General features: G+C 45.2%; 47 protein-coding genes and 3 tRNA genes. 31 read left to right on the plus strand and 19 right to left on the minus strand.

The features are described from left to right. Positions 1-126: 126 nt before the first annotated feature. From ACWYVB_RS22035 to lolB, 6 genes are all read right to left on the minus strand, one after another. Positions 127-203, minus strand: a tRNA-Met gene (locus tag ACWYVB_RS22035). Positions 204-487: 284 nt separating this feature from the next. Next, a complete protein-coding gene (gene ychF / locus ACWYVB_RS22040) occupies positions 488-1579 on the minus strand; it encodes a redox-regulated ATPase YchF (protein ID WP_005393178.1) in 1092 nt (363 codons plus the stop codon). 10 nt (positions 1580-1589) lie between these two features. After that, complete coding sequence (gene pth, locus ACWYVB_RS22045; protein WP_457530172.1) at positions 1590-2180, minus strand: aminoacyl-tRNA hydrolase; 591 nt, start codon at positions 2178-2180, stop codon at positions 1590-1592. Between the two features lie 151 nt (positions 2181-2331). Continuing rightward, positions 2332-3276, minus strand: a complete 945-nt coding sequence (locus tag ACWYVB_RS22050; protein WP_005393176.1) for a ribose-phosphate pyrophosphokinase — start codon at positions 3274-3276, stop codon at positions 2332-2334. A gap of 27 nt (positions 3277-3303) precedes the next feature. Then, positions 3304-4176: a 4-(cytidine 5'-diphospho)-2-C-methyl-D-erythritol kinase gene (gene ispE / locus ACWYVB_RS22055; RefSeq protein WP_457530174.1), complete on the minus strand. Its 873-nt coding sequence runs from the start codon at positions 4174-4176 to the stop codon at positions 3304-3306. Beyond that, a complete protein-coding gene (lolB, locus tag ACWYVB_RS22060) occupies positions 4173-4784 on the minus strand; it encodes a lipoprotein insertase outer membrane protein LolB (RefSeq protein ID WP_005393172.1) in 612 nt (203 codons plus the stop codon). Before lolB ends, ispE begins: the two co-directional genes overlap by 4 nt. A gap of 161 nt (positions 4785-4945) precedes the next feature. On the opposite strand from lolB, the gene hemA reads away from it, so the two are divergent. The 8 genes from hemA to ybaK all read left to right on the plus strand — a co-directional run bounded on the left by hemA (position 4946) and on the right by ybaK (position 12733). Continuing rightward, positions 4946-6202, plus strand: coding sequence for a glutamyl-tRNA reductase (hemA, locus tag ACWYVB_RS22065; RefSeq protein WP_005384104.1), 1257 nt, complete (start codon positions 4946-4948; stop codon positions 6200-6202). A gap of 29 nt (positions 6203-6231) precedes the next feature. Further along, positions 6232-7320: a peptide chain release factor 1 gene (gene prfA / locus ACWYVB_RS22070; protein ID WP_005382222.1), complete on the plus strand. Its 1089-nt coding sequence runs from the start codon at positions 6232-6234 to the stop codon at positions 7318-7320. Positions 7321-7323: 3 nt separating this feature from the next. Beyond that, complete coding sequence (gene prmC / locus ACWYVB_RS22075) at positions 7324-8178, plus strand: peptide chain release factor N(5)-glutamine methyltransferase (protein WP_074190989.1); 855 nt, start codon at positions 7324-7326, stop codon at positions 8176-8178. A 40-nt stretch (positions 8179-8218) separates the two neighbouring features. Then, entirely contained in the window at positions 8219-8602 is a 384-nt protein-coding gene (locus tag ACWYVB_RS22080; RefSeq protein ID WP_005382225.1) for a SirB2 family protein, read from the plus strand. Between the two features lie 6 nt (positions 8603-8608). After that, positions 8609-9418: a SirB1 family protein gene (locus ACWYVB_RS22085; RefSeq protein WP_457530178.1), complete on the plus strand. Its 810-nt coding sequence runs from the start codon at positions 8609-8611 to the stop codon at positions 9416-9418. Between the two features lie 53 nt (positions 9419-9471). Beyond that, positions 9472-10323 (plus strand): 3-deoxy-8-phosphooctulonate synthase, encoded by an 852-nt coding sequence (gene kdsA, locus ACWYVB_RS22090; RefSeq protein ID WP_005384095.1) that lies wholly within the window; start codon positions 9472-9474, stop codon positions 10321-10323. Positions 10324-10474: 151 nt separating this feature from the next. Next, the gene (ushA, locus tag ACWYVB_RS22095) at positions 10475-12157 is read left to right on the plus strand and encodes a bifunctional UDP-sugar hydrolase/5'-nucleotidase UshA (RefSeq protein ID WP_457530180.1); all 1683 of its coding nucleotides are present in this window, start codon (positions 10475-10477) and stop codon (positions 12155-12157) included. A gap of 102 nt (positions 12158-12259) precedes the next feature. After that, a complete protein-coding gene (ybaK, locus tag ACWYVB_RS22100) occupies positions 12260-12733 on the plus strand; it encodes a Cys-tRNA(Pro) deacylase (protein WP_457530182.1) in 474 nt (157 codons plus the stop codon). Positions 12734-12797: 64 nt separating this feature from the next. Here the strand turns inward: ybaK and rluF are convergent, their stop codons facing one another. From rluF to ACWYVB_RS22115, 3 genes are all read right to left on the minus strand, one after another. Next, complete coding sequence (rluF, locus tag ACWYVB_RS22105; RefSeq protein WP_457530184.1) at positions 12798-13955, minus strand: 23S rRNA pseudouridine(2604) synthase RluF; 1158 nt, start codon at positions 13953-13955, stop codon at positions 12798-12800. A 95-nt stretch (positions 13956-14050) separates the two neighbouring features. Beyond that, entirely contained in the window at positions 14051-14632 is a 582-nt protein-coding gene (gene smrA / locus ACWYVB_RS22110) for a DNA endonuclease SmrA (RefSeq protein ID WP_457530186.1), read from the minus strand. A 132-nt stretch (positions 14633-14764) separates the two neighbouring features. Further along, complete coding sequence (locus ACWYVB_RS22115; protein ID WP_005382236.1) at positions 14765-14905, minus strand: DUF3149 domain-containing protein; 141 nt, start codon at positions 14903-14905, stop codon at positions 14765-14767. A 260-nt stretch (positions 14906-15165) separates the two neighbouring features. Between ACWYVB_RS22115 and ACWYVB_RS22120 the strand changes: the two genes are divergently transcribed. After that, a tRNA-Pro gene (locus ACWYVB_RS22120) sits at positions 15166-15242 on the plus strand. Positions 15243-15546: 304 nt separating this feature from the next. On the opposite strand, the gene ACWYVB_RS22125 is transcribed toward ACWYVB_RS22120, so the two are convergent. Beyond that, the gene (locus ACWYVB_RS22125) at positions 15547-15969 is read right to left on the minus strand and encodes a hypothetical protein (RefSeq protein WP_046874287.1); all 423 of its coding nucleotides are present in this window, start codon (positions 15967-15969) and stop codon (positions 15547-15549) included. Positions 15970-16097: 128 nt separating this feature from the next. After that, positions 16098-16970, minus strand: a complete 873-nt coding sequence (locus ACWYVB_RS22130; RefSeq protein ID WP_006743037.1) for a TraB/GumN family protein — start codon at positions 16968-16970, stop codon at positions 16098-16100. Between the two features lie 494 nt (positions 16971-17464). Here ACWYVB_RS22130 and ACWYVB_RS22135 point away from each other — a divergent pair, with 494 nt between their 5' ends. After that, positions 17465-20116: a beta-N-acetylhexosaminidase gene (locus tag ACWYVB_RS22135; RefSeq protein ID WP_457530189.1), complete on the plus strand. Its 2652-nt coding sequence runs from the start codon at positions 17465-17467 to the stop codon at positions 20114-20116. Between the two features lie 437 nt (positions 20117-20553). Beyond that, positions 20554-21246, plus strand: coding sequence for an oligogalacturonate-specific porin KdgM family protein (locus ACWYVB_RS22140; RefSeq protein ID WP_005382004.1), 693 nt, complete (start codon positions 20554-20556; stop codon positions 21244-21246). Between the two features lie 55 nt (positions 21247-21301). Here the strand turns inward: ACWYVB_RS22140 and ACWYVB_RS22145 are convergent, their stop codons facing one another. Then, positions 21302-21751 carry a DUF411 domain-containing protein gene (locus ACWYVB_RS22145; protein WP_012842060.1) on the minus strand — a complete coding sequence of 150 codons (450 nt, stop codon included), beginning with the start codon at positions 21749-21751 and terminating at the stop codon, positions 21302-21304. 21 nt (positions 21752-21772) lie between these two features. Then, complete coding sequence (locus ACWYVB_RS22150; RefSeq protein WP_457530192.1) at positions 21773-24502, minus strand: copper-translocating P-type ATPase; 2730 nt, start codon at positions 24500-24502, stop codon at positions 21773-21775. A gap of 479 nt (positions 24503-24981) precedes the next feature. Between ACWYVB_RS22150 and chiP the strand changes: the two genes are divergently transcribed. The 4 genes from chiP to ACWYVB_RS22170 all read left to right on the plus strand — a co-directional run bounded on the left by chiP (position 24982) and on the right by ACWYVB_RS22170 (position 30032). Beyond that, entirely contained in the window at positions 24982-26103 is a 1122-nt protein-coding gene (gene chiP / locus ACWYVB_RS22155; RefSeq protein WP_048626112.1) for a chitoporin, read from the plus strand. A gap of 125 nt (positions 26104-26228) precedes the next feature. Next, positions 26229-26822, plus strand: a complete 594-nt coding sequence (locus ACWYVB_RS22160; protein ID WP_150916434.1) for a YccT family protein — start codon at positions 26229-26231, stop codon at positions 26820-26822. A gap of 178 nt (positions 26823-27000) precedes the next feature. Then, positions 27001-28428, plus strand: a complete 1428-nt coding sequence (gltX, locus tag ACWYVB_RS22165) for a glutamate--tRNA ligase (RefSeq protein WP_046874282.1) — start codon at positions 27001-27003, stop codon at positions 28426-28428. Between the two features lie 641 nt (positions 28429-29069). After that, positions 29070-30032: an OmpA family protein gene (locus tag ACWYVB_RS22170; RefSeq protein WP_006743033.1), complete on the plus strand. Its 963-nt coding sequence runs from the start codon at positions 29070-29072 to the stop codon at positions 30030-30032. 113 nt (positions 30033-30145) lie between these two features. On the opposite strand, the gene ACWYVB_RS22175 is transcribed toward ACWYVB_RS22170, so the two are convergent. The 3 genes from ACWYVB_RS22175 to ACWYVB_RS22185 form a co-directional block, all read right to left on the minus strand. Then, positions 30146-30652 carry a hypothetical protein gene (locus ACWYVB_RS22175; RefSeq protein ID WP_031780328.1) on the minus strand — a complete coding sequence of 169 codons (507 nt, stop codon included), beginning with the start codon at positions 30650-30652 and terminating at the stop codon, positions 30146-30148. A 277-nt stretch (positions 30653-30929) separates the two neighbouring features. Further along, positions 30930-31006, minus strand: a tRNA-Arg gene (locus tag ACWYVB_RS22180). A gap of 177 nt (positions 31007-31183) precedes the next feature. Continuing rightward, positions 31184-32317 carry a flagellar assembly protein FlgT gene (locus ACWYVB_RS22185; RefSeq protein WP_457530195.1) on the minus strand — a complete coding sequence of 378 codons (1134 nt, stop codon included), beginning with the start codon at positions 32315-32317 and terminating at the stop codon, positions 31184-31186. A gap of 169 nt (positions 32318-32486) precedes the next feature. Between ACWYVB_RS22185 and ACWYVB_RS22190 the strand changes: the two genes are divergently transcribed. Further along, entirely contained in the window at positions 32487-33125 is a 639-nt protein-coding gene (locus tag ACWYVB_RS22190; RefSeq protein ID WP_005382013.1) for a FlgO family outer membrane protein, read from the plus strand. A 9-nt stretch (positions 33126-33134) separates the two neighbouring features. Next, positions 33135-33566, plus strand: a complete 432-nt coding sequence (flgP, locus tag ACWYVB_RS22195) for a flagellar assembly lipoprotein FlgP (protein WP_256954753.1) — start codon at positions 33135-33137, stop codon at positions 33564-33566. Positions 33567-33680: 114 nt separating this feature from the next. Here flgP and ACWYVB_RS22200 read toward each other — a convergent pair whose 3' ends face one another. From ACWYVB_RS22200 to flgA, 3 genes are all read right to left on the minus strand, one after another. After that, on the minus strand, positions 33681-34106 hold the full coding sequence (locus ACWYVB_RS22200) for a flagella synthesis protein FlgN (protein ID WP_046874280.1): 426 nt from the start codon (positions 34104-34106) through the stop codon (positions 33681-33683). Positions 34107-34133: 27 nt separating this feature from the next. Further along, positions 34134-34448 carry a flagellar biosynthesis anti-sigma factor FlgM gene (gene flgM / locus ACWYVB_RS22205; protein ID WP_005382018.1) on the minus strand — a complete coding sequence of 105 codons (315 nt, stop codon included), beginning with the start codon at positions 34446-34448 and terminating at the stop codon, positions 34134-34136. A 116-nt stretch (positions 34449-34564) separates the two neighbouring features. Beyond that, a complete protein-coding gene (flgA, locus tag ACWYVB_RS22210; RefSeq protein WP_085342935.1) occupies positions 34565-35311 on the minus strand; it encodes a flagellar basal body P-ring formation chaperone FlgA in 747 nt (248 codons plus the stop codon). A 76-nt stretch (positions 35312-35387) separates the two neighbouring features. Between flgA and ACWYVB_RS22215 the strand changes: the two genes are divergently transcribed. From ACWYVB_RS22215 to ACWYVB_RS22280, 14 genes are all read left to right on the plus strand, one after another. Further along, positions 35388-36314: a chemotaxis protein CheV gene (locus tag ACWYVB_RS22215; protein ID WP_005382022.1), complete on the plus strand. Its 927-nt coding sequence runs from the start codon at positions 35388-35390 to the stop codon at positions 36312-36314. A gap of 11 nt (positions 36315-36325) precedes the next feature. Continuing rightward, complete coding sequence (locus ACWYVB_RS22220) at positions 36326-37153, plus strand: CheR family methyltransferase (protein ID WP_005382024.1); 828 nt, start codon at positions 36326-36328, stop codon at positions 37151-37153. Positions 37154-37460: 307 nt separating this feature from the next. Continuing rightward, positions 37461-37856: a flagellar basal body rod protein FlgB gene (flgB, locus tag ACWYVB_RS22225; protein WP_005382026.1), complete on the plus strand. Its 396-nt coding sequence runs from the start codon at positions 37461-37463 to the stop codon at positions 37854-37856. 5 nt (positions 37857-37861) lie between these two features. After that, entirely contained in the window at positions 37862-38275 is a 414-nt protein-coding gene (gene flgC, locus ACWYVB_RS22230; RefSeq protein ID WP_005393132.1) for a flagellar basal body rod protein FlgC, read from the plus strand. Positions 38276-38292: 17 nt separating this feature from the next. Beyond that, positions 38293-39003 carry a flagellar hook assembly protein FlgD gene (flgD, locus tag ACWYVB_RS22235; RefSeq protein ID WP_005393125.1) on the plus strand — a complete coding sequence of 237 codons (711 nt, stop codon included), beginning with the start codon at positions 38293-38295 and terminating at the stop codon, positions 39001-39003. A 30-nt stretch (positions 39004-39033) separates the two neighbouring features. Next, positions 39034-40347, plus strand: coding sequence for a flagellar hook protein FlgE (flgE, locus tag ACWYVB_RS22240; protein WP_005393123.1), 1314 nt, complete (start codon positions 39034-39036; stop codon positions 40345-40347). 289 nt (positions 40348-40636) lie between these two features. Next, a complete protein-coding gene (gene flgF, locus ACWYVB_RS22245) occupies positions 40637-41386 on the plus strand; it encodes a flagellar basal-body rod protein FlgF (RefSeq protein WP_005382031.1) in 750 nt (249 codons plus the stop codon). Positions 41387-41404: 18 nt separating this feature from the next. Then, a complete protein-coding gene (gene flgG / locus ACWYVB_RS22250; protein WP_005382032.1) occupies positions 41405-42193 on the plus strand; it encodes a flagellar basal-body rod protein FlgG in 789 nt (262 codons plus the stop codon). Positions 42194-42223: 30 nt separating this feature from the next. After that, on the plus strand, positions 42224-43003 hold the full coding sequence (gene flgH, locus ACWYVB_RS22255) for a flagellar basal body L-ring protein FlgH (protein WP_006743029.1): 780 nt from the start codon (positions 42224-42226) through the stop codon (positions 43001-43003). Between the two features lie 43 nt (positions 43004-43046). After that, a complete protein-coding gene (locus ACWYVB_RS22260; protein WP_048626115.1) occupies positions 43047-44138 on the plus strand; it encodes a flagellar basal body P-ring protein FlgI in 1092 nt (363 codons plus the stop codon). A gap of 16 nt (positions 44139-44154) precedes the next feature. Next, positions 44155-45081, plus strand: coding sequence for a flagellar assembly peptidoglycan hydrolase FlgJ (gene flgJ / locus ACWYVB_RS22265; protein ID WP_150918262.1), 927 nt, complete (start codon positions 44155-44157; stop codon positions 45079-45081). 159 nt (positions 45082-45240) lie between these two features. Then, positions 45241-47181, plus strand: coding sequence for a flagellar hook-associated protein FlgK (gene flgK, locus ACWYVB_RS22270; protein ID WP_012842055.1), 1941 nt, complete (start codon positions 45241-45243; stop codon positions 47179-47181). Between the two features lie 13 nt (positions 47182-47194). Further along, positions 47195-48388 (plus strand): flagellar hook-associated protein FlgL, encoded by a 1194-nt coding sequence (gene flgL, locus ACWYVB_RS22275; RefSeq protein ID WP_005393113.1) that lies wholly within the window; start codon positions 47195-47197, stop codon positions 48386-48388. A 423-nt stretch (positions 48389-48811) separates the two neighbouring features. Further along, a complete protein-coding gene (locus ACWYVB_RS22280) occupies positions 48812-49966 on the plus strand; it encodes a flagellin (RefSeq protein ID WP_006743025.1) in 1155 nt (384 codons plus the stop codon). The last annotated feature ends 556 nt before the right edge of the window (positions 49967-50522 follow it).

Below are 50522 nucleotides of genomic sequence, written 5' to 3' on the forward strand. Positions count from 1 at the left end.
GAGACTTGAACTCTCACACCTTGCGGCGCCAGAACCTAAATCTGGTGCGTCTACCAATTCCGCCACTTCCGCAACTTATTCTGTAGTTATCAAGGTAATTGGTAAAAACCTAAATAACGTTGTTCATGGTGGCTACGACGGGATTCGAACCTGTGACCCCATCATTATGAGTGATGTGCTCTAACCAGCTGAGCTACGTAGCCAAAACCATATTTTTTACTCTCAACGCTTTGTTGTCTTGTCGTTGGGAACGGCGCGCATTATGCGAAGTTGAGTGAGATCCGTCAACAGTTTTTTTTAATAAATTTCGGAAAAACCCTCGTTCGCTTCCTTTTTAAACAAAGAGGCGTGTTTATGATCTAAAACTGGAAATAAATTAGCTTGCAGTTAGGTAATTTATTTTTGCTCATTTACTTAAGGCATTAAAAAAGCCAGCTTAGCAGCTGGCTTTTAGTGTAAATGAAGTGTTTAAAATTCATTCATTTAATTAAACATTGAAGCGGAAGTGTACAACATCACCATCTTTTACGATGTAGTCTTTACCTTCTAGACGCCATTTACCTGCGTCTTTTGCGCCATTTTCACCATTGAATTGGATGAAATCGTCGTAACCGACTACTTCTGCACGAATAAAGCCTTTCTCGAAGTCAGTGTGGATCTTACCTGCCGCCTGAGGCGCAGTTGCACCAACAGGGATTGTCCACGCACGTACTTCTTTAACACCTGCCGTGAAGTAGGTGTGTAGAGTTAGTAGCTCGTAACCAGAGCGAATTACACGGTTCAGTCCCGGTTCTTCGATCCCCATATCCGCTAGGAATTCTTCGCGATCTTCATCTTCTAGTTCAGATAGTTCAGATTCGATAGCTGCACATACAGGTACAACGACGTTGTTTTCTTTTTCTGCGAACTCGCGAACCGCATCTAGATATGGGTTATTTTCGAAACCATCTTCGTTTACGTTTGCAATGTACATAGTTGGCTTCAGTGTAAGGAAGTTTAGGTAGCCGATTGCTGCTAACTCTTCTTTAGATAGCTCAACTGTGCGTGCCATGCCGCCTTCAGTTAGTACTGGTAACAGTTTTTCTAGTACTGTTAGTTCAAATTTTGCGTCTTTATCGCCGCCTTTTGCCTTCTTCGCGTTACGTTGAATCGCTCGCTCACAAGAATCAAGGTCGGCCATTGCAAGTTCAAGGTTGATCACTTCGATATCTTCGATAGGTGAAACTTTACCTGAAACATGAACTATGTTTTCGTTTTCAAAACAACGTACAACGTGGCCAATCGCGTCTGTTTCACGGATGTTAGCTAGGAATTTGTTACCTAAACCTTCACCACGTGATGCACCAGCAACAAGACCAGCGATGTCCACGAACTCCATCGTCGTTGGAAGAACTCTCTGTGGGTTAACGATCTTAGCTAGTGCGTCTAGACGTAGATCTGGCACAGGAACCACACCAGTGTTTGGTTCAATGGTACAGAACGGGAAGTTTGCTGCTTCGATACCCGCTTTAGTTAGTGCGTTGAACAGAGTTGATTTACCTACGTTAGGTAGACCAACGATGCCACATTTAAAACCCATGATAGTAACCTTATTCAGCTTTGAACGTGTGGAGGCGATTTTGTGCTTTAGATAGGCCATCCTTAATCAGGATATCTAGACAACGAACAGCCTCATCAGCTGCTGCATCTAAAAGCTCTTGCTCTTTAGCTGGCGCTTTACCTAATACAAAACCCGCCACTTTATCTTTGTGTCCCGGATGACCAATGCCAATGCGAAGACGATAAAAATCTTTGTTATTGCCCAGTTTGCTAATGGTGTCACGCAGACCGTTATGTCCACCGTGACCACCACCTTTTTTAAACTTAGCGACACCTGGCGGTAAGTCTAGCTCGTCATGAGTGACCATGATCTCTTCAGGTTTAATTTGATAAAATTTCGCAAGCGCTGCGATCGATTTACCTGATAGATTCATGAAGGTGGTTGGGATAAGCAAACGGAGATCCTGGCCATTGACCATAATGCGTCCTGTTAGACCAAAAAACTTTGGTTCGTTCTTCAGTGTAACGTTGTGAACGCGTGCTAATTCTTCTACAACCCAAGCGCCCGCATTGTGACGAGTTCTGGCGTATTCTGGTCCTGGATTAGCAAGACCAACAAGAAGTTTGATTTGTTGACTCAAGGTTAGGATCTCTCTGGAATCTCAAAAAGCGCAGTATGATAGCACAGAATTCTCGCAGTGGGCGACCAAGGGATTTTCTGGTTATCAGTACAAATAAAAAAACACCCCAAAGAGGGGTGCTTTTGAAATCAGTGTAACTGAAATGTTCGTATTAGTTGAACATTGCAGAGATTGACTCTTCGTTGCTGATACGACGAATCGCTTCAGCCAACATGCGAGATAGGCTTAGTGTTGTCACTTTGCCTGTTGCAGCCATCTCTTTAGATAGAGAGATAGAGTCAGTTACGATAACTTGGTCAAGAACTGAGTTCTTGATGTTGTCCGCAGCGTTGCCTGAGAATACAGCGTGAGTAGCGTAAGCGAATACACGCTTAGCACCGCGCTCTTTTAGTGCTTCAGCTGCTTTACATAGTGTGCCACCTGTGTCGATCATGTCATCAACGATCACACAGTCACGACCTTCAACATCACCGATTAGGTTCATTACTTCAGAAACGTTTGCACGTGGACGACGCTTATCTACGATTGCGATGTCGATGTCGCCTAGTGCTTTTGCTGTTGCGCGAGCACGAACAACGCCACCTAGGTCAGGAGATACCACAACAGGGTTATCTAGACCGCGAGCCTGCATATCTTCAAGTAGCACTGGCGTGCCGAAGATGTTGTCTACAGGTACATCGAAGAAGCCTTGAATTTGCTCTGCGTGTAGGTCGATAGTTAGAACGCGGTCAACACCAACGTTAGATAGGAAATCAGCAACAACTTTTGCAGTAATTGGCACACGCGCAGAACGTACACGACGGTCTTGGCGAGCGTAGCCGAAGTAAGGGATAACTGCAGTGATACGGCCTGCTGAAGCACGGCGCATTGCATCAATCATAACAACCAATTCCATTAGGTTGTCGTTAGTCGGTGCACAAGTGGATTGAATGATGAAAACATCGCTACCACGAACATTCTCATTGATTTGAACTGCAACTTCGCCATCAGAAAAGCGAGAAACAGATGCATCACCAAGAGAGATGTAAAGACGATCAGCAATACGTTGGGCTAGTTCAGGTGTTGCGTTACCAGCAAATAGCTTCATATCAGGCACGGTGGAAACCTCGGGTTTGCGTCCAGTTTAAATAGGTCGGTGTGAGGCTGATTGGTATTCAGCCAAAGTCTCTTTTAATGGCGAAATATTGCGCCCTTGAGCGACAAATGCCGAGACTTTATCAGAGAGTTGTGCAAGGATAGTTTCTGCTTCAGATTTGCTCGAAAATTCAGCAAAAACGCAAGATCCTGTCCCCGTCAATCTTGACGGCGCGTATTGTAGCAGCCAAGAAAGTTGCTTATCAACCTCTGGGTAGAGCATTCGTACAATTTTTTCGCAATCGTTTACGCTTGGCGTATTTAAAAGTGTTTCTAGATCTCGTTTTGGGGTGTTTCGCGTTAGATCTGGATGACAAAAAATGTCGACGGTTGCGATAGAAACATTCGGTCTGACGACTAAATACCACTTTTCTTCTGGATAAGCGGGGGAGAGTTTCTCGCCAACACCTTCAGCGAAAGCTGCAAATCCGCGCACAAATACGGGCACGTCTGCGCCCAACTTTAAACCAATTTCAGCCAGTTCATCGTCAGTTAGATTCAGTTGCCACAAGTAGTTCAGTGCCACTAGTGCTGTAGCTGCATTCGATGAGCCCCCACCAATGCCCCCACCCATAGGCAGCACTTTCTGTAGCTCAATATGCGCGCCAAAAGGGCAGTTTGAGTAAGCTTGAAGCGCGGTTGCTGCTTTCCAAATTAAATTGTCTTGAAGAGGCACACCTTCTATATCTGGAGAAATCGTAATATCACCAGAATGGTTTGCTTGAATGGTGAGCTCATCGCCGTGATCGACGAATTGGAATAAGGTTTGTAACTCGTGGTAGCCATTTTCTGTGCGACCGTTGATGTATAGAAAGAGATTCAATTTCGCTGGCGATGGCCAGCGGGTTGAAAGTTCGATCATTGGGTGATGTTCCATTTTGTGATCACTAGATTTATTTTTACGTCAGCAGTGGTGAGTTTCAGTTTATTTGGCAGTGGTAGAGACTGCTCATGCCATTGAACGTCGCCATACCGTTGATAAGCAATACGCCAATCATTTAAACCAATTTGTTTGTTTAACGCTTGCAGTGTATTGGTTGGGGACAATTGGAATTTGTCGGCATCGGTCGGTAGGCCTAATAGCCAGTCAGGCATGTGTTCAACGGGCATCATTAACCCCGTAAGACGGTAAATTAGCTGGTTTGCACTGCGAGAGGAAAGGACCTGATCGTCGTAAGTTTCTACTGTGGCACCTTGTGGGGTGATGGTGAGCTTTAATGCCGTTTGTCCGAGAATCGTAGTTAAACGCAACTGGCTTAGTGCTGAAGAATGTTTCCAGTAGAAATTTAAATTTTGTCTTTGGTCTGGGCCAATATAACCAAGTTTTCCCGTTGCTTGAAAATCTTGGATGGTCTCGAGTCGTTGCTCATGAGCTTGCCATTCAACGCTGGTAACACTTTCAGGAACGGAGGAACAACCAGCGAGCAGTAAGCTCGACAAGAAAAAAAGAATAAAGGAGCGTAACGTCATGTTTGATGGCTTATTAATCAGTTTCGTCGGGAATCGCTCACAACTATAGCATTGAAAAGTCGCAGTTAGGAAAACAAATCCGGCTTACCCTTTCAATAAATGCGTGCTTACAGTAAAATTCTGGACCTATTTTATAACCTATCCCAGAGATACCACGTTAGATGTCCTTGCTTGCTATTGGAATCAATCACAATACAGCGTCTGTCGACTTGCGAGAGAAGGTGGCGTTTGGTCCGGATAAACTCGGCCCTGCACTCGAGCAACTTAGAGAGCACGAAGCGGTTAACGGCAGTGTGATTGTTTCAACCTGTAACCGAACTGAGTTGTACTGCGATGTTAAGCAAGGAGCGCGAAATAAGTTAATCGATTGGCTTGCTCAGTTTCATCAAGTGAGCCGCGAAGATTTAATGCCGAGTTTGTATGTGCATGAAGAACAAGCCGCAATTAAGCATTTGATGCGCGTATCATGCGGGCTAGATTCTCTGGTGTTGGGTGAGCCTCAAATTTTGGGGCAGGTAAAACAAGCATTTTCTGACTCGCGAGATCATCAAGCTGTCGATGCTTCAATTGATAAACTGTTTCAAAAGACGTTCTCAGTCGCCAAGCGTGTGAGAACAGAAACAGATATCGGCGGTAATGCTGTGTCCGTGGCTTATGCCGCATGTACATTGGCAAAACATATTTTTGAGTCGTTATCTGATTCAACCGTGCTTTTGGTTGGTGCGGGAGAGACGATTGAACTGGTCGCGAAGCATTTAGCATCCAACGGCTGCACAAAAATGATTGTCGCGAACCGCACTAAAGAGCGTGCGCAAGGCTTAGCGGATCAATTTGGCGCAGAAGTGATCAGTTTGAACGAAATTCCTGAACATTTGGCGAAAGCGGATATCGTGATTAGCTCAACGGCGAGCCCATTGCCTATTATTGGCAAAGGTATGGTCGAAACGGCTCTGAAGCAGCGCCGACATCAACCTATCTTGTTAGTCGATATTGCGGTGCCGCGAGATGTAGAGTCGGAAGTCGGTGAACTGAACGACGCATATTTGTATTCGGTTGATGACTTGCAATCTATCATCGACAGCAACATTGAGCAGCGTAAAGTCGAAGCGATTCAAGCCGAAGCGATTGTTAGTGAAGAAAGCGCTGCGTTTATGACATGGTTGCGTTCACTGCAAGCCGTCGATAGTATTCGCGACTATCGCAAATCAGCCAACGAAATTCGTGAAGAGTTACTGAGCAAAAGTTTGCAATCTTTAGCGGCAGGCGCAGATCCAGAGAAAGTGCTGCGCGAGCTGAGTAATAAACTCACCAACAAACTGATTCACGCTCCAACTCGCGCATTGCAAAGTGCGGCAGAGCAAGGCGAACCAGCAAAATTAACGATTATCCGCCAGACACTCGGCTTGGATGATCTATAACTCACGCTTTTTATTAAGAAAACGACACTATGAAAGCCTCTATTCTGACTAAGCTAGAAACGCTAGTAGAACGTTACGAAGAAGTTCAACATCTTCTTGGTGATCCTGATGTAATTGGAAATCAGGACAAATTCCGTGCTCTATCAAGAGAGTACTCTCAGCTAGAAGAAGTAACCAAGTGCTTCCAAGCTTATCAACAAGCACAAGAAGATCTTGTCGCCGCTGAAGAGATGGCAAACGAAGACGACGAAGAAATGCGTGAAATGGCGCAAGAAGAAATCAAAGAAGCGAAAGCGACGATTGAGCGTCTTACTGATGAGTTACAGATTCTTCTTCTGCCAAAAGATCCGAACGATGATCGTAACTGTTTCCTAGAAATTCGCGCAGGTGCGGGTGGCGACGAAGCGGGTATTTTCGCGGGTGACTTATTCCGTATGTACAGCAAGTACGCAGAAAAGCGTGGCTGGCGCATCGAGGTGATGTCTTCAAACGAAGCTGAACACGGTGGTTACAAAGAGATGATCGCAAAAGTGAGCGGCGACGGTGCGTACGGCGTACTGAAGTTTGAGTCTGGTGGTCACCGTGTGCAACGTGTTCCTGCAACTGAATCCCAAGGCCGTGTGCATACTTCTGCATGTACCGTAGCGGTGATGGCGGAAATCCCAGAGGCGGATCTGCCAGAAATCAAAGCAGCAGACCTGAAAATCGATACGTTCCGTGCGTCTGGCGCGGGTGGTCAGCACGTTAACACCACGGATTCTGCAATCCGTATTACCCACTTACCAACGGGTACGGTAGTAGAGTGTCAGGACGAGCGTTCACAGCACAAGAACAAAGCGAAAGCGATGGCAGTTCTTGCTGCTCGTATCGTTCAAGCGGAAGAAGAACGTCGTGCCGCAGAAGTGTCTGATACACGTCGTAACCTTCTAGGTTCTGGTGACCGCAGTGACCGTATTCGTACCTACAACTACCCACAAGGTCGTGTGTCTGATCATCGTATCAACCTAACCATCTATCGTTTGAACGAAGTGATGGAAGGTGACCTGCAGAGCTTGATTGATCCTGTAATTCAAGAGCACCAAGCAGACCAACTTGCGGCGCTCGCAGAGAACGGCTAATCGATGAGCCAAGTTCAATCAATTGAGCAAGCACTGAAAAGTGCGACGGCGAAACTGGCAGAAGGCGGCAAAGAGTCGCCTTCTCTCGATGCAGCTGTACTCCTCTGCCATATCCTTGGCAAACCACGAACTTATCTACTGACCTGGCCAGAAAAAGCATTAGAAGCAGAGCAACAAGCAAAATTCGACGCTCTACTTGAACGACGTTTAACTGGTGAACCCGTCGCTTATATTATTGGTGAACGAGAGTTTTGGTCTCTACCGTTCAAAGTTTCTCCCTCCACCTTGATCCCAAGACCGGATACAGAACGTTTGGTCGAAGTTGCACTCGATAAGACCTATGAGCAAACAGGACCTATTTTAGATCTTGGAACGGGGACGGGGGCAATTGCTATCGCACTCGCATCTGAAATGCCAAAACGTCAAGTGATGGGCGTAGATCTCAAGCAAGAAGCGAAAGCACTTGCAGAGTACAATGCTGAGCAGCTAAACATCAAAAATGTGACCTTTGCTCAAGGCAGTTGGTTCGAGCCTATTGCAGAGGGTACGAAGTTTGCTTTAATTGTCTCCAATCCGCCGTATATTGATGAAAAAGATCCACATTTATCCCAAGGTGATGTGCGCTTTGAGCCAAAATCAGCATTAGTTGCTAAGGAGAATGGTTTAGCCGATATCCGCCATATCTCGGATCTTGCTCGTCAGTATCTTGAAGTGGGCGGTTGGCTGGCATTCGAACATGGTTATGATCAGGGTGATGCCGTACGTGAGATAATGCGTGGTTTTGGTTACCAACAAGTTGCCACGGAAAAAGATTACGGCGGTAACGATCGAGTAACGCTCGGTTGTTTTGCCTGTTAATCACGGAAGTCAGCAAACACTAACTAAAAAGAGAAGAAAAATGTACGTAGCTCTAAAACACATACACTTAGTGACGATTGCGCTCAGCGCGACACTATTATCGATCCGATTTGTGTTAATGATGATGAACTCACCGAAGCGAAATAATCGCTTTTTGAAAGTGTTTCCCCACATCGTTGATACTGCATTGCTAGTGTCAGGTATCGCGCTTATTTTCATTACTGGTTTCATCCCGTTTACTGATGCCGCACCGTGGTTAACAAACAAAATCACCTGCGTACTGGCGTACATTGCACTCGGTTTCTTCTCGTTGAAGCTTGCGAAAAACAACCTACTGAAGATATTTGGCTTTTTCGGCGCATTAGGTTGGTTAGTCATGGCTGCAAACATTGCTGTGTCTAAGAGCCCTACGTTATTTGGATAAGACGTCATGTTAGAGTTTTTTGACGAAGATTTTGACAATATACCGTTGGTGGAAGGTGCGCTTGAGCTAAACAAAGCGATTAACCCTGAAACCAAAGTAAATTGGGCGAAACAAGAGTTAGAGCGTCTTTACAAAGATGCGGAAGCCACGCTTGTTCATGAAACGGATGAAGAGCAGCGATTTGATGCATTCCTACGACTGTTTTTCCATGAGTGGGGATTCAAAGGCGACGAGCAGGAATACTTTATTTCGGACAACAGCTTTATCGATAAAGTGTTGGAGCGCCGAAAAGGTATTCCGGTTAGTTTAGGTTCGATTTTATTATATCTAGGCAAAAAGCTGGGTTTCCCGTTGAAGGGAGTTACTTTCCCTACTCAGTTCCTACTAAAAGTCGATTGGATGCATAAAAAGCCAGACTACATTAACCCATTTAATGGTGAGTATGTGGGGGAAAGAATTCTCCAAGCTTGGCTTATTGGTCAAGAAGGGCCGTTGGCTCAGTTAAAGCCAGAACACTTTGAAGAAGCTGACAATCCAACCATTATTGGTCGCTGGTTAGCGTTGATCAAAAGCGCGATGTTACGTGAAGAGCACTACACGTTGGCGTTGCGTTGTACGAACCTTGCGTTAACCTTTGTGCCAGATGACCCATACGAGATTCGTGACCGTGGTTTTATTTTCCAACAGCTAGAGTGCCCTCAAGTGGCGGTGTCAGATTTTCAGTACTTTATTGACCAATGCCCTGACGACCCGGCTTCTGAGCTACTAAAATCACAAGTTAATGTGATGAGTGAAACGCACGTCACACTTCACTAATTTTATCGATGTGCCGAACTGTGGCGTATCGTGGACAGAAAAAGAGAATCAAAATGGAACAGAAAATCGTTAATATCGGCGACATTCAGGTTGCTAACGACAAGCCATTCACCCTATTTGCAGGTATGAACGTTCTTGAGTCTCGTGATCTTGCGATGCAGATCTGTGAGCACTACGTAAAAGTAACGGAAAAACTTGGCATTCCTTACGTATTTAAGGCGTCGTTTGACAAAGCAAACCGCAGTTCTGTTCATTCATACCGTGGCCCAGGCCTTGAAGAAGGTATGAAAATCTTCCAAGAGCTAAAAGACACATTTGGTGTGAAGATCATCACTGACGTTCACACTGAAGCGCAAGCTCAACCTGTCGCTGACGTGGTAGACGTTATTCAGCTTCCTGCATTCCTAGCTCGTCAAACTGACCTTGTTGAAGCTATGGCCAAAACAGGTGCGGTTATCAACGTGAAGAAACCTCAATTTATGAGCCCAGGTCAAGTGGGTAACATCGTTGAGAAGTTCGCGGAATGCGGTAACGACAAGATCATCCTATGTGAGCGCGGCTCTTGCCACGGTTACGATAACCTAGTCGTAGACATGCTTGGCTTTGGTGTGATGAAAAATGCATCGAAAGGCAGCCCAATCATCTTTGACGTAACGCACTCACTACAGATGCGTGACCCGTCAGGTGCGGCATCTGGCGGTCGTCGTGAGCAGACAGTTGAACTTGCGAAAGCGGGTCTAGCAACAGGCATCGCAGGTCTATTTATCGAGGCGCATCCAAACCCAGACCAAGCACGCTGTGATGGCCCATCTGCACTGCCGCTAGACAAGTTAGAACCGTTCCTAGCGCAAATGAAATCTCTTGATGATCTGATCAAGAGCTTTGCAGATATCGATATCAAGTAAACGCCAGATGACTGGTGATCAAATGCAATAGCCAACCTCGTGTTGGCTATTTTTTTATCAGATGGCGCATCATTCTCAGCTTCTTGCTGTAAAGGCTCTAGGCCGCTGGGAATGTGCATCAGTGACTCCCAATAAGAAAAAAGGTAAATAAATGAAGCAGCGTCTGATTATTAAAACTGCGTTGAGTGCCGCTATTTTGGCCTCGTTAGCTGGGTGTGCTACGCAACCTGCACCAGAATGGAATGCAGATACAACCTATAAATTGACCGTGCTACACACTAACGATCATCACGGTCGTTTTTGGCAAAATCGATACGGCGAGTACGGTATGGCGGCACGTAAAACGTTAATAGATGATTTGCGTGAAGAAATACAAGCAGAGGGGGGCAGTGTGTTACTGCTTTCTGGTGGAGACATCAACACTGGAGTACCTGAGTCTGATTTACAAGATGCCGAGCCAGATTTTAAAGGCATGAGCAAAATTGGTTACGATGCGATGGCGCTAGGTAATCATGAGTTTGATAATCCATTGGATGTGCTTTTCAAGCAGCAAGAGTGGGCAAGTTTTCCGATGTTGTCTGCCAATATTTACGATAAAAATACTGGCAAGCGCCTATTCCAACCGTACGCGATGTTTAACAAACAGGGTATTAAGATTGCAGTAATTGGTCTTACAACCGAAGATACAGCGAAACTTGGCAACCCTGAATTCATTGAACAAATTGATTTCCGTGACCCAAAAGAAGAAGCCAAGAAGCTGATTGCAGAACTGAAAGAAACGGAGTACCCAGACCTTATTTTTGCTGTCACACATATGGGACACTATGAGAATGGCAATAGAGGCATCAATGCACCTGGTGATGTAGCGTTAGCTCGTTATTTGAATGAAGGTGATCTGGATATGATTGTCGGTGGTCACTCACAAGAGCCGGTTTGCATGGAAGGTCCAAACGTCATCAAAAAGAGCTTTCAACCGGGTGATGAATGTCAGCCTGATCAACAAAATGGTGCTTATATTGTTCAGGCACATGAGTGGGGGAAATATGTGGGACGCGCCGATTACGAGTTTCGTAATGGTGAACTCTCGATGGTGAGCTACGATCTGATCCCAGTAAACTTGAAAAAGAAAATTAAAGTTGATGGTCAGTCGCAACGAGTTTTGATCCAAGAAGAGATTGAACAAGACGAAGCGATGCTTGAGTTTCTTCGTCCTTATCAAGAAAAAGGTCAGGGCAAGCTAAACGTGAAGATTGCAGAATCTAACGGTAAGCTTGAGGGTGACCGCAATGTGGTGCGTTACCAGCAAACTAACTTAGGTCGATTGATTGCAACGGCTCATATGGAACGGGCAAAAGCAGATTTTGCCGTAATGAATTCTGGCGGCGTTCGCGATTCGATTGCAGCAGGTGACATTACCTACAAAGATGTGCTGACTGTTCAGCCATTCGGCAATATGGTCTCTTACGTTGATATGACGGGCAAAGAAGTATTGGATTACCTAAATGTTGTTGCAACTAAGCCTGTCGACTCTGGAGCTTACGCGCAGTTTGCGGGTATTGCGATGAGTATCAATAATGGTGAGGTAACCAATGTGTTCATTGGTAATAAGCAACTTCGCTTAGATGATAATTACCGCTTTACCGTACCAAGCTATAATGCTGCTGGTGGTGATGGTTACCCTAAAATCGACGATCATCCAGGGTATGTAAATACAGGTTTTACCGATGCTGAGGTTTTGAAGGATTATTTAGAAACACACAGCCCTATTGATGTTAATGAGTATGCCCCTTCAGGTGAAATCACGTATTTAGTTGATACGGCGATTGATCAGTAACCCAACAGAGAAAAAGCGATTGACTCAAACTCGCTGATATCATTAACTAAAAGCGCAGATCCAATTCAATCTGCGCTTTTTGTTTTTATGAGGAGAATCTTGATGACTCCGGCCATTAATCTTGCGAAAAAGAAAAAAATTCCACACACGATTCATCAGTATGAGCACGACCCTAGAGCCGATAGTTATGGCTTGGAGGCTGCTGAAGTACTGGGGCAGGATCCGAAAACAGTATTTAAAACCTTGCTGTTCTGCTTGAACGGCGAGCCAAAGAACCTTGCGGTTGCGATTATCCCTGTTGATCAAAAGCTGAACCTAAAACTCGCAGCGAAAGCAGCGAAGGGCAAAAAGGCCGATATGGCTGATCCGGAAATCGCGCAAAAGACCACAGGTTATGTTGTTGGTGGGATTAGCCCACTGGGGCAGAAAAAAGCCTTACCTACTTTTTTGCACGAAAGCGCAGAAGAGCAAGACACCATCTGTGTGAGTGCAGGTAAACGTGGTTTAGAAATCGAGTTAGCCCCGAAAGATTTGCTTGGATTAACTCGCGGTCAGTTTGCACCTCTTTGTTTGTAAACTCATGACAAATAAAAAGGACGCTCATGAGCGTCCTTTTTTGATCTTGCCTGTCAGTGAAGCGTTACTTCTTCAGACTCAATGTACCACCGGTGCGTTTAGCTGGTTTGCTTGGCTTCGCGGCATTTGGGTTCATGTAATGCTGCTTAGGCTTACTCGGTGATTGAGGCTTGTTTGCTGAGTGCTTATTGCTCGATGCATCTGGTTTACGGTGCGATTTTCCATGCTCGCCTTGCGGTCTGCTACGTTCACCTTGTGGTTTCACTTTGTAATGTTCTTTAGCTGGACGTCCGCCTTCATCGTCACGCTGACGACGCTTTTGTTGACCTTTTTTCGAGTTTGGTGCATGACGGAATTCATCAGCATTGTTACCACGGAAAGTTCTTGTCTTCTGGTTACGACGAGCAGTAGAGTCTTGATTTTCTTCACGGCTATCAAACAGCTTCGCATCAGTCGCTTTACGAATATTACGACCTCTAGAGTCTGTTTTTGATGCCTCTTCTGTACCCACCGAACCATCGCACATAGCAAGAATCTCAGCGACTTCATCGTCAGTTAAGTAACGCCATTTTCCGTTCGGAATACCGTCAAGAGAGATATTCATGATTCGAACACGACGAAGCTTAAAGACTTCGTAACCTAGTGCTTCACACATACGACGGATTTGGCGGTTAAGTCCTTGAGTGAGCACAATACGGAAAGAGAACTTAGTCTCTTTCGTTACCTTACAAGGTAGAGTGACGGTATCGAGAATTTTAACGCCGCTCGACATCTGTTTGAGAAACTCACCTGTAATCGGTTTGTCCACGCGCACAACGTACTCTTTTTCGTGGCTGTTGCCAGCACGGAGGATTTTGTTGACGATATCGCCATCGTTGGTCAAAAAAATCAGACCATCAGAGGGTTTATCCAAGCGGCCGATCGGAAAGATACGTTTTTTGTGACCGATAAAATCAACGATGTTTCCAGGTACATCTCGTTCTGTTGTACAGGTGATGCCTGTTGGTTTATTGAGAGCGATATAAATCGGCTTCTCTTTTGCTGCAACTGGCTTACCATCCACACAAACATCATCACCAGGTAGCACTTTTGTTCCCATTTCAGGCTTGTTTCCATTAATGGTGACACGACCTTGTTCAATCAGTCTGTCTGCCTCACGGCGTGAACAAAAGCCAGTTTCACTGATGAATTTATTTAATCGTTTAGCGTTGTCTTGTGACATTTTTGTCTCCTAACGTTTCACAACGGCGAATGAAGTTTCCTTCCCGTGAAAGGGAAGGAAGAATAAGGGCGGGCATTCTAGCATTAGGGTGAAATTTAGCCCAACCGTTTTTGGTGACGTTCGCGAGTTTCTAATTTCTTTTCCGCACTTTTTCTAAGTAGAACGTAAACGGCTCCGGTTCCACCGTGAAAGCGTTGCGCACTGTGCACGCACTGAACTTCCCTGATTTGTTGTAGCCAGCTGCTAACAAAGCTTTTCATTAGTGCTGGTGGATTTGAGCGTTCTCCTCGGCCGTGGACAATAACGACCGTTCGTATGTCCATTGATAGGCACTGTTTTAAAAACTTTACGACTTCATCACGAGCTTCTTTCAATGTTTTACGATGCAGATCTAGGCGTGCTTGGATTGGATATTTGCCAAGACGAAGTTTGCGGTAAACCCCGTCTTGTACGCCATCACGTTTAAACTCAACAAAGTCCTCTGGTTTCAGCATTTCTGCGTGATCAAGTGACAGGTATTCTGGGTCATCTTCTGTTAGCCAGATTGCCGCTTCTCTCTTGGCGAGCTGCGCTTCGGTTACTTGGTGTACTTTTTTGTGTTGGGCGGTGTCTTGAGTGATCGGCTTTACATCGCCCATCATCTGTTGGAACAGATCAAAATCGTCATCGTGAGACATAGTAGTAATCTCATTAAGAACAGGGAGGAATAATAGGATTATATCAATGAGTGGTGCATTTAGATCAAATAAAAAACCGGAGTAGGCAAGTAACCGACTCCGGTGCAAAGCGTTTCTAGAGCTAAGCGAGATCTAGTGAGGAGATTTGTCGTTCATGATCTTGTATATGAAGAAACCGCCGTAAAATAACATCAGACCAATTGCCCCAAAGATTACTATCATTGACGATAGACCCACTGCATTACCAAATAGGAGATCAAGCCAAAAGTCCATACGTTTCCTCCAAGATGTTCCCGACAGGCATAAAACTAAATGGCAGTGCCTTGTTGCACACTGATCTGGATCAATTATGTTGCTAAGGTTAATAAACTGTATTTTGTTGTGAGTTATCAGTCACATTTTACGTGCTAGTGTTCAGTTATTCATCAAACGAATTAAGACCTAAGGTTTTTTTTAAAAAAGCACTTGCGTCATAGTTCAGAATCCGTAATATACGCATTCGTTGACGGGGACAAGTCCTCAGTTAAACATCTCGGTGAATAGCGCAGTTTGGTAGCGCATCTGGTTTGGGACCAGAGGGTCGGGGGTTCGAATCCCTCTTCACCGACCATATTGAGAAAAAGGCTCTACAGAAATGTAGAGCCTTTTTCGTATTTGGTGATATTTATTTGGAGCCAGAGGGTCGGGGTCTGGAATGCCAGTCCAATCGAATCCCTACTTCACCGACCACTTTTAGAAAGCCTGCTCAATGAGCAGGCTTTCTTCGTTTTTAGCGCTAGTAATTTTTAGACTTCAATAGTATCGAGCCAAATGGGTTCACCTGACGTTAGAATATGGCACTTCACCGACACGTATTGAGAGGAAGGCTCTACAGTAATGTAGGGCCTTTTCATTTTTTAGAGCGAGTAAATATATTACTTGATGTCACACGAGATAGTGCTGATAGGAGTTTCAGAAGTTGTGAAGCAAACATAAGCGGTCTTTGGATGGTTTGGACCAACTTTGATGTAACCTGCTTTTAGTTCGTCTTCATCAAACGTGACGGAGTGAGATTTGCTCGAGCTTCCATCAAAGTAAACAGCTTCAAAGCCTTGATTCATCATATGTGCGACGCGATTTCGGGTATGGTTAGTGGAAAAAGTGATGTTCGCACAACGCATCATTGGTTTTTCGGTAATAAGAAACTGGCCACTCTCTTTATCTAATAGCCCGCCTTTTGCTTCCGGGGTTATATCAATAGCTTGAAAATTTTCTACGTTACATGACGGTTTAGCATAAGCAAGCGATGAAGTGAGCATCATGCTGCTCACGCATAGGAATAAAGCTTTAAATTTCATATGAGTTATTATGTATCCGCATAGGTTAGAGTCGTTTTAGCAGAGAGAGTAAACCATTGTCAGTGATCGTGTTAGCGTGATGCCTGGCTATTCATCATTGATGAGGCTGGCTGCCTTCAAATAAATTTCTAAATATGGCACCTAGCTTGGCGGGTTTTACCGAGTGGTTTTATGTCAAAACCCCTTTTTTTAAGCAGCTCAATCAGATTATCTTTACCAACTAGATGCAAACTGCCGACAACAACGGTATAGCGACCCGAACGTTGAGGTAGGACACTGCCAGTATCAAGTTTTTTTGCCCAATCTCGATTGCGCTCATATAAGAAAGCCTGATTAAAATCTTCTGTTGCTTGATCGGTTAATGATGCCTCGACCAACATACTACCATCACCGCTCTTCCAGCTTTCTATCAAACACTGAACCAATTCTTCCCCCCCGTCATATTCTTCAATTGACGAGAGGAGCATCTCTTTACCGCCTTCTGATTGACCTGCTATTAAATCAATTTGGAATTGCACGGACTCCAGTGGAATGACCGGGATTTGTTTTTTATCAGCGAGTCCTATTAAGTGCATGTCGACCCCTTTATCAGAGACATACCCCAGTTTGTTAACTAAAGCGAGTTGGATGGTTAATGCAGCCGTCCATGGTGGAGAATTCAAAAGTTGAGTTTCTGGCAACCCTAAATCTTGTGCTATCTCGACTAAGTGGCGACGTTGAGCCTTGTCTAAAACATCTTTAGAAAGAATGGTTGTTTGTGGGTAAACCAAGCCTTCAGAGTTTCTGACATCAGCTTCGATAATCAATCCAGCGCTTTGGCTTAAGTGCTGAGTAATAGTTTTAGGGAGCGGGTACATCGTTTTATCGCCCACATGCACAGAGCCAATGATCATCAGCTCGGTTTCCCCTTTTTTTGCTAGCCAATGTTGCGGTTCTGCATAAGAGGAAAAGGGAGCAAAGGCAACAAGTAGGGATGATATGAGTGTCAAGAGACGAAACATAGAATGGTCCTCAGGTAAGTACCTTTAAACTTTATACGCAAAAATGCTTGAGGTTAAGTGCAATTTCTCTAGTGGGGATATTCGACAAAATCGTCATTTCTAAAAATATTGACGAGTTTTGACGATGAATAAATGAGAGTCACTTCACGAAAGATAAATAGGTCATTCGCTTACTAATGGTTCACAAAATAATTAGGCGTGATCCAAATCTTACAAAATCAGTCGTAACTCATGAATATGAGTGACCTAGATCGCAGCAAACTCGTCAAAACAAGTTGTTCGATTTTGACGTGGCTTGTAACTTCATGAAAGTTAAGTTTTTATGGTTTTTGCTGAGTATCATTTTTTGAACTAGATCACTTCCTATTTCTATTTATTTTACGCTTAGAAATAACTGGTTGTATGTTGAATGCAACTGTTAGGCCCCTCGCATTTGAGGAGCCGCGATTTTTATCATTGTCGTTTTGAACCACTGACTTTTTTGGGGAAGTAAGATGTTTAAACCTAGTCTGATTGCTGTTTCTGTTATCACCACATTAGCAGGTTGCTCTGCTCTGCAAAGCTCTGAGCAACAAGCTGTAAATTCACTGGCTAATAACCTTGATATTCAATACCAAGTGTTGACTAACCACGGTGCAAACGAAGGTCTTGCTTGTCAGGATTTAGGGGCTGAGTGGGCTTCTTGTAACAAGGTGAACATGACGCTAGTTAACCAAGGTGAAGCGGTTAACTCTAAAGATTGGGCTATCTACTTCCACAGCATTCGTCTGATTTTGGATGTAGATAATGATCAGTTCAAAATTTCTCGTGTAACGGGTGACCTACACAAACTGGAACCAACAGATAAGTTTGATGGCTTTGCGGCGGGCGAAGAAGTGGTACTTCCACTAATTGGCGAATATTGGCAGTTATTTGAAACCGACTTTATGCCGGGTGCTTTCGTGGCTGCACCAAACGCAGAACCTAAGATGATCGCTTCTCTTAACACAGAAGACGTTGCGTCTTTCGTGACTGGCCTTGAGGGTAACAACCTAAAACGTACACCAGACGACAACAATGTATTTGCAAACGCTGTGTCTCGTTTTGAGAAAAACGAAGACCTAGCAACACAAGACGTATCAACCACGTTACTACCAACACCGATGCACGTTGAAGCGGGTAAAGGCAAAGTAGATATCGCGGATGGTATTGCGCTGCCTAAAGACGCATTCGATGCGACTCAATTCGCAGCAATTCAAGATCGTGCAGAAGTGGTAGGTGTGGACGTTCGTGGTGATCTTCCTGTAAGCATCACTGTTGTTCCTGCAGACTTCACCGGTGAATTGGCAAAATCTGGTGCTTACGAGATGAGCATCAAAGGCGATGGTATTGCGATTAAAGCGTTTGACCAAGCAGGTGCTTTCTACGCAGTACAATCTATCTTTGGCCTGGTAGATAGCCAAAATGCTGATTCTCTACCACAACTGTCTATTCAAGATGCACCTCGCTTTGATTACCGTGGTGTGATGGTGGATGTAGCTCGTAACTTCCACTCTAGAGACGCAATTCTTGCAACGCTAGACCAAATGGCAGCGTACAAGATGAACAAACTTCACCTTCACCTAACCGATGATGAAGGCTGGCGTTTAGAAATCCCGGGCCTACCTGAGTTGACAGAGGTTGGCGCTAATCGTTGTTTCGATACACAAGAGAAAAGCTGCGTACTGCCTCAGCTTGGTTCCGGTCCAACGACAGACAACTTTGGCTCTGGCTACTTCAGTAAAACAGACTACGTGGAAATCTTGAAATACGCGAAAGCGCGTAACATTGAAGTCATTCCCGAAATCGATATGCCAGCACACGCGCGTGCAGCGGTAGTATCAATGGAAGCACGTTACGACCGCCTGATGGAAGAAGGTAAGGAAGCTGAAGCGAACGAATACCGCCTGATGGATCCTCAAGATACTTCTAATGTCACTACGGTTCAGTTCTACGATAAGCAAAGCTTTATCAACCCGTGTATGGAATCTTCCACTCGCTTTGTAGATAAAGTGATTTCAGAAGTGGCAGCAATGCACGCTGAAGCTGGGGCACCGCTAACGACATGGCACTTTGGTGGTGACGAGGCGAAGAACATCAAGCTAGGTGCTGGTTTCCAAGACGTTAACGCAGAAGACAAAGTTAGCTGGAAGGGCACGATTGATCTGTCGAAACAAGACAAGCCATTTGCGCAATCTCCACAGTGTCAGGCGTTAATCGCAGACGGCACAGTGAGCGATTTTGCTCACCTACCGAGTCATTTTGCACAAGAAGTATCAAAATTAGTTGCTGAGAAAGGCATTCCAAACTTCCAAGCATGGCAAGATGGTTTGAAATACAGCGAAGGTGAGAAAGCATTCGCAACAGAAAATACGCGTGTTAACTTCTGGGACGTTCTTTACTGGGGTGGTACATCATCAGTGTACGAGTGGTCTGAGAAAGGTTACGACGTGATCGTTTCTAACCCTGACTATGTGTACATGGACATGCCATACGAAGTTGATCCGAAAGAGCGTGGTTACTACTGGGCAACACGTGCAACCGATACGCGTAAGATGTTTGGCTTTGCACCAGAGAACATGCCTCAGAACGCAGAAACCTCTGTAGACCGCGATGGTAACGGCTTCACTGGTAAAGGTGAAATCGAAGCGAAACCTTTCTACGGTCTATCAGCACAGCTTTGGTCTGAGACAGTACGTAACGACGAGCAATACGAGTACATGGTATTCCCTCGCGTACTAGCAGCCGCTGAGCGTGCATGGCACCGTGCTGATTGGGAAAACGACTACAAAGTGGGTGTTGAATACTCGCAAAACTCTAACCTAGTAGACAAAGCCGCGCTAAACCAAGACTACAACCGCTTTGCGAACGTACTTGGCCAACGTGAACTGGCTAAGCTAGAAAAATCTGGTATCGACTACCGCCTTCCAATTCCTGGTGCGAAAGTAGAAAACGGCAAGCTAGCTATGAACGTTCAGTTCCCTGGCGTTGAACTGCAATACTCGTTAGACGGTCAAAATTGGCTGACTTACACAGAAAATGCTCGTCCAAGTGTAACTGGTGAAGTGTTTATCCGCTCTGTATCGGCGACAGGGGAAAGATCAAGCCGCGTAACTAGTGTGAAATAACCTTAATCTTCTCAGCTAAATTTAAGCAAACCCTCAATGTCATGTTGAGGGTTTCTTTATTTTTAGGGGAAATTAAGTGTGACCAATGTCTAATTATTTTTCATTGATAAATAAGTTTTAGCTTGTAATGGTCAGGGTTGTTGTGAACTGGATCGACTTAATCTGCTAAATATCAATAAATTACCTGTTTATGATCACACTTCTATTTTTTGAATCATTGTAGAAAAATACGGTAAGTGCCTGTATTTACCATACTTTTATCAGGGTTGTTGAGCGTCGGTTTGAACAAGATCACTTTTTAAAATGTTTTATTTTCCATCGCGAATTAATTGGAACAATATTGCGATCGCCAAGGAGGCACATTCCAAAGTTTGCGATAAAGGGAAGAGAAGCCCTTTAAAACCGTCGCATAACGTGAATAAATAAAGGCAGTAATTATGAAAAACATTTTTGCACTGAGTGCTCTTTCTCTCGCTTTCGCTTCTAGCGCTTTTGCTGGTTCTTCTTACGTAACGGGTAACGTTCAATTCCACGATGATGGTCGAATCCATGGTTCGGACGTTACGTCTACACTGGAAGCTGGTCATACTTTTGATAACCAATTCGGCGGCTTTACGGTTTACACCGAATTTGATGGTATTCAGTTGGGTAAACTGGAAACAGAAAACGGTGGCGCGGGTAACACAACACCAGCAATCACTGTGGGTGGTGAGCAGTCATTTAACATTACCGATCATTTATGGGTTGCAGCGGGTTACCAACACTTGTTCTCTGCTGGCGAGAACGTACAGTACCGTCCATTGGTTAAGATCGGTTACAACTTCGATAACGGTATCTCGCTAAGTAACCGTACTCGTGCGCATATTGATGCGACAGACGCAGATGCGGATACAGACTACCGCATGGATAACCGTATTGGTTACGTGATGAATGAAGATGTGACGCTAAGCTACAACAACGTCTACATGATTGAAGCGGAAACGATGGACCACGAACTTCGCGCAACGTGGACACGTAAAGGTGTTCAGCCTTACTTTGAGTTCCGTAGCCAAGCACACGGTGCAGAAAACGCAAGTGGTGATAGCCTAGTTAACAATGCGTTTGTATTTGGTGCCTCTTACGGCTTCTAATCTTATATTTGTCCATTAAGAAAAAGCCCAGCAATTGATTTGCTGGGCTTTCTTGTTATTTATCGTTGCCTTCGTGGTGGCTATATTCGAACACTTGGCCTTTTTCGTTAAACGCGTAAACAGTGTAGCTGTCTTTTTTATCGCCATACTCCATACCAGGGGAACCCATTGGCATGCCCGGTACCGAGAGCCCTTTTGCGTTACGTGGTGGATTTTCTAAGAATGCTTTAATGTCTTCGGCTGGAATGTGACCTTCGAACACATAGCCGTTGATTTCTGCTGTGTGGCAAGAGTAAAGCTGTTCGTTCTTGATGCCTAGATCGCGTTTTATGGCGTTCATGTCATCGTGCAATTTCTCTTCGACCGTAAATCCGTTCTCTTCCATGTGTTTTGTCCATTCACCACAGCAGCCGCAGTATGGCGATTTGTGGTTAATGACATCAGCGGCCAATACGTTGGCGGATGCGGTCGCAAGCATTGCAAAGGTCAATAATTTCAACTTCATAATAGCCTCAAATATAAGTGGTTATTTTACTGAAAAAAGTCGTAGTCGATTTGCATTACTAACGACAGTAATAGATGACAGCGCCATTGCCGCACCTGCGACAACTGGGCTGAGCAAAAATCCAAATGCAGGATAAAGTACGCCTGCGGCAACAGGGATCCCCAGTGAGTTATAAACGAAGGCTCCAAATAGGTTTTGCTTCATGTTTTTAAGTGTAGCGCGCGACAGTTCAATCGCATGTACCACCGCCATTGGTGACGTGTTCAGGATGGTCATTTGCGAACTTTCAATGGCGACATCACTGCCGCTACCCATGGCAATACCAAGGTTGGCTAACGCGAGAGCAGGGGCGTCGTTAATGCCATCCCCCACCATTGCCACGACATGGCCTTGGGATTGAAGTTGCTCAATGTGCTGAGCTTTCTCATCTGGCATTACTTGAGCGATTACTTCATCAATACCAAGTTCTTGACCGATAGCGTTGGCTACGTGTTGGTTGTCACCCGTCAGCATTACCGTTTTGATGCCTTGCGATTTTAATGCAGAGAGCGCTTGTTTTGCATCCGATTTGATTGGGTCAGCAATGGCGATCAGGCCGACTAACTCACCATCGAGCGCAACGGCAACCGGAGTCCATGCGTTCTGAGCACATTCGTCAATTGCATCCTGAAGTGCCTCTGTTGCAACGTTTTCCGCTTGCATAAATTGAAGCGAGCCAATAAGCAGCGGTTTACCTTGATACGTTGCCAAAATGCCGCGCCCACGAACGTTTTCAAATTTATCGAGAGTCACTTCTTGCGTGTCGTGCTGATTAGCAAAGTCGCATACCGCTTTTGCTAGTGGGTGCTCTGACTGACGCTCGGCGGCGTACGCTAACCCCAACAGCTCTTCTTGGCTGGTGGTGTGAGTAAACACTTGCTGCACACTCGGTTTACCTTGGGTAAGCGTGCCTGTTTTATCGAACACAACCGTATCTATTTTACTCGCTAGCTGCAGGGCATCAGCATCTTTGATCAAAATGCCGAGTTCTGCGGCTTTACCCACTCCCACCGTGACAGAAAGTGGGGTTGCTAAGCCTAGAGCACAAGGGCAGGCGATGATAAGTACGGTTGTGGTGACCACCAGCATATAGCTCGCTTTTGGCTCTGGGCCAACGGCAAACCAAACAAGCGCTGCCAGTATTGCTATGCCTACAACGACAGGGACAAACACTGATGAAATCTGGTCTGCCAATTTCGCGATGGCAGGCTTACTGCTCTGAGCGCTGCGCACCATACGAATAATACGTGCCAGCATGGTATTTGCGCCAATGCCCGTTGCCTCAATGACTAATCCACCATCGGTATTTAATGTCCCGGCAGACACTTGAGCCTCTTGCGCTTTTAACACTGGTACTGGTTCACCAGTGAGCATGGACTCATCAATGTATGATTCACCATTGATTACCGTACCATCAACAGGCACTTTCTCGCCTGGTTTGATACGCAGTTTCATGCCTAGCGTGATTTGCTCAACCGCGATTTGTTGATCGCCTTTCTCAGTGATGACGGTCGCTTGTTGAGGCTGTAAGTTCACCAAAGCCTGAAGCGAGCGAGTTGTGTTTGCTTTCGCTTTGGCTTCTATATAGTGACCAAGTGAAATCAAACCAATGATCATCGCGCTGGCTTCGAAGTAAACATGACGAGATGCCATTGGGAACCAATCTGGGAAAATCACCACAAGCATAGAATAGAACCACGCTGCGCCAGTACCGAGCGCAACTAAGGTATCCATGGTGGCGCGCTTGTGAGTGGCCGCTAACCAAGCGTTACTAAAGAACTGCTTTCCGGCAGTGGCAAGCAGCAGCAAACACACAATACCGATCGCGCCCCAAACCAACTGGTCATTGGTGTTGCGAATCATCATGTTGCCACCAGCAACACCCCAAATCATCAAAGGGGCACCCACAACAAGGCCGGCAATTGCATCCAACTTAAAGCGTTTTTGCTGTTGACGTTGTTGCTGCGCTTGCTTTTCTTGCTGTGTCGCGGCGTCTTGTAAAACCTCGCCTTGGTAACCCGCTTGTTTGACAGATTGCAAAATAGATTGATGTAACGAATCTGAGTCTTCAGTCACAAACACCAGTGCGCTTTGTTCTGCGAGGTTTACCTGGGCTTTTTCAACCCCTTGTACATTAGTAAGGGCTTTTTCTACTGATGCGACACAGCTTGCACAAGTCATACCTTGAATCAACATCTGTAGTTGAGCCGTGCCTGCTGGTTGCTCGTCAGGCGTTGCTTGGTCGCCTTTTTCGCTTTGATGTGTCTGGCTTTGTTGTTGATCGGGAGTGATTGCCTTGTGCTCTTCAGCAACTGAGTTATCAGTAACAGCGCTATTGTTGGCCGTATAGCCCAAGCTGGCAACTAGCTCAATGACTTGTTGCTCGGAGAGTAGGGTACGAATCTCTAAGTGCGTTGTTGAAGCCTCGAAAGAAATAACGTCTTGATGAGAGTCTAATAAAGAAGAGAGTTTTTTCACGCAGCCGCCACAGCTTAAGCCTGAAAGGTTTAACTCGTACTGATTTCCTGCTTGGTAACCAAGAGATTCAATTGATGAGACAAGCTCTTTGAGAGAGGACTCGGTTTTGACCTCGACTTGCGTTGGGGACAAAGTGAGGATCTCTACATCGTGATTCGCATGTAAAGCCTTCTCAACTTTTCTCGCACAGCCCATGCAGTTGAGCCCTGATAAAGGTATAACAAACTGATACATAATCTGCACCTCAATAATAGTGATACATTGAGCTTAAACCTTCCTGCAAGGGTAAGGTCAATACCCATTTTGGGCTCACAACAATTTCGTCAAAATCGCTTGAATCACACAAGTTCACCGCCATTTTACTTGCGAGTGATCTCAAGGTTTTTTCTCTCTGAATATAAAGTTCCGTTAAAACACCTAAAAGATGAATGAAGTCGCTCACGCTTTTGAGATGCTCTCAATGTCAGTTCAGTGTCAAAAAGTGCTTTTAACGTTTTTGATTTTTTATATTTAAATTTAAGTTTTTGATTTTTAATTAATTATATTATTTTTGATCTTCTCATTTTGAAGTCGCTCAGATTGCTGTAGGGAAAGTTTTTTAGTGCGAAAAAAGTTTGTCATATTTGCCCCGTCCAAACATTGTTTCAAGTTCCTGCCATGTCCTAGTTAGCGAATTTGAAAATGGAAAAAACTAAAAAATATAGGGGTTAAAAATGTCTTACCTAAAGAAAAGCCTACTTGCTACGGCAATCACAGGCATGATGTTCAGTGGTGCTGCATTTGCTGATGGTGCAAACAGTGACGCAGCAAAAGAGTTCCTAACCAAAGATTCATTCTCTTATGAAGTTTACGGGATCATCGCGATGCAGGCCGCGTACCGCGATTACGATTCTGGCAACAAAGCAACGGACGATGATCTAGGTGGCATGCAGCTAAACAACGAATCTCGCATCGGTTTCCGTGGTAAAAAACAATTTGCTAACTTCGGTCCTACTTTTATTTGGCAAATCGAAGGTGGTTACGTTGACCCTAGCTTTGGCGGCGAGGGTGCAGGTCTTGGTGAACGTGACACATTCGTCGGTTTTGAAAGTGCATCTTGGGGTCAAGTTCGTTTAGGTCGTGTATTAACACCGATGTACGAATTAGTTGACTGGCCTGCATCTAACCCAGGTCTCGGTGACGTTTACGACTGGGGTGGTGCAATCGGTGGTGCTAAGTATCAAGACCGTCAATCAAACACCATTCGTTGGGACTCCCCAATGTATGCGGACAAATTCTCTCTAGATATCGCGGCAGGTGCAGGTGACAAAGCGGGTCTGGGTGAAGGTGATGACTACTGGGGTGGTGTCGCAGCGCACTACAAAATTGGTCCAATTCAGTTAGATGCTGCATACGAGGGTAACCGTAACATTAAGATGGAAGGCCAAACGTGGGAAAACAACACATACTTGGTGGGTGCTCAAGGCTGGTTTGATAACGGTATTTCTTTCTTCGCGCAATACAAATACATGGAAGCTGACGCAAGCAACGGCGTGAGTGAGAAGCAAGACGCAATGTCTGCCGCTATCATGTACACCACTGGTGATTGGCAATACAAACTGGCTTACGCAGCGAACTTTGATCTAGAGCGTGATGGTAAGACAATTAACGATACAGCAGACGATGTACTATCTGCACAAGTTATGTATTTCGTAGACCCATCGGCAGTGCTTTACGTACGTGCTCGTACTCTAGACTTTGGCGACGGTGCATATCAACTGGATAAACCAACAGAAGCGCGTTGGAAATCTGCAGACTACGATGAGTTCTCTGTGGGTGTTGAATACTACTTCTAATAAAGAAGCAGCTAAAAGGGCGGAAACGCCCTTTTTGTCTTGATACTGATTCAAATAAGCCTTTGGAATGACTGGCCTGTAAGTTTCAGAGGCTTATCTAAATTGGTATAAAGTGAGAAACCACGATGAAAAAAACAACGACACTTCTCGGACTTTGCGCAATGCTTTCTGCGCCTGCTTTTGCTGCTCAACTGACTCTGCAAGCTGAACTGGTTCCTCGCGTTCTCAACGGTGAGTTCGTGTACCCTGAGTGGATTTCCAAAAATAACAGCATCGAGCTGAAGGACGGGGAAAATCAGTTGGCGGTGACGGTTGGACAAATTGTCTTTGAAGATGGCAAGCGCCGTAAGTTCGATTCGCAGCCACTGGTATTAGAGTTTGAAGCAGAAAAAGACGCCGAGCTATCGCTGACTTACAAAGCGTTCCGTACCATCGAAGAAGCGAAAGCTTTTGAACTCGATCCAAAAGTGGTATTGAAAGACACAAACGGAAAAGAAGTGGAATTCTCTATGGTTCAACTTCGTAAAGGTGGCTTGCAAGGTTTTCGTGATTACGAGCGAGAAGTGGCTGACTATAACAATGCAATGAACAAAGAATCGACCAAGGCAAGCATTGCGTCTTCTCCGGCGGAAACCAAAACAATCAAAGCATCGTTTAATGAGTTAAGCCGTGAAGAGCAGCAAGAATTTATGCAATGGGCGATGCGTAACCTGAAGTAATTTCGTTCTGCACTTTAACAGTAAATAGGAGGGCAGTACCTTTATTGGTGCTGCCCTGTTTGTATTTCTGGTGTCAAACCGATTGTAGAATTGACTTACGGTGGTAAAATGTCGCCACTTTTATCCTTGACATTACAACGAGAGATCTCTCGTTGCTCATTACCCCTAAGGAACTCAAATGACGGTTAAAACTCGTTTTGCTCCTAGCCCAACTGGCTATCTACACGTTGGTGGTGCGCGTACTGCACTTTACTCTTGGCTATACGCTAAAAACCAAGGTGGTGAATTCGTTCTACGTATCGAAGATACAGACCTTGAGCGTAACTCTCAGGAAGCGGTTGATGCAATTCTTGAAGGCATGGAATGGCTAGGCTTGGAGTGGGATGAAGGTCCTTACTACCAAACTCAACGTTTTGACCGTTACAACGAAATGGTTGATAAGCTTCTTGCTGAAGACAAAGCTTACAAATGTTACGCGTCTAAAGAGCTGCTAGATGAAATCCGTGCAGAGCAAGAAGCAAATAAAGAAATGCCTCGCTACGATGCTAACCATCCAAAAATCAAAGCAGCAAACGAAGCGGCAAAAGATGGCGATCCATGTGTTATCCGTTTCCGTAACCCGAAAGAAGGCAGCGTAGTATTTGATGATCAAATCCGTGGTCGCATTGAAATCCGCAACGATCAAATGGATGACCTAATCATTCGTCGTACTGACGGTTCACCTACTTACAACTTCTGTGTAGTAGTGGATGACTGGGACATGGGTATCACTCACGTTGTTCGTGGCGAAGACCACATCAACAACACGCCTCGTCAAATCAACATCTACGAAGCACTAGGTGCGCCAGTACCAACATTTGCACACTGTGCAATGATCTTGGGTGATGACGGTGCGAAACTGTCGAAACGTCACGGCGCTGTATCGGTCATGCAATACCGCGATATGGGTTACTTGCCTGCAGCACTAAACAACTACCTAGTGCGTCTAGGTTGGTCTCATGGCGACCAAGAAATCTTCTCTCAAGAAGAGATGATCAACCTATTCAGCCTAAACGCAGTATCTAAGTCAGCGTCTGCCTTCAACACGGACAAACTGCAATGGTTGAACAACCATTACATCAAAAATTCAGATCCTGCGTACGTTGCAGAGCACCTACAATGGCACCTAGATCAACAAAAACTAGACGTAACGAATGGTCCTGCTATCACTGACGTGATCAAGCTAGTGGGTGAGCGTTGCAACACGCTGGTTGAGCTAGCTGAGCAAATCCGTTACTTCTACGAAGATTTTTCTGAGTTTGAAGCGGGCGCAGCGAAGAAACACCTACGCGGTGTGGCTAAAGAGCCTCTAGAGCTTGCTTTAGCGAAAGCTGAAGCACTGACCGAGTGGACAACAGCAAACATCAAAGATGGCGTTATCGCTGCAGTCTGTGAAGAGCTAGAAATCGGCATGGGCAAAATCGGTATGCCATTACGTGTTGCTGTAACAGGCGGCGGTCAGTCTCCTTCTGTAGATGCAGTAATGGAACTGGTTGGCAAAGAGCGTTGTGTTGCTCGTATTAAGATGGCGCTTGAGTTCATTGCTGAGCGTGAAGCAAACGCATAATTGCTTTGAACTAAACGTTCTTTTGAATAAATAGTCACAAAGCCGCGGTAAACACCCGCGGCTTTTTTGTATCTGAACCTTAGATAATGAGAAGCCTTCTCATATGTCGGTGAAGGATGTGGTATTTTGGACCGTAATTCACCTAGGTATGGATAAGATTTTTTAATCCAAACATCGTTGGCATGAATAAAAAACGAGCGATTATATATCAAATATCTGATTGATTTTTATCCACCTTCCTTAAAGTTCCATTTTTGTTGTCTCATTTTTAAGAAAAAAACTTTGCTTAAGTTGTAGTGTTCCAGAAAATAAAGCAAACGTTTGCGTCGTGATTGTGTGGGGATTTTTTTGCTTAAGATCACATGTTGTTGAGATTTTTGATGACAATAAATTGACAGAATTGGGATTTTTCTCGCGATTTCTTAGCGTTATAGTTCACCCCGTCAGTGATACCGAGATGGCGATATGTATCACTGAACAGGAAATGTACGTAAGTAGCTTCCATAAAAAAAATGCATGTGCATAAAAAGAAGCTGACTAAGTATCTCACTCAAGGAATGAATAAAAAGAATTGAAATACAACGTCAGTCAGACGGCGCATTTCGGCATCTAACAAAAGAACTTCTTTAGAGGAATCAATAATGAAAAAATTAGCAGCGGTAATTTCAGCGTCTCTACTTATGGCTTCAGCAGCACAAGCAGAAGTATACGTTGGTGGTAAGATGGGTAAGTCATGGATGGAAGACGCGTGTGTAGCGGGCCAGGCTTGTGACAAAGACGACTCTACTCTTGGCGCTTTTGTTGGTTACGAAATGAATAAATACTTCGCAGTAGAAGCAGGCTTCGACAACATCGGTGATTTTAACCAAACTTCTTTCGGTGGCCATGTAGAAGCAATCACTCTTGCACCTAAATTCAGCCTACCAATCACTGAAGACATCGCACTTTACGGTAAAGTGGGTGGCGCTTACGTAATGTTTGATGGCAAAGATGATTACTCTTACCTAGGCGCAGCTGGCCTTGAGTTCAACCTAAGCCAAAACGTAACTGCTCGTGCGGAATACCAAACTCTGACTGATATCAGCAACGATGTAACTCGTGCGACAGGTAACACAGCAACACTGGGTGTTTCTTTCAAATTCGGTGGCAACGATGAGCCAGTAATCGTAGAAGAGCCAGTTGTTGTTGAAGAAGTGGTTGTAGAAGAAGTCGTAGAAGAGCCAGTAGTTGTAACGAAAACATTCGAAACTCAAACAATCGGTACTGGTAGCTTCGATCTAAACAGCACAACTCTAAAACCAGAGAGCGCTGCAAAACTTGATAACCTAGTTGCTTTCCTAAACGAGCACCCACAAGCGAACGTTGAAGTTGTAGGTTACACAGATACTTCTGGCCCAGCAGCTTACAACCTAAAAGTTTCTGAGAAACGCGCTGAATCTGTAGCTAACGCACTCGTTGAAAAAGGCATTGATTCATCACGTATTCAAGCTCGTGGCGAAGGTGAAAACAACCCAATCGCTTCAAACGACACTCGTGAAGGTCGTCAGCAAAACCGTCGCGTAGAAATCGTTGTTCCAGAATTTGAATACCAAGTTCAGCAATAAGCTTCTATCCGACCGTAGTATAGAAGACTAAAGCTGAAAGCCCCAAAGAGTTCGCTCTTTGGGGCTTTTTCATTTCTATTTGAAACGGACTGAAAAGCTAAAAACGGTAAACATCATTTGAGGTCAATGCTGTTTAAGCGCCCCATGAATGTTAGGATTTCCAAGTTGTCTTTATGTGCTTCTAACAACGCTTTTTTGGTTTGCATGTAGGCGGCAAGCTTGCCGTATTTACTAATAGAGCGAACCACCGTTTTGTATTTGTAGTCACCGTCATCATTGAACTCTCGCCACTTAGCGATGTAACACGTATCTCGGTTATCTGGGTTTTCAAGAGTGGGGTTAGGTTTGTGAACAATTTTTGGCTCAACGCTGTGTGGGAGTCTGGTCATGAGATAAGGATCCTTCAAAAGACGTCGCCAAAATTTGCCCCACATTTGCCGGCCTAATTCGTTTCTCAGCTTAATGGCTTTTTGTAAGCCTTTCTTTTCTCCAATACGAACAAACCCAACCGAGCGGTGCAGTACCGTGTCCTCGGGGGTATGGATATGAATCTTAAAGGCAGTCTTGCCTTTAGAAATAAAGCGGTGTCCAGTGTTAGTTATTAAATTGCTCTTAGACATAGTGCTAACTAATAATTTTATTAATAGCTAAAAGGGTAAGCAAAACTCATAGATAATTAAAGTAATAAAATACAAAACTGTAAATAGGGCTTGTTGAAATGATTTCAAGGGGAAGAGGTCGGAACAGTAAAAGGTTTTATCTCGTCGAGTAAAGGAGCGAGGCGATCATATTGATTACTGAGGAAATTGTTTCACACGTTACTTGCAAACGCTCTGTGAAGCTCGAAATAGTGGATACAAAAAAGCCTTAGCTCAAGTGGGAGCTAAGGCTATGATATGGCGCCCCCAGTAGGATTCGAACCTACGACCTGTCCCTTAGGAGGGGACTGCGCTATCCAGCTGTGCCATGGGGGCGTAATACCAATAGTTGCAGTTCATTGAACCGTTTTACTGAATGCAAACCTAGCAACTTTGTTTAGGTCTTTATCAGCATCACTTTGAACGACTCACTACGGTCATTGGTATAATCAAATAAGATGCGCTGCCTATGATATTCAAAAGTGAGCATATCTCAAGACTTAATGTTTGCTTTTATAGGATCTTGTTCATTACGTCGCCAATTTGAACACTAGAGGCTAAATTTGGCTGATCAATCGTAAGCTCGGCTTCGTGTTCGTATATACGTGATACCGTCAATGTAATTTCACTTTGCGATACTTTATTTCTTGGTAGTCCGTTTTGGTCGATAAATGATGCGGTGTGCCAAAGCTGCAATTTGTCTCCCTCTTTTACGCCATGCATACGGCCGAGATCCATCGTTACGGTATTGCCGAAGACAGCAACGACCTCTGGCAGCGTAATTTTGCAAGACAGCTCTGACTCTAGATCCAGCATTATATTGCGACTAACGCGTAGCATCATCTCGCCATAGGTCGACGCCCAAAAGCGCGCACTGCGAGTATCCACTTGGCTCGTTTTGGCAAATGGCCAACGCGCCACTTCACGGTAGGTTTTGTTGAAGACTTCATGGCCAGTTTTACCATCAAATACTTTCATCTCTAACGCAAACTGACGATTGATGATGTCATCTTGCAGTAGTTGAGATTCGACCGTCGCAGTGAGATCGGTAATGACTCCCCCAATGATGTATTGTGCGCCGTTATCTTGCGCGATCATTTGAGTACGAGCGGGATAGTTACTGCTAATTGAATAGTCCGTTGTACCCACAGACACAAAGCTGCGAGAGGTTTGATCCAGCTGGCGATTCACCACGCGGCTAAAATCGTCACCCACTTGGTAAATCTGTCCCATCACCGCTTGTTGTGGTGAGGCAACCTCAATATTGCCGACAAGGATCGTCTTTTTGTATTGATCGGTGTGGCAACCCGTTGCCGATGGATAAATATCGACGCGAATTTTTACCTCGACTTTACCTCGACGTTTACGCTCAGACTCGACCAAAATGTAACGGACTTCATGGTTGGTAAACTGGTACTCGTTACGGCTTTCCTCTAACAGCGGCATCAAATTGCTAATACTGCCAATATCTGCGCCCGAAAAATTGACGGCTTTGAACAGCGCGTCTTCCAACGCATGGAGCCTTGCCGTCTCTTCTGAAGAAACGATAGTGGCAACGCCTGTTACTTCATACCAAGATGCCATTACTTTAAAAGGCACAAGCATCACTAAAGTGATTAAAAACAGACTGTTTAATATTTTTTTCATTGATTACAACCGTTCGGGTATAAATATTGCTTTAACAATTTCAGTGAAGTTTGGTGGATTTTTCTTCGTTAGGCAAACAAAGAAAAGCAAAGACTGTTCCAATATTCACTTTCTTAGAAAGGAATTAATCAAGAACGGTATCACCTAAGATTATCTGGAGAATCAAACCATGAAAAAGTGGCTTGTCGCCGCATCGATGATGACGCTTCTGACATCGTGCGCGTACTCACCGATTTACAATGGTAAAGAACCGTACTCGGGAAGCCAGTTCATGCTGATGGATAGTCCACGTCATACGATGGACTTTTTCATTGAAAGCATGACCGAAGACCTGATGGTTTCTAATGTGGCGGTATCTGCGCGGACACCGATTGCGATTACCTCGTTTGTTGATCTACAAAATATGGATGCAACAAACTGGTTAGGTAACTCGGTCTCGGAAGGTTTTATCCATCAGTTCCAGCGCCGAGGGTTTAAAGTGGTTGATTTCAAAACTACGGGCTCTATCCAAGTGACGCAGCAGGGCGATTTTGCTTTAAGCCGTGATTGGCAAGATCTGGCGCAAGAGCAACAAATTCAGTATGTACTGACCGGCACGATGCTGCGCCAAGAGGGCGGGGTTCTGGTCAATGCACGTGTGGTCGGTATGCAGAGCCGTGTGGTTGTAGCAACGGCGCAGGGTTTCCTTCCGGCTGACCGTATTGGTCGTGACTTAGATACGTTAAACAGTATCCGTACGCAAGATGGCGTGTTGATTCGCTCAGACCCAACCATTCGTCAGCCGTACACTGTGATTCTGCGTCCATAGGATAGAAGCATGAAGAAGTTATTATTTATTATTACCACACTGATATTAGTGGGGTGTCAGCCACTACAACAGATGCGTCAAGATGAAATCTTAGTGGCAGTGGGTTATGCGAGTGTCAGTGAGCAAACTGGCCGCACAGTAGAAGAGAAGCGTGTACGAGCGATGCGCGCATCAAAAATTGATGCTTATCGTGAGCTAGCAGAACAAGTTTATGGCATGCGTGTTAGTGGACGTGCAGAACTGCAAGACCAGCGTTTAGGTATTGAGAGCACTACAGGTGCGGTTGATGGTGTGATTCGCGGTGCAGAAGTTGTGCGTAGTTATCTTGTTGAGGACAGTTACGTGACAGAGCTGCGTCTTGATATTCGTAAAATGGATAAGCTACGTGATTACGGAGAAGTTCAACAGGTGCCTGAGAAGCGTCAACAAACCTTGTTCTAATGCACTAAGCGCATTACTTCAGAAGACCAGATAATCTTTCCAGCGGCTGATTGGCAACAATGAGTCGCTTTTTTATCTCTACATTCTAGAGATGGTGTGGGGTAGGAGTGACGTTTAGGCTTTTATATTGGTGCCAAGTGTCGAAATTGTGTGGGTTTTGCCACCAGCATTGTAGGTCATGCCCACTTTGCCATGAGTTCGCTGAAGCATGTTATTGAGTTTATTGAAACTCAGCTGTGCGCGACTAAGCGATTCACCATTTACTTTGTTGACTTGTTGACAGTCGAGGACGATCGATTGGATTTGAGCAACAACCTGACTTAGGTGCTCATCTTCAGTAAGTTGATTGACGTGCGGGTGAGAGGCGATTCGCTGATCAGTTGTTCTAAGCTGATCAATGAGTGTCATCTTCTGTTTGGCAATACTCTCAATCTCGGTAGAGACACGCGCAGTTATCGCTTGTGTTTCTTGACGCAAAACAGCAGAAAGTGCCTTAGCATTTTCTAGTTGGAAATTGACGAGATCGACTAATGCTGCCATAAAATACTTACCTTCGGCCTAAGTCAGTTAGCTTTTGCCTTGCAATTCGTTTTCAAACTTAATCATGTTGTCAGCCAATTTTTCAGGATCGACTTTGTATGAACCGTTTGTGATTGCTTCTTTGATTGCCGCGACTTTGGCGCTGTCATAGGCCGGAGAAGCTGCCATATCTTTTTGGAGTTTGCTAACAGCTTTGCTTTGCTGGCTGAGTGATACAGCGTCTTGTTGTGCGGGTGCTTTTTTCGATTCAGTCGTGCTGGTAGCATTGGAATCGTTACGCGCAGGTGCACGACTTGTCGTCGTCATCATTTGCCCTGAACGTATATTATCTATACCTGCCATGTTTAACCTTTGCCTTGTATCGTAATACTGGTATCCAGACTATCGACCAGTGCAAAAATAACTTTAGTCATTTTTTGCATTTTTATTGATCAGTTTAAACACGCTACCAGTGGGTGTTAAAAATTAACAGTGATTTCCGCAATGCCAGTCACTATGCCTTCTATTATACGCTGTGACTTATCATTTTTCACTCTTACTTGATCGCCAGCCGCACCATCTTGCAATGCTGTGCCTTGCGTGGTGATTGTCATGCCAGAATTTACCGCTTTAATTGTGACCTTTTCATTCCGGCAAACGACACAGACATCATTACGTTCAACAACATCACCTAGGCGAACGTTGCGTTTTAGCTTTGCGCCAACCACTTGATCGTAGTTAGAAAAGCCATCTTTGCGAAAGCGCTGCAGCTCGATCATAGAAGTGGTGACATCCGACGCGCTGACGATTTCTCCTCTCCCTAGTGTTCGTGTTGCGACGATCATTGGCACTGATACCGAGATCCGTACAGGCACATAGACTTTCCAGTCATCCGATGGGCATTCCACTAGAACATTGATGTTGCTTCGAGTACTGCTGGTGGAAGAAGCTGACGTATCCAGGGGCACTGGGCAATCCGTTGCTTTTATTCTCGAGTCGATATCTGCCGCATTAACAGATAGCTCGCCACCATCAGGCTGATCAACTGTAGCAAGAATATGTTGTTCTGCTGCCGTTTTTATTTGCTCGATCTGATTATCTGAAGCTGAATGAACAAAAAAGCTAAACATACTGAGCAAAATGCCGATAGACTTAGCGTACTTTGTAATTAGCGCTCTACATATTGTCATAGTCAATGGTGTCGAAGTGAAAGTGAAATACGCCATACTGTCTCCCTGGTATCGTGCTTGCCAGTGGTAGAGTATCATTTAAAAACAAAAAGTTTGAGATGGAGATGAGCATATGACGGGGATTCTTGACTCGGTGAATCAGCGTACGCAACTCGTCGGTCAGAACCGATTGGAATTATTGACCTTTCGACTGATGGGCCGACAGCGCTACGGCATTAACGTATTCAAAGTGAAAGAAGTACTGCAGTGCCCTAAGCTGACTTCAATGCCAAATCTACACCCGCTGGTAAAAGGTATCGCTCATATCCGCGGCCATACCGTGTCCGTTATTGATTTGAGCCTGGCAATTGGTGGCCGCCCAACCACTGATCTGGATAAATGTTTTGTTGTTATCGCAGAATTTAACCGTACGATCCAAGCATTTTTGGTATCATCGGTTGAGCGTATTATCAATATGCATTGGGAAGCGATTTTGCCACCGCCAGACGGTGCGGGTAAAGCGCACTACTTGACCGCAGTGACGAACATCGACAACGAGCTGGTTGAAATCCTTGACGTTGAAAAAATCCTGGCGGAGATTGCGCCGGTTGATGAAACGATGGATTCCGCTATCGGTGAAGAAATCGCGCAAGCAGAACAAGAAAAGCCTATTGTACGCCGTATATTGATTGCTGATGACTCGACTGTCGCGCGTAAACAGGTAGAGCGTGCGATTACATCAATCGGTTTCGAGGTCGTATCTGTCAAAGATGGCAAAGAAGCGTACAATAAGTTGATTGAAATGGCTCAAGAAGGCAATATCTACGATCAAATTTCGTTGGTTATTTCCGATATTGAAATGCCAGAAATGGACGGCTATACCTTAACGGCTGAAATTCGCAGACATGCCGATTTGAAAGACCTTTATGTTATCCTCCATTCTTCATTAAGTGGTGTATTCAACCAGGCTATGGTTGAGCGTGTAGGTGCCAATACCTTCATTGCGAAATTTAACCCAGATGAATTGGGTAACGCGGTTAAATCTGCATTAACACAATAAAAGAGACATTAATGACTGCTATTACAATCAGTGATCAAGAGTATCGTGACTTTAGCCGTTTTCTAGAATCGCAATGTGGCATCGTGTTAGGTGATAGCAAGCAATACCTTGTGCGTAGCCGACTGAGTCCTTTAGTGACGAAGTTTAAGCTCGCATCGTTATCAGATTTGCTACGTGATGTTGTTACAGGGCGCAATCGTGAATTACGAGTGGCCGCTGTGGACGCGATGACGACTAACGAAACCTTGTGGTTTCGAGATACTTATCCGTTCACAGTTTTAGCTGACAAATTATTGCCAGAAGTAGCGGCAAGCAAGCGCCCAATCAAGATCTGGTCTGCAGCCAGTTCATCGGGCCAAGAGCCGTATTCTATTGCAATGACGATTCTGGAAACGCAACAGCGCAAGCCGGGTTTGTTACCAAACGTGTCTATTACAGCAACAGACATTTCAGCAAGTATGCTCGAGATGTGTCGTGCAGGTGTGTATGACAATTTGGCTCTAGGGCGCGGACTTTCACCAGAACGTCGCCGCACCTTCTTTGAGAATGCGGACGGTGGCCGTATGAAAGTCAAAGACAACGTCAAACGTTTGGTGAACTTTCGTCCACAAAACTTGATGGACAGTTATGCACTGATGGGTAAGTTCGACATTATTTTTTGTCGCAACGTGCTGATTTACTTCTCACCGGAAATGAAATCAAAAGTGCTTAACCAAATGGCGAGCAGCTTAAACCCAGGTGGTTATCTGCTGTTAGGGGCATCAGAGTCGCTAACTGGTCTGACTGATAAATTTGAAATGGTGCGCTGTAATCCGGGTATCATTTACAAGCTTAAATAGCGGTATCTCTTCATTGATAAAAAGCCTGACCTCGTGTCAGGCTTTTTTTGTTTGCTGGTTTCCTGCCTTCGAGTGTTTCCACGTTTTCACTTGCTAAATTGAAGCGCGATTTTGCTTTGTTCCCTCATCACGGTGTATCTTTATTAAGTGAACAAAGTGAAACGACATGACATTCCAGTCACTTTGGCTCACTTATTGCTATTCCAATGGGTGATAGCTATTAAGTAGATAGAGCGCTTTATATTTTTGGCATGATAGTTGCTTTTTGGTTATTAATCACGGTCAGTTCTTAATTGTAGAGGCAAACATGGCTATATCTTTTGACAATGCACTAGGCATCCACCAGCACACGGTGGGCGTACGTGAGCGCAATGCTGAGGTGATTTCCACCAACATTGCACAAGCCAACACGCCTGGTTACAAAGCAAGAGGTTTAGACTTTGCGAAGGAATTGCAAGCGGCAACATCTGGGGCAAGCATTGGTCTTAGTCGTACGGATGGTCGGCATATTCCTGCCACTACAACGTTGGTCGGGGACAAGCTATATCGTCTTCCTACGCAACCTGATACGGGTGATGGCAATACGGTAGATTTGGATTTAGAGCGTAACTTGTTTATGCAAAACCAAATCAGACACCAAGCATCACTCGACTTTCTAGGCAGCAAATTCAAGAACTTAACCAAAGCAATCAAAGGGGAATAATTTAGATGAGCTTATTTAACGTTTTCAATGTGACAGGTTCCGCAATGAGCGCTGAATCCGTTCGTCTGAACACTACCTCAAGCAACTTGGCGAACGCCGACAGTGTCAGCAGCTCTGCGAAAGACACTTATAAAGCGCGCCATGCTGTGTTTGGTGCTGAGTTAAGTAACGCCATGCGTGGCGGTGATACGGTGCCAGTGAAAGTGATGGGCATTGTAGAAAGCGATAAACCGCTGAGTGCGGAGTACAACCCAGACCATCCCCTTGCAAACGAAGAAGGCTACATCTACAAGCCGAACGTCAATGTAATGGAAGAAATGGCGAACATGATTTCAGCTTCTCGCGCATACCAAACCAATGTGCAAGTAGCGGATTCTAGTAAACAAATGCTGCTGCGTACGCTGCAGATGGGTCAATAAGGATAAGGAGGTAGCGTATGGCCGGAATTAACAACGTTGGTCAAAGCGGCTTGTCCTATATCGACCAGCTTAAAAGTCTACAAGAGAGTAACAAGAAGACGGAAGAGAGCACGGGTAAGCAGGACCTAAAGCAGGAAGACTTCTTATCATTGCTCACGAAGCAATTGTCTCAACAGGACCCTTTTAAGCCGGTAAGTAATGACCAGATGATTGCGCAAATGGCTTCATTTGCGACCGTTGATGGCATTGGCAAGATGAACACTCAGTTTGAGAGTTTGAACTCGTCAATGACATCAAACCAAGCGTTACAAGCTTCCTCTTTGGTAGGACGTGATGTATTGGTCCCAGGAGCGGCAGGTGTGAAGCAGGACGACGCGCCAATGGCGGCAATGGTTAAGCTTTCACAATCTATCGATAACCTGTTTGTTCGTGTAGAGGATGAAGCTGGCCAACTGGTTCGTACTTTTGAGGTAGGAGCGAAACCAGCCGGCGACACGCGTGTGCTTTGGGACGGTAAAGATGAAAGCGGAAATCCGCTGCCTGCTGGCAAATACAAAGTGAAAGCGTCTGGCTTGGTTGAAGGGGAGTCGCAAGAGTTCCCAGTATCGACGTATGCCAACGTAAATAGCGTATTGCTCGGCAAAGGTGACGGAAACGTATTACTCAATCTGGCTGGTTTTGAATCGCCAGTTCGACTTGCAGAAGTTTTGGAAGTCGGCAAAGCGTAGTCATAGCTCGTTAGATTAGGAGATTTTGGAATGTCATATGTATCTTTAAGCGGTTTGTCCGCCGCCCAACTGGATTTGAACACCACCAGTAACAACATTGCGAACGCCAACACGTACGGCTTTAAAGAGTCCCGTGCTGAGTTTGCTGATGTCTACTCTAACTCTTTATTTACTAACGCAAAAACCACGCCGGGTGGTGGTGCGCAAGCAAGCCAAGTGGCGCAGCAGTTCCATGAAGGCTCAAGCATTTACACCAACAACCCAATGGATTTGCGTGTTTCGGGTACAGGTTTCTTCGCCGTGGCGAAGGAGCGTCTGACTCCACAACAGAATGAACTGACACGTAATGGTGCATTCCATTTAAATAAAGAAAACTACATGGTGACCGCGAACGATGAGTTCTTATTAGGTTACCAAGTGGATCCAAGCTCTGGTGAGGTTTCTTCATACGAGCCACAACCTATCAATATTCCTGCTGAATTTGGTAAGCCAAAGCAAACAGCAAACATTGAAGTGGGCGTGAACTTGCCAGCAAACGGCGATTTGAAAGATCCAACTCAGTTTGATTTTTCAGACCCAGATACATACAACCGTTCAACTTCTTCGACTATTTATGACTCGATGGGTCAGTCTTACAAGCTAACGACCTACTACTTGAAAGATCAGACTCAGCCAAACACTTGGAACACTTACTACACCGTGACAGATAAAGAAGGCGAAAAGCCTTTAAATGTTGCGGCAGGTGATGCACAAACGCCAACAGGCCATGTGGGTCATACCATGAAGTTCAACAACGATGGTACGTTGGCGAGCTTGAACAATGGTCAGCCAATTACGTCTGTGGCATTAGGCGATCCGGCGACGAACACGACACCAGTCGATATGAATGGTGCCGATCCTGCGCAGACGCTTAACTTCGGTTTAGGCTCGGCAACACAGTTTGCTGCTCCGTTCGAACTGACTAAGTTCGATGAAGACGGTGCAACAACGGGTTTCCTAACCAAAGTTGACTTCGATGAAAACGGCAGCGTAATGGGGACTTACTCAAACGGTGAAAACGTCACATTGGGTCGTGTAGCGCTAGTACGTGTTCCAAACGAGCAAGGTCTGGATAAGAAGGGCGGTACGCAATGGGATTCAACTCAGTTCTCTGGTGACAAGATTTGGGGTGAATCTAACAAAGGCTCTTTTGGCACCATCAACAACGGTATGCTGGAACAGTCAAACATTGATATGACGCAGGAGCTGGTGGACCTGATTTCTGCTCAGCGTAACTTCCAAGCAAACTCACGTTCGCTAGAAGTGCACAACCAGCTACAACAAAATATCCTGCAGATCCGATAATCTGCATCATCAAGTTAGGCGAGCTTTCGCCGCTTGGCTTGATAACATCATGACATTCATCTGATGCTTAGCCTGAAAATACCTCAGTTCAGGTTAAGCATGCTTTGATCTCTGATTTGCCGCCGTTGCCGCCATGTGGATCAAAACCTTGCCCCTTGTTGCAGTTTTCTGCCACTGAAACCCCTCTTAATCTTTTGTTTCTTATTTAAATATTTGATAAATAAGCATATTTCATGTTGGCATAACTATTGCTTTTACTCCGTGTACAGAGAAGTTTTTGGAGTAATTTATGGATCGCGCACTGTTTCTCGCAATGAGTGGGGCCAAGCAAAATATGCAGGCACTACAATTGCGTGCTAATAACTTGGCTAACGTAAGCACGACAGGGTTTCGTGCGGATTTAGCGCAGGCTCGCTCAATGCAGGCTTATGGTGAAGGCCATCCTTCACGTGTGTTCAGCATGACAGAGCGTCCAGGGCATAACTTTGCTCAAGGTAGCGTGATTACAACAGGGCGTGATCTGGATGTGACGATTGAAGGCAGCGGCTGGATATCGGTACTCGATCACACGGGTAAAGAAGGGTTGACCCGTAACGGTAACCTAAAAGTCGATCAAAATGGCATGCTTACTAACGCAAGTGGCCATTTGGTGCTGGGTGAAAACGATGCGCCGATTACTTTGCCTATCCCTCTCTCTAAAATTGAAATCGGTCGGGATGGCACCATCTCTGTGCTTCCTCAAGGTGCCCCGGCGGAAGAATTCCAAGCGGTTGATCGCATCAAGCTTGTTAAGCCTAATGATCAAAGCTTATTTAAAGACACCAATGGCTTATTTCGCCATAAAACTCCAAACCAACCTTACGAAGCAGACGCTACTGTTAGCCTCCAGACAGGAGCGATTGAAGGCAGTAACGTGAATGCCGTAGGTGAAATGACCGCATTGATTGACTTACAACGTCAGTTTGAAATGCAAGTCAAGATGATGAGCACAGCTGAAGAAATGGATAAATCTTCAGATTCACTGCTTCGTATGAGTTAACTGAGTTAGAGGTTCACTATGCATCCAGCACTATGGGTAAGTAAAACAGGTCTAGACGCCCAGCAAACCAACATTGCCACGATTTCGAACAACTTGGCGAACGCCTCTACTGTCGGCTACAAAAAGAGCCGTGCGGTATTCGAAGATTTGTTCTATCAGAACATCAACCAGCCTGGCGGCCAATCATCTCAGAACACTGAGCTTCCGAGTGGCTTGATGCTAGGTGCGGGTTCTAAAGTGGTTGCGACGCAAAAAGTGCACACGCATGGTAATGCGCAGACAACGACCAACGCACTGGACATGATGGTTGAAGGCGACGGCTTCTTCCAAGTGACGTTGCCGGATGGCAACATCGGTTACACCCGTAACGGTCAGTTCACGTTAAATGGTGAAGGCACGTTAGTCACGTCGGGCTCTGGCTACCCTGTAGAACCTGAAATTGTGATTCCAGAAGATGCGATTTCTATCACTGTCGGTACGGATGGTGAAGTATCGGTTCGCGTCCGTGGTCAGCAAGACAACCAAGTCGTTGGTCAGCTAACCATTACAGACTTTGTTAACCCAGGAGGCCTAGAGCCAATTGGCCAGAACCTTTACTTACCAACGGGTGCCAGTGGCGATCCACAAGAAGGTGTTCCTGGTTTGGACGGTTTGGGTGAAATCCGTCAATCCATGCTGGAAGCGTCTAACGTGAATGTAACGGAAGAGTTGGTCAACATGATCGAAGCCCAGCGCGTTTACGAAATGAACTCAAAAGTGATCTCGTCAGTCGATAAGATGATGAGCTTCGTTAACCAGCAGTTATAACGGTTAAGAGCAAGAATTGAGGAGCTCACGATGAAACGTATTTGTCTACTTGCTTTGATTGCCACGATGTCGGGTTGTGCCATGTTAGAGCCGATTGAAACGGATGAAGTGACACAAGCAACGACGGTGGTTGACGCGGTAGAAGGCGATAAATCGAAAGAAGAGAGCAGCGGTATCGTGGATACACTGCGTGGCAGAAGCGATCCGGTTGCGGGTGATCCTGCATGGGCTCCTATTCATCCGAAAAAGAAACCTGAGCATTATGCTGCTGCAACAGGTTCACTGTTTAGCGCCGAGCACATTACCGATCTTTACGACGATTCCAAGCCACGTGGTATTGGCGACATTATTACCGTGACACTGGATGAGACTACCAGCGCCACGAAAAGCGCCAATGCCGATTTATCGAAAACCAATGAAGCGCAAATGGACCCGCTTCAAGTGGGCGGAGAAGAGCTGCAAATTGGTGGCAAATACAATTTCTCTTATGACTTAAATAACTCAAACTCATTTGCGGGTGACTCTTCTGCTAAGCAGAGTAACAGCATCAGTGGTTACATTACTGTTGAGGTGATTGAAGTTTTGGCAAATGGCAACCTCGTTATCCGTGGAGAAAAATGGATGACGCTTAATACGGGTGATGAGTACATACGTTTAAGCGGCACTATTCGTCCGGATGACATTAGTTTCGACAATACTATTGCATCAAACCGCGTTTCTAACGCAAGAATTCAGTATTCTGGCACCGGTGTACAACAAGATATGCAAGAGCCGGGTTTCTTGGCACGATTCTTTAATGTAGCGCTATAACACGCCGTGCTGACGGCAATTTGACTGCAAGAGATAAGTAAGCATGAAAAAACTCCTTTTAATACTGATGAGCGTTGCTCTGTTTTCTAGCGCTGCCCAAGCTGCACGTATCAAAGACGTCGCGCAAGTGGCAGGTGTACGAAGCAACCAACTCGTGGGTTATGGTTTGGTTTCAGGCTTACCTGGCACAGGCGAAGCGAACCCGTTTACGGAGCAAAGTTTCGCCGCCATGCTGCAAAACTTCGGCATTCAGATGCCGCCGGGAACAAAGCCGAAAATAAAAAACGTTGCTGCAGTCATGGTTACGGCAGAGTTGCCGCCTTTCTCTAAACCGGGTCAGCAAGTAGACGTGACAGTCTCTTCCATCGGAAGTGCCAAAAGTTTGCGTGGTGGTACGCTACTACAAACCTTCTTGAAAGGCTTAGACGGTCAAGTTTACGCGGTTGCTCAAGGTAACTTAGTAGTGAGCGGCTTCAGTGCTGAAGGCGCTGACGGTTCAAAAATCGTAGGTAACAATCCAACCGTTGGTCTTATCTCTAGTGGTGCGACAGTAGAGCGCGAAATTCCAAACCCATTTGGTCGTGGCGATTACATCACGTTCAACTTGCTTGAGTCAGACTTCACAACGGCTCAACGTATGGCGGATGCGGTAAACAACTTCCTTGGCCCACAAATGGCGAGCGCGGTAGACGCGACGTCGGTACGTGTACGTGCCCCTCGTGATGTCAGCCAGCGTGTGGCGTTCTTATCGGCAATTGAAAACCTAGAGTTCGACCCAGCAGATGGCGCAGCCAAAATCATCGTTAACTCTCGCACGGGTACCATCGTAGTTGGTAAACATGTTCGTCTCAAACCTGCTGCGGTAACGCATGGTGGCATGACGGTTGCGATCAAAGAAAACCTGAATGTTAGCCAACCTAACGGCTTTTCTGGTGGGCAAACCGTTGTCGTGCCAGACTCGGATATCGAAGTTAGCGAAGAGCAGGGCAAGATGTTTAAGTTTGAGCCAGGCTTAACGTTGGATGATTTGGTCCGTGCAGTGAATCAAGTCGGCGCAGCGCCGTCGGATTTGATGGCTATCTTGCAAGCATTGAAACAAGCTGGTGCCATTGAAGGCCAGTTGATCATCATTTAATGGTTAGGAGGTAGGTATAATGAACAATCCTAACGACATTGGTTTTATTCATGACATCAGTTCGCTGGATACCTTGCGTCAAAAAGCAGTGAAGGAAGGTAAAGATGGCGAGCAAGAAGCACTGCGTGCAGCGGCTCGTCAGTTCGAATCTATTTTCACCTCCATGATGTTGAAATCCATGCGAGAAGCCAATGAGGGCTTTGAGTCCAACATGATGAACAGCCAGAACGAGAAGTTCTATCGACAAATGCTGGATGAGCAGATGGCGAGTGAGCTCAGTTCGTCTGGTTCAATGGGCTTGGCCGATATGATTGTTAAGCAATTAACGGCTGGGCAAGGTAACGACAAGAGTGAAACGGCAATGCGTGATGCGGCAAATAATGCCGTGGAATATCGTCGTGTTGACCCGAAAAAAGCGCGTGAGATTGAACAGCGCTTGATTGAATCTGGTCAGCTATCTCGACCAAGCAATGAACCAACTCGATTCGATTCGCCAGAATCTTTTGTTAGCTCGATGAAGCCATATGCGGAGAAAGCTGCGAAAGCCCTAGGTGTCGAGCCATCTCTGCTACTTGCGCAAGCGGCTTTGGAAACCGGGTGGGGACAAAAGGTCGTGAAGAACGCGCGTGGCAGCAGCAACAACTTATTTAACATCAAAGCAGATCGAAGCTGGCAGGGTGACAAAGTGACGACTCAAACGCTAGAGTTCCACGATAATACGCCAGTGAAAGAGACGGCAGCGTTTCGCGCCTACTCAAATTACGAAGACAGCTTTAATGACTTTGTGCGCTTTTTAAATGACAACCCACGTTACGAGACGGCATTGCAACAGCGAGGGAATTCAGAGTCCTTCATTCGCGGCATCCACAGCGCGGGTTACGCGACCGATCCGAATTACGCAGACAAAGTCCTGCAGGTGAAGCAGAAAATCGAAAGTATGTAATTTACTCTTCGTTAGTTCATGTTGTTTTCGAAGGCTTGCCACAGTGCAAGCCTTTACTTTTTCTGAACATTCATACCTCTATTTTATTTGGCACACCTTTTGCTTTGATGTGTCTAGGTGTTCGGTTTTGCCGATTTTATTTCGTTTTTGGGGGCATGTATGGCGTCAGATCTTCTGAATGTAGGTACTCAAAGTGTGCTTACTGCTCAGAGACAATTAAACACCACTGGTCATAACATTTCTAATGTTAATACAGAGGGTTATAGCCGCCAGTCTGTTATCCAAGGTACGAATGATCCGCGCATGTTTGGTGGTTCTACCTACGGCATGGGTGTGCATGTGGAAAATGTTCGCCGCTCGTGGGATCAGTTTGCCGTGAATGAACTGAACTTGTCGTCAACCAACAATGCCAACAAAACGGATACCCAAGACAATCTTGATATGCTCTCTAGCATGTTGAGCTCAGTTGCATCTAAGAAAATTCCAGAGAACTTGAACGAGTGGTTCGATGCGGTCAAAACCATGGCAGATACCCCGAACGATTTGGGGGCACGGAAAGTGGTATTGGAAAAGGCGAAAATCTTCTCTGATACATTAAATGACTTCCATGAAACTGTGCGGTTGCAATCTGACGTGACCAATAAAAAATTGGATATGGGCATTGAACGCGTGAACCAACTTGCCTTGGAAATCCGCGATGTGCATCGGTTAATGATGCGCACACCCGGTCCACACAATGATTTGATGGACCAGCATGAAAAGCTGGTTACTGAGCTATCTGAGTACACCAAAGTAACCGTAACCCCACGCAAAAATGCGGAAGGATTTAATGTTCACATCGGCAATGGACACACGCTAGTTTCTGGCACGGAAGCAAGCCAGCTCAAAATGATTGACGGCTATCCTGATGTTCACCAAAGACGATTAGCAATGGTGGAAGGGGATGGCATTAAAGCGATCAAGTCTGACGACATGGATGGCAAAATCGGTGCCTTGCTTGAAATGCGCGACAAACACATTCCACAACTGCAAGATGAAATGGGCCGTTTAGCGACGGGTTTCTCCTACAAAATTAATCAGCTGCAATCTCAAGGTCTGGATCTTAACGGTAAGATAGGTAAAGACGTATTTACCGACGTGAACTCTGAGCTGGTGGCAAAATCTCGAGTTTTTGCTGCGCCTGACTCTCAAGCTGATGTTGCGGTTTACATTGATGATATTTCAGCGATCAAAGGTGGTGAATATTCGCTACGTTATGATGGCGACCAGTATAGCGTGACAACACCGAAAGGTGAGCAAATGTCGTTGAACATTGATCAATCAGATTCTTCGTTTGTTCTGGATGGTATGAAAGTGCAAATCGGTGAAGGTCTTGCCGCTGGTGAGCGCGTATTATTGCGCCCAACACGAAGTGGCGCAGCCATCATCAAGATGGAAACCAATGATGCAAAAGCCATTGCCGCGCAAAGTTATGAAGCTTCAACCACTTTTGCTCAAGGTAACGCCAAGTTCAAAATTCGTGAGGCGGGGGATGTTAAAGAGTTTGAGGTCACCGTACAACCAGCCGACGAGAAACATGATAAGCCATGGTTAAAGATCACGGACAACAAAGGCAATTTGCTATCGGACAAATACTCATACCCGCTAGACAAAGATAACCCGATGATTGAAATCTCAGTGCCGAAAAGTCATCCGCTGTATAAAAATGGCGATGCGACTGTATTTGAGCTGAGCGAAGGCGCGCTGATGAATGATAAATTCACCGCAAACTTGGTGCCTTCTGAAGGTGGTAACGGCAACTTGAGAAAAATGCAGAAGATCCAAACAGACAAGATGATGGATGGAAAATCCAGTACTTTGATTGATGTTTATCACAACCTCAATACCGAAGTCGGATTGAAATCTTCTACAGCAAACCGATTAGCTTCTGTCGCTCGCTTAGAGCATGAGGCGGCACAAGAGCGCGTTGCTTCTATCTCTGGCGTTAACCTCGATGAAGAAGCGGCCAACATGATGAAGTTTCAACAAGCGTACATGGCTTCATCACGTGTGATGCAAGCGGCGAATGACACCTTCAATACCATTTTACAACTGAGGTAAGGAGAAGAGATAAGTGCTAACCCGAATTTCTAGTTTCCATAACTATCAGTCCGTACAAAATGATTTGCGTCGTCAAGAAAATAAGGTTCACCATAACCAAGAGCAACTTGCTTCAGGGAAAAAGTTACTGAAACCTAGCGACGATCCCCTTGCGTCGCATTACATTCAAAATATTAGTCAGCAACAAGAACAGCTACAACAATATCTTAGCTCGATAGTGTTGGTGCGTAATCGTCTAGAAAACCACGAAGTTAATATTGCCAATGCAGAGAACTTTGCCGACGAGTCGAAGCGCTTAACGATGGAGATGATTAACGGTGCGTTTTCTGCGGAAGACCGACAAGCAAAGAAGCGTGAGCTAGAAGAGATTGCGAACAACTTCCTTAACTTAGTGAACTCGCAAGATGAATCTGGTAACTACGTGTTTGCTGGCACTAAGCCAAAAAGCCAACCATTCTATCGCGATAAAGACGGTAGTGTTCAGTACGCTGGAGACGATTACCAGCGCAAAATGAAAGTCTCCAGCATGCTTGAGATGCCAATGAACGATCCTGGCAGCAAGCTGTTTATGGAGATACCAAACCCATTTGGCGATTATCAGCCGAATTACGATCTACAAAACGGTTCTGAGTTGCTATTAAACAGAGCCACTAACGTTGATACGAAGGATGATGCGGCGTATCGCGTGACATTTGTCGATATGAACAACGGCAAATTTGGTTACCAACTAGAGCGTAACGGCAAAGTCGTGGATGCCGATGAGTTTTCTCCAGAAAAAGGCATTGAGTACAAAGGCCTGAAAGTGCACGTAAAAGGTCAAATTACGCCTGGCGACAGCATCGAGATCGAAAAGCGGGCAGAGTTCAGCATTTTCGATACCTTCAAGGATGCAATGGCGTGGTCAGATAAATCGGTGTCGGATACGTCGGCGACCGCCAAATTGCACCAAATGACAGAAGAATTTCACGCTGCTTTTATCCATTTGAATAAAGCGCGTACTGATGCTGGCGCTCGATTGAGCACGCTCGATATCCAAGAGCAAAACCACGAAGACTTTAATTTGTCTCTGGCGAAAGCGAAGAGCAACTTTGAGGATTTGGATTATTCTAAAGCCGTTATCGAGTTCAGTGAAAACTCGCGAGCGTTACAGGCATCGCAACAAGCATTCGGTAAGACAAAAGATCTAACTCTGTTTAACTATATTTAGTCTGACTTAAGACACACTGTCTGATTTTTGATGCCTTATGTGCAAAGCCTTAAGTGCGATAAATCGACGTAAATTAAGAGTCAGGCTATGCGGCACGATTTTACCCAAAGCGGCAATGACGCGAAAGGCAAGTCGGGCGGCAACAAAGTAGCGGTCAATATCCATGAAGCAAGATGAGCCTCATTATCCGGAAATGGTTTAGTGATAACGCTAACTTATTGTTTATGTGCTTCTTTTAAAAGCGGTGAAATAAATTTTATAAGTTGGCACACAAATTGTATTGAAAATATCAGAACAGATTTAGAGATTCTAAACCCTGCGTTTAAGGCAGATTTAGCAAGTAATTTTTACGGTCAGTGCTTATCCAAATGAGAGTAAAGCTGGCCGCTTCGCAAAAGCTTGCGAACTCAAAAGGAGAGCAAAATGGCTGTAACAGTTAGTACTAACGTCTCCGCGATGACCGCGCAGCGTTACCTAAACAAAGCGACTGACGAATTAAACACGTCGATGGAGCGCTTATCTTCAGGACATAAGATTAACAGTGCAAAAGATGATGCGGCAGGTCTACAGATCTCTAACCGCTTAACTGCACAGTCTCGTGGTCTAGATGTCGCAATGCGTAACGCGAACGATGGTATCTCGATTGCACAAACCGCTGAAGGTGCGATGAATGAGGCAACATCTGTCATGCAACGTATGCGTGACCTTGCTATTCAATCATCGAACGGTACTAACTCTCCGGCTGAGCGTCAGGCGATCAACGAAGAGTCAATGGCATTGATTGACGAGCTAAACCGTATCGCAGAAACCACGTCATTCGGTGGCCGTCGTCTATTGAACGGCTCATTCGGTGAAGCGGCATTCCAGATTGGTGCGAGCTCAGGTGAAGCAATGATCATGGGGCTAACCAGCATTCGTGCGGACGATACTCGCATGGGCGGTGTGACCTTCTTATCGGAAAATGGTAAAGATAAAGATTGGGGCGTTGACCCTGCTAAATCGGACCTAAAAATCACTTTGCCAGGCATGGGTGAAGACGAAGACGGCAATGTCGATGATCTAGAAATCAACATTAATGCAAAAGCAGGTGACGACATCGAAGAGCTTGCTACGTACATTAATGGTCAGTCTGATATGATCAACGCGTCTGTAAGTGAAGATGGCAAGTTACAAGTTTTTGTTGCACATCCAAACGTTCAGGGTGAGATTTCAATTTCGGGTGGATTGGCGTCTGAGCTTGGTTTGAGCGATGAACCTCTTAGAACATCAGTACAAGATATTGATATGACAACCGTACAAGGTTCTCAAAACGCTATCTCTGTGCTGGATTCGGCACTGAAATACGTGGATTCACAACGTGCGGACTTGGGTGCGAAGCAAAACCGTCTGAGTCACAGCATCAACAACTTGGCAAACATCCAAGAAAACGTTGACGCGTCAAACAGCCGAATTAAAGACACGGACTTTGCGAAAGAAACCACGCAAATGACCAAAGCACAAATTTTGCAACAAGCAGGTACATCAATTCTTGCTCAAGCGAAACAGTTGCCAAACTCTGCAATGTCACTATTGCAGTAGTTTACTTAGCCTGTACTCAATACATTCAGACGTGGATGGGAATGCAGGCTTTTGGCAAGCAACTTTATAATAGAATGAGCGGCTCTCTCATCTCTCACCTGCCAATCATTTTCAATGTAAAGTTGCACTCGGTATGCCGGAAATGTGTTCATTTCTCTTGATCTCCACATATGCTCTGGCGACCAACCTAGCCCCAGTTCTCTCAAAGGAAAAGGGGCTTTTTCTTTTCTAATTCTCACGTCTATCGTCTGCGAACTTACCTTCAATTGTTTCCTTTTGCTGATTTTCTATACAATTTGGCCCTCTCGGCTCGATTTGTGGAAACTTGAGCACTTTTTCTTACTTTTCTTCAATTTTTTTAGCCAAATCTCGCAATGTTATTTTTTTAAATTTTTTTCTAAAGCTTCTGAATTTGGTGTCGTTAATAGAGGTAACTTTGAGAGAACTACTTGGTTTTCCGAGACGTCGGAAACCGCTACACCGGAAAATCAATTGGAGAAATCACCATGGCAGTGAATGTAAACACTAACGTATCAGCGATGACCGCTCAGCGTTA

Source organism: Vibrio sp. JZG10, from assembly GCF_054064075.1.

What these genes read in the sequence shown, in the direction of transcription:
- ychF (WP_005393178.1), bottom strand. Translation starts at nt 1,579, where the DNA reads ATGGGTTTTAAATGTGGCATCGTTGGTCTACCTAACGTAGGTAAATCA.
- ispE (WP_457530174.1), bottom strand. Translation starts at nt 4,176, where the DNA reads ATGATCGAACTTTCAACCCGCTGGCCATCGCCAGCGAAATTGAATCTC.
- lolB (WP_005393172.1), bottom strand. Translation starts at nt 4,784, where the DNA reads ATGACGTTACGCTCCTTTATTCTTTTTTTCTTGTCGAGCTTACTGCTC.
- hemA (WP_005384104.1), top strand. Translation starts at nt 4,946, where the DNA reads ATGTCCTTGCTTGCTATTGGAATCAATCACAATACAGCGTCTGTCGAC.
- prfA (WP_005382222.1), top strand. Translation starts at nt 6,232, where the DNA reads ATGAAAGCCTCTATTCTGACTAAGCTAGAAACGCTAGTAGAACGTTAC.
- prmC (WP_074190989.1), top strand. Translation starts at nt 7,324, where the DNA reads ATGAGCCAAGTTCAATCAATTGAGCAAGCACTGAAAAGTGCGACGGCG.
- ACWYVB_RS22080 (WP_005382225.1), top strand. Translation starts at nt 8,219, where the DNA reads ATGTACGTAGCTCTAAAACACATACACTTAGTGACGATTGCGCTCAGC.
- ACWYVB_RS22085 (WP_457530178.1), top strand. Translation starts at nt 8,609, where the DNA reads ATGTTAGAGTTTTTTGACGAAGATTTTGACAATATACCGTTGGTGGAA.
- kdsA (WP_005384095.1), top strand. Translation starts at nt 9,472, where the DNA reads ATGGAACAGAAAATCGTTAATATCGGCGACATTCAGGTTGCTAACGAC.
- ushA (WP_457530180.1), top strand. Translation starts at nt 10,475, where the DNA reads ATGAAGCAGCGTCTGATTATTAAAACTGCGTTGAGTGCCGCTATTTTG.
- ybaK (WP_457530182.1), top strand. Translation starts at nt 12,260, where the DNA reads ATGACTCCGGCCATTAATCTTGCGAAAAAGAAAAAAATTCCACACACG.
- rluF (WP_457530184.1), bottom strand. Translation starts at nt 13,955, where the DNA reads ATGTCACAAGACAACGCTAAACGATTAAATAAATTCATCAGTGAAACT.
- smrA (WP_457530186.1), bottom strand. Translation starts at nt 14,632, where the DNA reads ATGTCTCACGATGACGATTTTGATCTGTTCCAACAGATGATGGGCGAT.
- ACWYVB_RS22115 (WP_005382236.1), bottom strand. Translation starts at nt 14,905, where the DNA reads ATGGACTTTTGGCTTGATCTCCTATTTGGTAATGCAGTGGGTCTATCG.
- ACWYVB_RS22125 (WP_046874287.1), bottom strand. Translation starts at nt 15,969, where the DNA reads ATGAAATTTAAAGCTTTATTCCTATGCGTGAGCAGCATGATGCTCACT.
- ACWYVB_RS22130 (WP_006743037.1), bottom strand. Translation starts at nt 16,970, where the DNA reads ATGTTTCGTCTCTTGACACTCATATCATCCCTACTTGTTGCCTTTGCT.
- ACWYVB_RS22135 (WP_457530189.1), top strand. Translation starts at nt 17,465, where the DNA reads ATGTTTAAACCTAGTCTGATTGCTGTTTCTGTTATCACCACATTAGCA.
- ACWYVB_RS22140 (WP_005382004.1), top strand. Translation starts at nt 20,554, where the DNA reads ATGAAAAACATTTTTGCACTGAGTGCTCTTTCTCTCGCTTTCGCTTCT.
- ACWYVB_RS22145 (WP_012842060.1), bottom strand. Translation starts at nt 21,751, where the DNA reads ATGAAGTTGAAATTATTGACCTTTGCAATGCTTGCGACCGCATCCGCC.
- ACWYVB_RS22150 (WP_457530192.1), bottom strand. Translation starts at nt 24,502, where the DNA reads ATGTATCAGTTTGTTATACCTTTATCAGGGCTCAACTGCATGGGCTGT.
- chiP (WP_048626112.1), top strand. Translation starts at nt 24,982, where the DNA reads ATGTCTTACCTAAAGAAAAGCCTACTTGCTACGGCAATCACAGGCATG.
- ACWYVB_RS22160 (WP_150916434.1), top strand. Translation starts at nt 26,229, where the DNA reads ATGAAAAAAACAACGACACTTCTCGGACTTTGCGCAATGCTTTCTGCG.
- gltX (WP_046874282.1), top strand. Translation starts at nt 27,001, where the DNA reads ATGACGGTTAAAACTCGTTTTGCTCCTAGCCCAACTGGCTATCTACAC.
- ACWYVB_RS22170 (WP_006743033.1), top strand. Translation starts at nt 29,070, where the DNA reads ATGAAAAAATTAGCAGCGGTAATTTCAGCGTCTCTACTTATGGCTTCA.
- ACWYVB_RS22175 (WP_031780328.1), bottom strand. Translation starts at nt 30,652, where the DNA reads ATGTCTAAGAGCAATTTAATAACTAACACTGGACACCGCTTTATTTCT.
- ACWYVB_RS22185 (WP_457530195.1), bottom strand. Translation starts at nt 32,317, where the DNA reads ATGAAAAAAATATTAAACAGTCTGTTTTTAATCACTTTAGTGATGCTT.
- ACWYVB_RS22190 (WP_005382013.1), top strand. Translation starts at nt 32,487, where the DNA reads ATGAAAAAGTGGCTTGTCGCCGCATCGATGATGACGCTTCTGACATCG.
- flgP (WP_256954753.1), top strand. Translation starts at nt 33,135, where the DNA reads ATGAAGAAGTTATTATTTATTATTACCACACTGATATTAGTGGGGTGT.
- ACWYVB_RS22200 (WP_046874280.1), bottom strand. Translation starts at nt 34,106, where the DNA reads ATGGCAGCATTAGTCGATCTCGTCAATTTCCAACTAGAAAATGCTAAG.
- flgM (WP_005382018.1), bottom strand. Translation starts at nt 34,448, where the DNA reads ATGGCAGGTATAGATAATATACGTTCAGGGCAAATGATGACGACGACA.
- flgA (WP_085342935.1), bottom strand. Translation starts at nt 35,311, where the DNA reads ATGGCGTATTTCACTTTCACTTCGACACCATTGACTATGACAATATGT.
- ACWYVB_RS22215 (WP_005382022.1), top strand. Translation starts at nt 35,388, where the DNA reads ATGACGGGGATTCTTGACTCGGTGAATCAGCGTACGCAACTCGTCGGT.
- ACWYVB_RS22220 (WP_005382024.1), top strand. Translation starts at nt 36,326, where the DNA reads ATGACTGCTATTACAATCAGTGATCAAGAGTATCGTGACTTTAGCCGT.
- flgB (WP_005382026.1), top strand. Translation starts at nt 37,461, where the DNA reads ATGGCTATATCTTTTGACAATGCACTAGGCATCCACCAGCACACGGTG.
- flgC (WP_005393132.1), top strand. Translation starts at nt 37,862, where the DNA reads ATGAGCTTATTTAACGTTTTCAATGTGACAGGTTCCGCAATGAGCGCT.
- flgD (WP_005393125.1), top strand. Translation starts at nt 38,293, where the DNA reads ATGGCCGGAATTAACAACGTTGGTCAAAGCGGCTTGTCCTATATCGAC.
- flgE (WP_005393123.1), top strand. Translation starts at nt 39,034, where the DNA reads ATGTCATATGTATCTTTAAGCGGTTTGTCCGCCGCCCAACTGGATTTG.
- flgF (WP_005382031.1), top strand. Translation starts at nt 40,637, where the DNA reads ATGGATCGCGCACTGTTTCTCGCAATGAGTGGGGCCAAGCAAAATATG.
- flgG (WP_005382032.1), top strand. Translation starts at nt 41,405, where the DNA reads ATGCATCCAGCACTATGGGTAAGTAAAACAGGTCTAGACGCCCAGCAA.
- flgH (WP_006743029.1), top strand. Translation starts at nt 42,224, where the DNA reads ATGAAACGTATTTGTCTACTTGCTTTGATTGCCACGATGTCGGGTTGT.
- ACWYVB_RS22260 (WP_048626115.1), top strand. Translation starts at nt 43,047, where the DNA reads ATGAAAAAACTCCTTTTAATACTGATGAGCGTTGCTCTGTTTTCTAGC.
- flgK (WP_012842055.1), top strand. Translation starts at nt 45,241, where the DNA reads ATGGCGTCAGATCTTCTGAATGTAGGTACTCAAAGTGTGCTTACTGCT.
- ACWYVB_RS22280 (WP_006743025.1), top strand. Translation starts at nt 48,812, where the DNA reads ATGGCTGTAACAGTTAGTACTAACGTCTCCGCGATGACCGCGCAGCGT.